Here is a 48,393-nt window from a genome sequence, read left to right on the forward strand (position 1 = left end):
GGCGGGGGGGGCCGCGCGCGGGCGGGGGCCCCCCCGGGCCGGCGCCCGCGGGGCCCCCCCCCCCCGCGCGCGCCCCCCCCCCCCCCACGGCCGGTCAGCCCATGGCGCCGGGCGTCAGCTCTTCGCGCAGGAACGTGCGCAGGCCGAGGGGCTCGCGGCCGAGCAGGGTGGCCAGCGTCGGGTCGACCGCGGTGAATTCGCCCGCGCGGCTCGCCTCGAAGATGCCCAGCAGCTGCTGCGCCGACTCCGCGGGAACGCCATGGCCCACCAGCTGCTCACGGTACTGGCCGTCGGGGACGGTGGTCCTGGTGACGGCGCGGCCCGTGACCTCGGTGGCGAGGCGTGCGATGTCGGTGAAGGTCAGCGCCTGCCCGCCGGTGAGCGGCGGCGTCGGCCCCTCGAAACGGCCCTCGTCGGCCAGGATGACGGCGGTGGCCTCGGCGAGGTCGGCATGCGCGGTCCAGGTGACGGGACCGTCGACGGGGAGCGCGACCTCGCCTGACTCCAGTCCGGGGCCCGCCAGTTGGAGTGCGCTGGCGGCGTAGAAGCCGTTGCGCAGCGAGGTGAAGGGCACACCGGACGCGCGCAGGGCGTCCTCGGTTGCGGCATGGTCGCGGCAGGCCTGGAAGTGCGATGAGGCGCCCGCGCCCATCTGGCTGGTGTAGAGGATGCGGCGGGCGCCCGCGGCGACGGCTCCCTCGATCGCGGCGCGGTGGTCCCGTACGGTCTCCTCGCCCATCTTGTCGACGGACACGATCAGCACCTGGGTGGCGCCCTCGAAGGCGTGGGCGAGTCCGGCCACGTCAGCGAAGTCGCCGCGCCGCACCCGTACGCCCCGGTCGGCCAGCGCCTGGGCCTTCCGCGGGTCGCGGACGCTCACGCCGACCTGGCCGGCCGGTACCCGCGTCAGCAGCCTCTCGACGATCCGGCGTCCGAGCTTTCCGGTGGCCCCGGTAACGATGATCATGGTTCTCCCCAACAGTGGTTCCAATGGAATCATTTTAAGCGTATCACTGGTAGCATCGGTGGAACGGCGTGAGCGGTATCGTTGATACATGTCACCACGCCCCTCCGTCAGGGACGGCGAGAACGCCGTCGAGTCCGACACCACGGCCGCAGACCGGGGAGAGCCCCGGCAGCGGGTCATCGAGGCAGCGGCCGATCTGCTGGCACGCGAGGGCCGCGACGCGGTCACCACCCGTGCGGTCGCCGTCGCCGCAGGGCTGCAACCCCCGGCCATCTACCGGCTGTTCGGCGACAAGGCAGGGCTGCTCGACGCGGTGTCGGAGTACGGCTTCGCCTCGTTCCTCGCGGCCAAGCAGGCCAGGCATACCGAGCCCGAAGCGCAGGACGCCGTCGAGAGCCTGCGGGCCGGGTGGGATCTCGCGGTCGAGTTCGGCCTGGCCAACCCGGCCCTCTTCACCCTGATGTACAGCGAGCCCACCAGGGCCACGTCGGCCGCCTTCCAGGCCGGGCTGAAGATCCTGATGGGCCGGGTCCGGCGGCTCGCCGCCGACGGCTGGCTCCGCGTCGACGAGGAGCTCGCGGCCGCGGTCATCCACGCCACGGCGCGCGGCGCGGTGCTCACCTGGCTGTCACTGCCCGAGGACCGGCGCGACCCGGCGCTGCTGACCACACTGCGGGAGTCCATGGTCACCGCCGTGACCAACGAGGAGCCGGCCGTACGGACCGCGGGCCCGGCGGGCGCCGCCCGCGCTCTGCGGGCCGCGCTCCCCGACCGGACCGCGCTCAGCGGCGCGGAGCAGCGTCTGCTGAAGGAATGGCTGGCCCGCCTCGCGGCCGACGGCTGAGCAGATCGGTGACGGGGGCGAGGGACTGCCGGAGCCCGGCCACCGGGACGAGGCGCCCCCGCACATTCCCGCCGTCCCGCCGGACGCTACGGTCCGTCCGGGCCCTGGGCTTCGCCCGCCATGATCAATACCCTGACGCCGGACGCGTGACCTCGCGTCCGGCGGAGAGAAGGGCGAGCGACCCCAGTGAAACAACCGATGTTGCAGCGTATGGCCTGGCTCGGCGCGGCGACCGCACTGCTGACGGCCCTCGGCGCCGGCCCGGCCGGAGCGGCCGACGGATGGCAGAAGGTGGGCGGCGACATCCTCAGCGGTGTCAGCGGTGTCGCATCCGAGGGCGGCGCCTCCCACGGAGCCGGGCTGCGTGCGCTGGTCGTGCACGACAACAAGGAGCCCGGTCAGCGGCGGCTGTCCCGTATCACCCGGCAGAACGGCCACGACCGCGTCTCCCCGATCGCCTGGGACGGAGCGGAACCCGTCGACCTGGAGGCCATCGAGGCCATACCCCACAAGCCCTCGGAGTACCTGGCGCTCGCCAGCCGGGGCATCGTCTACCACATCGAGGTCACCGGTTCCGCGGCGAAGGTCCTCGACTACGCGCCGCTCCCGGCCATCGGACCGGGCGACAACTTCGAGAGCATCGCCCTCGTATCCCGGAACAAGCATCTCGCCGCCCTGTGGGCAGACCGGGGAGAGGGCGGCGACCGGCCCGCCACGCTGTACGCGGCGCCGCTCACCTTCGACCAGTGGGGGCAGCCGCAGTTCGGCAGCGTGACCCACCGCGCCTACCGCGCCACATACCCGGCGGGCAAGGCGACGCGGCACATCTCCGACATCTCGGTGGCCGACTCCGGCCGCCTCATCGTCAGTTCGGCGGCGGACGCGGGCGACGACGGCCCCTTCGACTCCGCGGTGAGCGACGCGGGCCGGGTCACCCTGACGTCCGGCGGCCGGGTACGGGTCGCGCTCGCGGCATCCCCCACCGTCCTCGGTACGTTCCCCGGGCACAAGATCGAGGGAGTGGAGTGCCGGCACGGATCCACCAGTGCCCTGCTCGGCACCGACGACGAGAACCTCGGCGGATATCTGCGCACCGCGCCCCTCTGCAAGGACTGACACCGGCCGCCCCCGGCCAGGCCGGGCAGCCCGGCCGACACGGAGGGAGTGCCGCAGCCGGGCCGGCCGGTCGCCGCCCCGTACACCGGCGGATACACCGTGTCAGTGGTGGTGCCCCTGCCGTCCCAGGGTCTCCACCGGGGTCGCGCCGGGGCGGGTCCACTGCGGCACAGGCCGGCTGGTCGGGCCCCAGGTGGGGGCGGCCTCGGCGTCCGAGCGCCAGTACCAGCAGGCCGGACGGCCCCCGGCCGGATGCCCCTCGCCCCCGTCGCCGGTCACGAGCCGCCCCTCGGGGCTGTCCTCCCACTCCTCACAGCGGCCGTACGGCGTCATGTCGAGCAGGGCGAAGGACGGGGCAGCCGCCTCATTGCCGCGGCCCGTCGTGGAGTACGTGAGGAACGTCCGGTCGCCGTCGCGCAGGAAACAGGTGAGGTTCCCCATCTCCCCGCCGACCGGCGCCTCCACACCCCGTACCGAGTACCAGGGCTGGGTGTACCCCATGAACTCGGTGTAGGGGGCCACCTCCTCCCACGGGCCCGTGGTCAGGACGGCGAACGAGACGCCCCGGGCGTTGAGGTAGACGGCGTCCCTCAGGTGCCAGGCCACCATGGTGCAGCCCTCGCACTGCCCCTGGTGCGGCGCGCCGTCCCACCACATGTGCTGGTAGACCATGAGTTCGTCGCGCCCCTGGAACAGATCGAGGAACGGCACCGGCCCGTCGGCGCCGGTGACCTCGACCGTGCCGTCGAACTCGACCATCGGAAGCCGCCGCCGGGCAGCGGCGATCGCGTCCCCCTCATGGGTGTGGGCCTTCTCGCGGGCCAGCAGTTCGTCACGCGCGGCCTGCCAGGTGGCCAGGCCGACGACCGGCGGCTTGCCGGGAAGGCCGTCGCTGGTGTTGGTGTTGGTGTTGGTGTTGGTGTTGGTGTTGGTGTTGGTGTTGGTGTTGGTGTTGCCGGACGTGGTCATGGTGTCCTCCGTGGTCTCCTGTGCAGGCGATGCCGTACGGCCCGCTGGGGTGTTCCTCCTGCAGACTTCACATCCGGCCGTAACTCATCGCAGGGCGCGCCGCCGACCGGACCTGACCGCCTCCGACCGGTTCTCCCCGGCTCCGACCGGGCCGGGCGTTCTTCGGGCAGGACGGCCCGCCTTCGGGCAGGCCCGGTCCGCCGCAGCCGGACCCGGCGTACGGGACCGTCACGGATCCCGCCCGTCCCCGTGGGATCGGGCCGCCCCAGCAGCCGCGAATTGGCTCAGAGGCGCCGTGTCCGCCCGTGTCCGGTTGCGTTAGCGTCGCCTTCCCAACGCCGATGGGGAGGTCACATGCGTGCTCTCGTCTATGTGGGTCCAGGCTCGGCCGAACTGCAGGACCGGCCCGCAGCACGGGTCGTGAACAGTGATGACGTCGTGGTGGAGATCGTTGGTACGGGAATCTGCGGAACCGACCGCAAGATTCTGCTCGGCCGGTTTCCGGCACGGCCGGGCGTGGTACTCGGACACGAGTCGGTGGGTGTGGTGCGGGAGACCGGCCCGCAGGTGCGCGCGGTCGGGGCCGGGGACCGGGTGGTGGTCAACCCGACGCTGTACTGCGGCTGGTGCGTCCCGTGCCGGCGGGGCGCGACCAACTTCTGCCGCCACAAGGCCGGGACCGAGGTCGGCGTCGACCGGGACGGCACCTACGCGGAGACCGTGGTTCTGCCGGAACGTTTCGTCGAACGGCTTCCCGCCGGGCTGCCCTTCCACAGCGCGGTCCTGATCGAGCCGCTCGCCTGCACCCTCAACAACGTCGAGGCGGCGTCCGTCACCTTCGACGACACGGTCGTGGTGCTCGGCGCGGGCCCCATCGGCATGCTGACCGCGCTGGTCGCCTCCCGCCAGGCGCGCCGGGTCGTCGTCGCCGAACCGGACGGCTACCGCCTGGAGCAGGCCCGTGAACGGTTCCCGCACGTCGTGGACGTGGCCGGAACGGACCCGGCCGAAGCCGTCGTGAAAGCGGCGGCCGGTGAGCGTCCCTCCGTCGTCTTCGAGACCACGGGCACCGGCCTCGACGCGGCGTTGCGGCTGATCGACGACGGCGGCCGGGTGGTGGTGATGGGCTTCGACGACACCTACACCGTGCCGCTGCGCCCGCTCCAGCTCACCAACCGGGGCATCCGGCTGATCGGCGCCGGGGACTTCCGGGCCGACACCTTCCCGGTCGCCGTGGACCTGGCGGCCGAACTCGACACCCCGCGGCGTCCGGGGAGCGGCGCCGGACCGGTCCTGGGGCAGCTGGTGACGCACGAGTTCCCGCTCGAACGGTATGCGGAGGCGTTCACCACGCTCGGCGGCCTCACCCTGGACGACGGGGACGGCAGCACCGTACGGCCACCGCGCTACGACGCACTCAAGGTCGTCATCCGCTCGCACTCCGGCCCGGTCGGCGACGACGGCTGGCCGGTGGGCGCGTGAGGGCCCCGAGGTACGGCTCGGTCGAATCGGGCGGGACCAAGTTCGTCTGTCTGGTCGGCTCGGCCCCCGACCGGATCGAGGCCGAGATCAGGTTCCCGACCGGCCCGCCGGGCCCCACCCTGAACCGGGCCGTCGACTTCTTCCGCGAGAAGGCCGCGGAGACCGGACAGCTGGATGCGATCGGCATCGCCTCCTTCGGCCCTCTCGAACTGCGCCCAGGACATGACCGGTTCGGCCATCTCGCCGCCACCCCCAAACCCGGCTGGTCGGGTGTGGACGTCGCCGGCCCGTTCGCTGCCGCGCTCGGAGTACCGGTGGGCATCAACACCGACGTCAACGGTGCGGCACTCGGCGAGGGCCGCTGGGGCGCCGCGCGCGGGCTGGACACCTACGTCTATCTCACCGTGGGCACCGGGATCGGCGGCGGTGCGGTGATCAACGGCGACGTGGTCAGCGGCCTGGTCCATACCGAGATGGGCCATCTCGCGGTGCGCCGGATCGCGGGTGACGACTTTCCCGGCTCCTGCCCCTTCCACGGCGACTGCTGGGAGGGGCTGGCGGGCGGCGAGGCTATGGGTGCCCGCTGGGGCGCCCCCGCCGAGGAACTGACCGGGCAGGCGCTGGCCGAGGCGCTGCGGCTGGAGGCGGGGTATCTGGCCGCGGGGGTGCGCAACATCGTCTACACGGCCGCGCCCCAGCGCATCGTGATCGGTGGCGGTGTCGCGGAACTCCCGGGGCTCTTCCCGCTGCTCCGCGCCGAACTGACGGCGGCTCTGGCCGGGTACCCCGGGCTGCCGGAGCATGCGGCCGATGACTTCGTGGTCCCGGCACGGCTCGGCAGGCTCGCCGGGCCGGCGGGCGGGCTGGCCCTGGCGGCCGGGGCTGCCGCCGCCGTACAACCGCGGGCCGGCACTGACCCATTGGAGGGAACGCGTGCATGAGGCGGTCCTCGCGCCGGGCAGGCTGACCGGTGTGACCCGCCCGCAACCGAGGGAACGTCTGGACCCGGCGACCCGTGCCTGGCTGACCTGGCGCGCCCTCCCGGGGGCCCGGCTGCACAAGGTGGATCCGCTGCCCGGCGGCTTCACCAACGACATGGCCGTGCTCACCGTCCGGCGTCCGGCCGCGGCGGACGGTGAGCGCTATGTGCTGCGCCGCCACCGGCCCGGCGGCAGCCGCTTCCCGCGCAACACCTGTGCGGTGGAGATCGCCGTACTGGACCGGGCGGCGGCCGGGGCGGTGCCGGTGACCACGGTGATCGCGGCCGATCCGCAGGGTCGCATCACCGGGCGCCCCACTCTGATCTACCGGTTCGTGGAGGGGTCCCCTCTCAGCCAGGTGCTGGCGGACGGCCCGCCCGACGGTGAAGCGCGGGGCCTGGGCCGGGCCGTGGGCGGGGTGCTGGCGCGAATCGGCCGGGTCGGGCTGGACCGCCCCGGCGTCTTCGGCGACACGTCGCTGGTACCGGCTCCGGACGGCGCGGCCCCGCTGGGCGACCTGGCCTCATTCGTCGACCGCTGTCTGGACACGGCGACCGGGGACGGACCGCTGAGCCCGGCGGACTCGGCCGTACTGCGCGCTCTGGCCCGCCGCGGGCCCCGGGCGCTCAGCGCCGTGGCCGGGGAACGGAGCCTGGTACACGGCGACTTCAACCCGAAGAACCTGCTGGTGCGACGGCACGCCGGGCAGTGGGCGGTGGCCGCCGTACTCGACTGGGAGCTCGCCTTCAGCGGCTCACCGCTCTTCGACGTGGGGAACATGCTGCGATTCGCCCACGAGTACCCACCCGCCTTCACCACGGGCTTCGTCGAGGGCTTCCGGGACGGCAACGGCCGGCTGCCCGCCCACTGGCTGCGGCACTGCCGGACCCTGGACCTCTTCGCGCTCGCCGACATCCTCACCTCCCCGACCGACCCGCCCTACTTCGCCCGCGCACACGCCGCACTCCACCGCTCCGCCACCGACTGGCACTGAGGGGTACCGGCGTTGGCCCCGCCCGTCACAGGTGCCCCCGCTCCCCCAGCCGGCCCGCGCACCACTCCATTCCCGCATATGATCTACCGTCCCGCACCCCGCTGAATTCCTGTCTCCAAATGACAATGGAATGGCCGAGAGGTGACCGGACGACGTTCTTCTCAGTGCGAATAATTACGGTTACGCTGCCTGGACCGAAGCGAAAGATCCTTGACCGAAGGAGAATTCCGCCATGGAGAACGGAAGTCCGGAAGATGTCCTGAAGACGCTCACGCCAACCGTTCGCTGCAACGGAACACCGCCGACGCCCGCCCTGCGCGAAGGTCCGTACTACAAGCCCGACACCCCCCTCAAGAACAGCTTCCGGGGCGACGAGGACGGTGGCGCACCGATGGTGCTGCACGGCGCCGTGCGCACCCCCGACGGCAAGCCGATCGGCGGTACTCTGCTGGACTTCTGGCAGGTGGGGGACGCCGGAGTCTACGACGACGACGGATTTCGGCTGCGCGGCCATCAGTTCGCGGACGCCGATGGGCGGTGGCGGCTCGAAACGGTACTGCCCGCCATGTACCCGGGCCGTACGCGGCATGTGCATGTGAAGGTGCAGCCCCCCGGCGGATCCGTACTGACCACGATGCTTTATTTCCCCGGCGAACGCCGAAACCACCTCGACAAGTATTTCAGGCCAGAATGCCTGATGGACGTACGGCAGACGTCCGAGGGCTGGGACGCGGCGTTCACCTTTGTCCTTGACCTATGAACTCCCGTTCTCACAGAACTGCGGTGAATTTTTCTTCCGCAGCCCGGAAGCAGTGATATTCGCCGTCCGCCGTGTCTGCGGACGGAAGTCGACAGGAGTCATATGGCCGACCTCATGCGCGCCCAGCACGGTGCCCGGAGTGACGCACGGAGCGATGCGCGGGGGGATTCCCGCGGCGACGTCCGCGACGACGCCCTGAGCTACGCGCAGAACCATCTGTACTACCCGGTCAGCGCGTACGAGATGGACCACGGCGAGGGCGTCCACCTGTACGACACCGACGGCAACGAGTACCTCGACTGCGCCTCCGGCACCTTCAACCTGAGCCTCGGCTACGGGCACCCCGAAGTGGTCAAGGCCATGCGTGACCAGGCCGAGCGACTGGTGCACACCACCTCGACCTTCCAGACCGCCCCCGTCAACGAACTGGTCAGGCGGCTGGTCGACGTCACCCCGCCGAACCTGACCAAGGTGCACCTCAAGGTGTCGGGCGGCTCCACCGCGAACGAGGGCGCCGTCAAGATGGCCCAACTGGCCACCGGCCGACGCGATGTCATCACCCTGTTCCGCAGTCACCACGGCCAGACCATGATGACGACCACGATGTCGGGCGAGTCGTTCCGCAAGGCACCCTTCCCCCACCTCATGCCCGGTGTGCTCCACGTCCCGGACCCGTACTGCCTGCGCTGTTTCTACCGTCAGGCGGGCCCCGACAGCTGCGGGATGCTCTGTGTCGAACGCATCAACGACTTCATCGACCAGGCCAGTTCGGGCAGTGTGGCCTGTGTGGTCGTCGAACCGGTCTCCGGCAGCGGCGGCAACATCGTGCCTCCCGACGGCTATTTGGCGGCGCTGCGCGCCCTGTGCGACGAACGGGGCATCGTCCTCGTCTTCGACGAGATACAGACCGGCATCGGCCGTGTCGGCCGGATGTTCGCCGCCGAGCACTACGGGGTCAGGCCCGACATCCTGACCACCGCCAAGGGCCTCGGCGGCTCCGGGGCGCAGATCGCGGCCATCGTCGCCGACGAGCGGATGTCCGGGCTCAGCAGCGACCACCACTCCTTCACCTACGGCGGCAACGTCCTCGCCGCCGCCGCTGCGGCCACCACACTCGACGTGATCGGCCGCCCCGGCTTCCTGGAGAACGTACGGGAGGTCGGCGCCCACATCATGGAACGGCTGCGCGCGCTGGCCGCCCGCCGCCCCGGCATCGTGGATGTGCGCGGTCTCGGCCTGATGATCGGGATCGAGATCGGCGACGACCAGGGCCGGCCGCACAGCGAACGGGCCCAGGCTCTCGCGCGGCGCGGCATGGACCACGGCCTGATCCTGCGTACCTCCCGCTACGGCCGGGGCAATGTGATCAAGATCCGCCCGCCGCTGATCATCACCCGTGCCGAGGCCGATCTGCTCTGCGACCGGCTCGAAGACCTCTTCGCCGCCGAGGCCGCCGCATGACCCGCCCCGAGCACGGCGGGCACCCGGGCGCCGTCGCCGTACGACAGTCCCGCGCGGCGGCAGCCACCCCCGGAGCAACCACCCCCGGACTCGGCCGAGCCCCGCTGCCGGCCATTCGATGGGAGGAGTAGCACCCATGCGTCCCCCGAACACCCAGCAAGCACCCGCACCCGCACCCGCACCCGCACCCGCACCCGCGACAACGGACGAGACCGAGTTCCGGGCCCTCCTCGACCGGCTCTCCGACAAGGCGACTTCGGACTACTACAACCCGTTCACCACCTTCGACTGGCCGTCGGAGATACCCGCCGACGGGCTCTGGATGTCCCCCGAACTCCTCTCCTGCCACGGCACGGAGCAGATGGAGCGGCTGAGCCCGGCCCAGGTCCAGGCCCTGAGCCGGTGGGAGAGCGTCAACTTCTACAGCCTCAACGTGCACGGCATCCGCGAACTGCTCATCGAGGTCACCCGCCGCGTCCACATGCCGGGCTTCGAGCTCCCCTCCGAGTTCTTCCACCACTTCATCGGTGAGGAGAACGACCACATGTGGTTCTTCGCGACCTTCTGTCTCAAGTACGCCGGCAAGATCTACCCCGACAAGTCGGTCAAGCTGCCCGAGGCCCCGCGCGATCCGGACATCGAGAACTTCCTGGTCTTCGCCCGGATCCTGGTCTTCGAGCAGATCGTGGACCACTACAACGTCCAACTGGCCGCCGACCAGCGCCTGCACCCGACGATCCGGCACATCAACCGTCTGCACCACCAGGACGAATCCCGCCACATCGCGTTCGGCTGCCGCCTGGTGCAGCTGCTGTGGGAACGGCTCCTGCGGAACGGCCTGGACGAGGCGGCCCGGCAGGAACTGGGCGACTATCTCGGACGCTACCTCACCACCAGTGTCGAGTCCTTCTACAACCCTTCCGTCTACCGCGACGCGGGACTTCAGGACGGCTTCGCGCTGCGCCGGCGGCTGCTCGCCCATCCCGCCAGGCAGGCCGCCCACGCCAAGGTCCTGCACAAGACCAACGGCTTCCTCAACCGGATCGGGGTGCCCGATGCGCGTCACTGACCCCGCGGCCGGCCCCGCGGCCGCCGGAGAGACCGCGGCCGCCTGGTCGGTCCGGGACGGACTGGCCACCCTCGACGAACCCGCGGTGCTGCTGAAAGACGCACTCGACGCGGTGTTCACCCGCTGGGGCACCGAGGCAGGGGCCCGGCAGCAGAGCTACCCACCGCTGTTACGGGCCGGGGAGCTGGGGACCCTCGACTACTTCCGCAACTTCCCGCACCTGGGCAGCCCGGTCAGCCGCATCCGCCCCGACCGGCTGGCCGCCCACGCAGCGGCCCCCGACGGAGCCACCGCGCTGCCCGGCGCCACGCACATCCCGGGGGACGGCCTCGCCGACGCCCCCCACATCCCGGCGGCCGACCTGGCCGACGCCACCCATCTGCTGCCGTCGGCGGCCTGCTACGGCTGCTTCCTGCACCTCACCGGCACCAGCGCGGACGCCCCCGTCCTGATCACCACCGTCGCGCAGTGCTACCGCAACGAGGACCACCACGACGGACTGCGCCGGCTCTGGGGGTTCACCATGCGGGAGATCGTGTGCGCCGGCTCCGCCGAAGACGTACGGGCCCACCTCGCCCTGCACCATGAGCGGATCGCCGCCTTCGGCGCGGCCCTCGGTCTCACCCTGGACCGGCAGCCCGCCACCGACCCGTTCTTCGAGAAGGACGGCTCCCGTACCGTCATGCAGTTGCTCGCCCCCGTGAAACACGAGTATCTGCACACCGACGGCACCGCCATCGCCTCCACCAACAACCACCGCAACTTCTTCGGTGAGCGCCGTGACATCCGCCATGCGGGCCGCCCGGCCTTCACCGGCTGCGTCGCCTTCGGCCTGGAACGGTGGGTGCACGCCCTGGGCGGCCTCTTCGACGGGGACCTGGCCGCCGCGCACAGCGCGGTCCTGCGGGCAGGGGAACGCTCGTGACCAGGCTGGCGGCCCGGCTCGGCCTCGTACTGCCGCTGCTGCAGGCCGGGATGGGCGCCGTCGCCGGGCCCGCGCTGTGCGCGGCGGTGTCCCGGGCCGGAGCTGGCGGCACCCTCGCGCTGTACAGGGAACCGCCCGCGCGGGCCGCCCGGCTGGTCCGTGAGGTGACGGCTGCCACCGGCCGCCCGTTCGGGGTGAACGTGGTCCCCGAGGTCACCGGCCCGGCCGGCTGTCTTGAGCAGCTCCGGGCCGTGCTGCCCGAACTGCCCCGGGACGCGTTCGTCACCTCCTTCGGGCTGCCCGACGCCGACGCGGCCGGGGCGGTCCTGGCCGCCGGGCATCCGCTGGTGGTCCAGGTCGGCACCCTCGCGGACGCGGGCACCGCCCTCGGGCTGGGTGCGGACGTGCTGGTCCTCCAGGGCTCCGAAGCCGGCGGCCATCTGCTCGGCCGGCTCTCCGTGGATCTGCTGCTGGCCGCCGTCCGGGCCCGGTATCCGCAGGCGGTACTGGCCGTCGCGGGCGGCATCGCCACCGGACGCGACCTCGCGGAAGCCGTGGCCCGAGGCGCGGACGGGGCCATGGCCGGAACCCTCTTCGTACCGGCCGCCGAGTCCACCGCACACCCGGAGTTCAAACGGCGGGTGACCGAGGCCGGGGCCGACGACACCATCATCACGACCCTGTTCGACATCGGCTGGCCGCACCGCCCGCACCGCGTGCTGCGCAATCCGCTCACCGCCACCCCCGGACGCGCCCCGGCCTCCTTCATCGCCACCACCCGGGTGGAGGGACGGGACCACCCGGTACCGCGCTACAGCGCGGCGGCTCCGGGCGCCGGCACCACGGGTCTCATCGGGGAGATGGCCATGTACTGCGGCCGGTCCTGCACCCGCGTCACCGCCCGGCATCCGGCCGCGGTCACCGTCGCCCGGATCGGTCAGGAGTACGAGAGCGCCCGCGGCCCCCAGCCCGTCTCCCCGCGCCCCACGAGCGCCACCACCGTGCGTACGAGCGGCTCCCGCCGGCCGGACCTGACCCAGGAGAGGTGATCCGACTCATGGACGACGACATCAAGCCGGTCGTGGACTGGCTGCGTGAACGCAACCCCACCGTCGAGGAGATACCGGAGGACCTCGACCTGATCGACAACCGGCTGATCGACTCGCTCGGCTTCATGGAGTTCATCCTGCTGCTCGAAGACCTGATCGGGCGGGAACTGCAGCTCGACCAGATCAACGTGGACCAGTTCCGCACGCTCCGTTCCCTCAGAGAGCACTTCCCGAAGGGGTGAACCAGCCATGGCGCAGAACCCGCCGCCGTCCGGACCCGGACATGTCACCTCCCTGCACCTCGCGGTGCACCCCGGCGAGCCCACCTTCCGTGTCGCGCAGGTCCGCGCGGTGACGGGCCGTGGTCTGGCCGGGGACCGCAACTACTGGGCGGGCGAGGGCCCCCGGCCCCGGCGCCGGGGCGCCGGCCGGGCGTCCGGGATCTGCGATGTCACCCTCATCGAGGCCGAGGCCCTCGACGCCCTGGCCCGCGAATGCGGCATCACGCTCACCCCCGCCGAATGCCGCCGCAACCTCGTCTGCCGCGACATCCGGCTCAACCCGCTGGTGGACGAGGAGTTCCAGGTCGGGACGGTGGTCCTGCGCGGTCTCAGACTCAGCGAGCCCTGCGCCCGCCTCGAACAACTGGTACGCCCCGGGCTGATCCACGGACTGCTGCACCGGGGCGGGCTGCGGGCCGAGGTGATCCGCGGCGGGACGATCGGGGTGGGCGACGAAATCGTGCCTCCGACGCACGGCGCGAAGCCGCTCCCGCAAAGTGATCCCGCCCCCGCCGCCCTTCCCTGAGGCCACGCGGACGGCCGCCCGGACATCCCGGGGCACGGCCCGCGCACCATTCGCCCGTTCACCGATTCGAGCACCCCGAGTACGCCCGAGTACGCCCGATCACCTCCGAGTACGCCCGTAGCCCCGTAACCCATCCGTAAGTACCCCTGCCCAAGGATCCGGAGGGCTGCCCTGCGCGCCGCGCGGGCGAGCCGTCCGGCCCTGGCCCTGCAGACAGGAAGACAGCATGGCGATCGAAGGCGCCGCCCCCGGGCGGGAAAGCGGCACAGCGCCGATGTTCGGCGGCGCGGACGCCCCATCGGCCGAGGCCGAGGAGCGTGCGGAAGGAGCGGCCAAGGAACTCGCCGCGTCCGGGGCGGCGGTGTCCGTCCGTCTGCTGGAGTCGGGCTTCGCCCTGCGCCTCGGCCAACAGGCCGCCGAACGCCTCGCGGACCCCGAAGGCACCGGGCCGGGAGACGGCATCCACGGTCTGGTGGCGGAGGTGCTCGCCGGATCCCTGCCCGCGGAGGTCGCGGTAGCCGTCGCCTCGGCGCTGACCGGCCGCGCCGAACGGATCCGGTCGGCCGCCGGGGGCGCGGGCTGCGATCTCCTCTCGCCGTGGTCCATGCCGACTCTGCTCTCCCCCAGGCCGCTTGACGCGCCGCCACACGGGACCGGCCTGTGGTTCAGCGTGTTCACGCCGGGCGCGGGCTGGGGAACCGAAGCGCCGTTCACGGCCCGCTACGCCTCCGAAACCCCTGCCCTGGCCGTCTTCCGCGATGATCTGTACTGCGTCTACCAGGGCCAGGGTGACAATCCCAACCTGTGGTGGACCGCGCACCGCTCGGACGGCAGCTGGTCCGACGACCGGCCGTTTCCCGCCCACCACACCCTGGGCAGCCCGGCGCTGGCCGTGTTCCGGGACCGGTTGTACTGCGCGCACCGCGGTGGCTCGGGTGACTGGAGCATCGCACTGACCTCCTGGGACGGCAGCACCTGGACGCCGGACCAGCCGGTGGCGGATGCTGGGAGCGTCTACGGTCCGGGGCTGGCCGTCTTCCGCGACACCCTCCACCTCGCGTACGCCGACGCCGCCCAGCGGATCATGGTCACCACCAGCCGGGACGGCCGCAGTTGGACACCTCCCGAGCCCGTCCCCGGCTGCGCCACCACGAGGTCACCGGCACTGGCCGTGTACGGCGACGCCCTCCACCTGCTGTACAGCAACCCCAAGGACGGGGCCGTCCACTGGAGCCGGCTGCGCGGTACGGGCTGGGCCTTCGAGGGCGCGCTGCCGGGACAGCGTACGCGGAGCAACATCGGCCTCGCGGTCTTCGACGACAGGCTGATGTGCGTCCACCGCGACCCCGCGCGCCAGCAGTTGTGGTGGTCCGCCTTCGACGGTGCCGAGTGGAGCACGGACACCGGGATGCGGGGGCACAACAGCAAGTACGGTCCTGCGCTGGCGGTGCACCGGGACCCGGCCGGCACCCGCGATCAGCTCCTCTGCGTCCACCGGGGCCACGCCCAGCGCTTCGTCACCGCGGCAGGGGACGTACTGACCGACGAGAACCCGGCGGGGCTGCACGAACTCGACGACCCGGAGTCCGCAGCCGGCTGAGACCGGCCTCACGACAGCCGGAGGGGCACGGCGGCAGCGCCGCCCGTACGGGCCGGTTCAGGGCGTCGGGTCGCCGAACCACTGGGCGGCCGCCCGCTCGAACCCCTCACGGTCGGTCTCGGGTCCGGCCGCCCAGGCGACGACGCCGTCGGGGCGGACGAGGACGGCGTGGCACCCGAGGCCGTCCCTCGGCTGCCCGGCCCTGTAGCGGATCAGGCCCTCCCAGCCGTCCGTCGCCCCGTGCAGCCGCCTGCCGGTGCTGAAATCGAGCGCGATGCCCTGCCCGTCGTGCAGGAGATCGCTGAGACGTGTCCCGTCGAGGAGGCGGAAATCGGGGGCGTCCCGGCCGACCAGCGGGTGCGTGCTGCCGAGGTCGTAGCGGTTCGACGAGCCCGACGTCCTGTTGTGCACGTACGTCGTTCCGTCGCGGGTGCCGAGCAGATCGCGTACCAGGGCCTGAACGGCCTGCGCGTGTGCGTCCGGCTTCATGACCGCGGTCTGGGCGCGTGTCCAGTCGAGTGTCCGGGCGCCGACCGGATGCCGTTCCCGGGTGTAGGAGTCGAGCAGGCCGTCCTGGGCGTGTCCGTGCACCGTCGCGGCGAGTTTCCATCCGAGGTTGAGGGCGTCGCCGATACCGGTGTTGAGTCCCTGGGCGCCGAGCGGCGAGTGGATGTGTGCGGCGTCCCCGGCGAGCAGAACCCGGCCCTGGCGGTAGGTGGTTGTCTGCTTGGCCCGGTCGGTGAAGGTGGAAACCAGCTCGACGTCGCTGAGGGTGACATCGGTGCCGGACACATGACGCAGCACCTTCTGCAGATGCTGGAGGGTCGGCCGCTGCGACCGGTCGAACGCGCCGCCGTCGAAGTCCGTCATGCCTATGTGCCCGGGTGTGGGCATCTGCAGGTACATGCCGGTCGGGGTGAGGGTGAAGCCCGGCTCCAGCTTCTCGGGGTCGGCGAGGGTGACGAGCATGGTGTAGCCGGTGAACTGCGGTTCGGTTCCGGTGAATTCGAAGCCCGCGAGGCGGCGTACGGTGCTGCGCCCGCCGTCGCAGCCCACCAGCCAGCGTGCCTCGTACTCGTGCTCGCCGGCCTGCGCGACAACGGTCTGTGCGTCCTGCCTGAGGGCCGAGACCCTGATGCCGCGGCGGATCTCCACCCCGAGCTTGGCCGCCCGCTCGGCCAGCACCGACTCGACCGCTTCGAGGCTCGTCATCACGCCCTCCGGCACGGGGCTGGGAAGCCGGTACGGCAGGGCGTCGACATCGATATTGGCCGGATCGAGCATCATGCCCGCGAAGTGGCTCACGCTGCGCGGCGCCGGCGCGCTCTCCTGTTCGGGAGAGACATCGGGGTAGTCGCTGACACCGGACGCCGTCAGCAGCGGCTGCAGCATCCCGCGGCGGTGGAACACCTCGACCGATGTGGCGGACAGGCCCCGCATTCCGAGCGGCATCGCCTTCCACGGGGTCCCGGTTCCGGGCTCCTGCTCCAGCACCAGGACGTCACACCCCGCGAGGCCCAACTCACAGGCGAGGAGCAGTCCGACCGGGCCGGCGCCCACGATCACTACGTCATGCACAAGACTTTCCCTTCTCGAATGATCACCGATGCGCTCCGTGGTCACGGAAGCGTCAGCGGAACAGCGACAGGTCGATGGAGTCGCCCAGGGCCCGGCAGCCCGCGTCGTTGCCGTGCAGGTGGTCGCCCGCGTGGAATCCGTCCCGGATCCGGCTGGGGTGGGCGGGATCGCGCCAGACGGCGTCGAAATCCCACACCGCGTCGAAGGCGCCGCTGGAGCGGATCCAGTCATTGACCGTCCGGCGGACCCGGTCGCCCTCCGGTGTGAAGATCTCGTCGCCCTCGTACGGCGTGAGCGTGACGGCGTGGACCCGCACCCCGCGTGCGCGCGCCCGTGCGGTCAGCTGGCCGTAGCCGGCGATGAGGTCGTCCGCCGTCACCGGTGCGCCGGGGAACATCGCGAGGAAGTCCGCCGGCGGGCCGCTGCCGTCCCGCGGCGCGCAGGAGATGCCGATGTCACCGGTACCGATGGCGAGCACCACATGGCCGAGGCCCGGCGTCGCCAGCACATCGCGGTCGAAACGGGCCAGCGCCGAGTCACCCAGGCCGCCGTTCAGCATCCGGTTTCCGCTGATGCCCTGGTTGGAGACGCAGACGGCGGGGCCGTCCTGCTCGGCCAGGCGCTCGGCGAGGCGGTCCGTCCAGCGGCGGTTGGTGTCCGGGGTCGTGCCGGAGCAGTCGGTGTTGGAGTCGCCGATGATCGCGACGGTCGTGGCGGGGCCGGTGGGGAGCACATCGACGGCCGCGATGAGGGCCTGCAGCGGCAGGGAAGTCGCCTCGTCGGGGAGTTCGGGGGCGTCGACGGCGTTGCCCGGGACGGTCCGGCAGGTCTGTACCCCCATGGCGTGGCAGGTGGCGGTCTGCACCGGGTCCGGCAGATAGAGGCTGACGGACAGCTCCGAGAGGGCGGGCACGGGCAGATCGACGGGATCACTGAGCACCGGTGCGCCGGCCGGGACGGTGACGGCCGGCCTGCCGGCGAAGGTCAGCACACGCCCGCTGCCCGGCCGGATCCCACCGCCCGCCGAAGCGAGGGCCAGCTGCGCCGCGCCTACGGTGAGGGGCTCCGTCCCGTACTCATTGGTGATCCGGAGCCTGACCTGCCGCCCGCCACCGCTGATACGCACGACCTGTCGCAGGGTCGTGTCGGCGAACGAGGGCAGGGGCCCGAAGGCGTCGATCGGTGCGTGGGGCGCTGCGCCCCACGTCCGTACCCAGGCGTCATCCGTGGGGCCGGTGGTCGTGGTACTGAGGGTCCGGGTCATCGGGCGTCTCCGTTCTGAGGTTCACGAGGTACGAGGAGTCCTGGCCGTGGGGTGCCGCTGCGTGTTCACCGCGGCACACATCCGAAGACTGGCGCGGACCGCTCACACGGCGCGCACATCGCGCTGATACGGGTCTCCCACGGGCCGGGGAGCGGTCCTCGCCGGGGTCGGCGCGGGAGGCGGGGCGCGGGGCGCGGTGTGGCGCGGGCGGGAGCAGGGGCGGTTTGGCGCAGGACTTACGGGCGCGCGGTGTGGCGCAGGGCTTACGGGGGCGCGCGGCGTGGTGCGGGGCGCGCGATGCGGGGCGCGGTGCGGGGCCGGGGCGCACGGCGGCGTGGGGCGGGGGGGGGTGCGGTGTGGTGTGGTGCGCGCGGGGGGCGGGGCACACGGGACGCGGGACGCGGGACGCGGGACGCACGGGACGCACGGGACGCGGCGCGGCGCAGTAACCGGCGCGCCCCCGCAGCCGCGACCGATTTGGCCATCCGAGTGCGCCCGCGCGAAGATCGGCCCATGGATGGGGATGCGCGGCTCTGCATCACGTTGCTCGGTGAACTACAGGTGTCCCGTGGTGACAGTGACCTGCCCGTTCCCGGGCTCCGGCTGAGACAGCTGGTCGTACGGCTGGCGCTCGCCGGTGGGCGCCCGGTCGGGCAGGCCACCCTGATCGACACCCTCTGGCCCGAAGACCCTCCGGCCGGACCCGCGCACGCGTTGCAGGCACTCGTCTCGCGCCTGCGCAGGGCGCTCGGCTCCCCCGGCGCGGTCACCCAGGCCCCGGGCGGCTACCGCCTGGATGTGGCCCCCGCCGATGTGGACGCGCTGCGCTTCGAGCAGCTCGCCGGGGCCGGCCGGGACCGCCTGCGCGCCGGCGACCCGCAGGGCGCGGTGGCCCCGCTCGGCGAAGCGGTGACCCTCTGGGGAAGCCGTCCCGGAGCCGGGCCCGCCGTCATCGCGGCGGTGGAGCCCGCCGCAGCGACCCGGCTGGCTCACCTCTCGACCGAGGCCGTCACCGACCTCGCCGAAGCGGAACTCGCCCTGGGAAGGCCCGCGGAGGCCGCGACCCGCCTGACCGCCCTCCTCGCCGACCACCCCGTCCATGAACGCGCCTTCGCGCTGCTCATGGACTCGCTGGCCGCCCAGGGCCGCCAGGCCGAAGCTCTCGTACGGTACGAGCGGTTCCGCGAAACGCTGGCCGAGGAACTCGGCACCGGCCCGGGTGCCGCTCTGCGCGAACGCCATCTGCGTCTCCTGCGCGATGAGCGAACCGCACCGGCCGCTGCCGCCGTCCCCGCCGCAGCCGCCGCCGGCCGGGGAGCCGCGCCGGGCAATCTGCCCGCACCGATGACCAGCTTCATCGGCCGCGACGACGCCCTCGCCCGGATCGACGCCCTGCTCGCATCCGGGCGGCTGGTCACCGTGCTCGGTCCTGGCGGCGCGGGCAAGACCCGCCTCGCCGTCGAGGCGCCCCGCCGCCACCGCCACGCGTACCGCGACGGCGCATGGCTGATCGACCTCGCCTCGGTCACCGAACCGGGCAAGATCGGCGGGGCCCTGCTGGTCGCGATCGGCCTGCGCGGTTCGGCGCTCTTCGACGCATCGGCGAGACTGCGCAGCGATCCCGTCGACGAACTCGACGTGCTCGTCGAGCAGTTGGACGGCCGCGAGAGCCTGCTCGTCGTCGACAACTGCGAGCATCTGATCGACGCCGTGGCTCATCTGCTCTCCGCGCTGCTGACCCGCTGCGCCGGGCTGAGCGCGCTGGCGACCAGCAGGGAACCGCTGGCGACCGATGGTGAGGCCCTGGTTCCGCTCGGCCCGCTCCCCCTGCCCGCCCCGGACGCGGACGTCCGGCAGGCCCGCCGCTCACCCTCCGTGCGCCTCTTCGCCGAACGAGCTGCCGCCGTACGGCCGGGGTTCGAGGTCGACGGGCAGAATCTGGGCGAGGTGCTGCGTATCGTACGCAGCCTGGACGGCCTGCCACTCGCACTCGAACTCGCCGCGGCACGCCTGCGTACGCTCTCGCTGACCGACCTCGCGGGCGGACTGTCCGACCGGTTCCGGCTGCTCACCACAGGCAGCCGGACCGCCTTCCCCCGGCACCGCACACTGCGCGGGGTCATCGCGTGGAGCTGGGACCTGCTCGGCACGGACGCCCGTACGGTCGCCGAGCGGGTCTCGGTCCTTCCCGGCGGAGTCACCGCGGGGTCGGCCGCCGCGGTCTGCGCCGGAACCACGGTGCGCCGTCAGGAGATCGCGGAGCTGCTCGCCGGCCTGGCCGACCGCTCGCTCCTGCAACTCGCGCCGGAGACCGGCCGCTACCGGATGCTGGAAACGATCCGGGAGTACGGCCGTGAACAGCTGGCGGAGCAGGGAACCCTCACCGCGGTACGGGAATCGGCCGCCCGTTACTGCGCCGAACTGGTGGCCCACTACGACCCGTTGACCCGCGGCCCCGACCAGCTCCGCGCCCTCCACGCCCTGCGCGACGAGCACGACAACGTCATGGCCGCACTGCGCCACCTCTGCGACACCGGAGACGCCGACGGTGCGATCGGCCTCGCGGTGAACCTGACCTGGTACTGGCAGATGCTCGGCCTGCACGACGACGCCGCCCACTGGCTCGGCCGGGCGGTCGCGGTACCGGCCGGGCGACCGGGCGTGGGGCGCGACATCGCCGAAGCGATGCTGCTGCTCCACTCGCTCGCCCCCCGGAGCGCGCTCTTCAACGACTCGACCCGGGGCGGAAGCGAAGTGCTGCAGGCACTCACCGACCGGCTGCTGGACTCCCCGGCACCACCCGGCTTCGGCGCCGCGCTGACGACCCTCACTCTGGCCGGCCTCCAACGGACCGGGGCAGGTGAGGCCGTCGTCCAGCGCTTCATCGACGGACCCGATGTGTGGCTGGCCGGGCACGCACTCATCTCCCGGGCGCACGCCGCCGAGAACGAGGGCGACATCGACCGGGCCCGCAGCGACACGGCCGCGGCCCTGGAATGCTTCATCCGGGCCGGCGACCGGTGGGCGGTGGCCACAGCGCTGCCGCTGCGCGCGCTTCTCCGTCAGTACGACGGCGAACTCGACGGCGCCGTGGAGGATTTGCGGACGGCGAAGCGGACGGCGCACGAGTTCGGAACGCTCAGCCTCAGCGACGAGGTCTTCATCGACCTGCGCCGGATCGACCTCCACGCCCGGCTCGGCCGGACCACCGAGGCGAGCGAGATGATCACCGCGACCCGGGAACGCGTACTGCGTTCGGCGTCGCCGGACATGGTGGTCCTGCTCGACGCACGTGAGGCGCGGCTGTGCGTACAGACGGGCGAACTCGACCACGCGAGGCGGCTGATCGAATCGGCTGAGGCCGGACTGCTGGGCCGGAGCCCGGCCGGCGGCGACCACGGCCGGGCCCTGGTCGGCACGGTGCGGGCCGAACTCTGCCTCGGACTCGGGGACGGCCCGGCAGCGGCAAGGGCGTTGAGCCAGGCGTACGCGGCCGCGGTCACCAGTCAGGACCTGCCGATCGTGGCAACCGTGGCGGTGACAGTGGCCGGTCTGGCAGCGCTGTACGAGCGGCACCACGACGTGGCCGTCACACTCGGCGCGGCCGCCCGCCTGCGGGGCGCCGACGACAGCACGGAACCGCAGATCCGGGCCCTGAGCACCCGCGCGCGAGCCGGAATCGGCGACGCCGGCTTCGCCGAGGCATATGCGGCGGGCCGGCAGCTGGACGAACCGGCCGCCATCGAACGCGCCGACCCGGCCCTCCTGTCCGGCGCCCGGCCTGGCGACGCGGCGCCGTCGGAGCTTTAGACCGTGTCCTCCGAGGGTGCCCCGGACATCGGCTCCTGTGGCCCGAGTACCCTTCCGGTCCGGACGAGAAGCACACCGTCTTCGGCGCACAGCCGGACCGTGCCAGGGTTCCTGCCACCTGCTCGCGGATGGCTTGATTCCGCGTAGTCGGACGACGGCGAGGCAACTCGGTTGCCGCGCCGTCGCCGTCGTCGACGACGGAGGAGGGGCGCATTCCCGGCAGGCGGTCCGCGCCTTCCGGGCGGCGGCTCCTACGGGGTGCTCAAGGGCGTCCTCGTCCACGCGGCGCGGAGCGCCTTCTTGTCCACCTTGCCGACCTTGGTCACCGGCAGTTGGTCCAGCAGGACCGTCTTCCGCGGCGTGTACAACTCCCCCAACTCGGCGGTCACCGCCGCGCCGACCGTGTCCGGGTCGATGCCGGCGCCCGCGGCCACGGCCAGGAAGATCTGTACGGCCTCCCCGTAGTCTTCGTCGGGTACGCCCAGCGCCGCCGCGTTGCGCACACCGGGCAGCGTGAGCAGGAAGTCCTCCAGAACCCGGGAGTAGACGTTGTCGCTGGTGCTGCCGGTGACGATGATGTCCTTGGCCCGGTCGACGAGATAGAGGTACCCCTCGGCGTCGAGGTATCCGACGTCCCCCGTGCGCAGCCAGCCGTCGCGCAGCGCCTCAGCGGTGCGCTCCGGGTCCTCGTAGTAGCCGAGCATCACCGTCTCGCCCCGGACACACACCTCGCCCACCTGCCTGGCGGGGAGCGCCGCCGTGCTCCCTTCACCACGGATCTCGATCTCGGTGCCGGGCATCGTGCGACCGCAGCTGCGCCAGAGTTCGGGCCGCCGGGCTCCCTCCGACGCGAGCTCATCGGCGCGGAACGCGGCGATACCGAGCGCCTCCGACTGCCCGTATCCCTGGCTGAGCACGGGCCCGAAGACCTCGACCGCCTGCTGCAGCCGGCTGGGCGACGAGGCCGCGCCTCCGACCACGATCCGCCGCAGTGCGGGGAGAGCCCCGGGTTCGCACTGCGGGTGGTCGAGAAGCGCGTACAGCATCGGCGGTACGAACATGGTGGCGGTGATCTGCTCCTCGCGCAGCACCGCCAGCGCCGCGCCCGCTTCGAACTCGGGCAGCACGACGAGGGCGGACCCTGTCACCAGCGCCTGGATCGAGGTGAGATGGCCGCTGCCATGAGTGAGAAGTGTCGCGGCGAGCACGCGGTCCGTGCCCGGGTCCATGGCCGGGAAGGCCGCAGGCCGGGAGTCCTGCGAGACACCCTCCATCAGGTCCACCAGCGCGTTGTAGAGCCGATGGCTGTGCGCGGCGAGCTTGGGGCGGCCCAGAGTGCCGCCGGTGTAGAGGACGGTGACGGCCTCGTCCGCTCCCGGCGCGGGCACCCCGTCGGGACGGACGGCCGGGCACTCGGCCGCCAGCGCCAGAAGGTCCGTGCAGCGCTGCTCGCAGGGCCCGAGGCTGAGCAGTACGGGGGCGTGGACGCTGCGGTCGGCCGCGGCAGCCGCCCGCTGCGCGAAGAGCGGGTCGGTGACCACGGCGCGCGCCCGGGACTGCTCGACCAGCGCGGCGAGTTCACCGGGCCCAGGCTCGGGCGGCAGGAACACGACGCGGCAGCCGATGAGGTGGACCGCGAGCTGCACCAGGACGGAGTCCACGCGGTTGGCCAGGAACAGCCCCACTCCGTCGCCGGGTGCGAGCCCCTGACTGCGCAGCGCGTGACCCAGACGGAACAGCCGCTCCCGGGCATCCTTCCGGGTCAACCGCTGCGCACCCTGGACGAGCGCCTCGGCGTCCTCGTCCTTGTGCCACTGCTCCAGGATGTGGTCCAGGTAGGTCCGGGGCTCGGATATTGCGTGTGCGTTAACGATCATGCACATATGCAAACATGCCGCTCAGGAACCGCGACCCCAAAGGGGTGCGTTCTCGGCCATCTGGTGGTGGAGTATCATGTCCCTTTCCAGGGCGGACAATTGGCCATCCACAGCCAGTACTCCCCGACAGTGCGGGTTCTCAGGGGAGACAAGGAACACTGTCCCCCCTCTTTGCCCCTGGAAGCGCGAAAGCGCTCCCCCTCCCGACCGTCGCCCCGGCGGCGCGGCCGGCAGCCGCCTGGCCCTTGGGCACATGATGCCCTCCGATCACGCTCGGTTCATGAGGCCGGCCGGTCACGGCGTCGGTGTCCCGGAGCACGCAGGGCCTGCGCGAGCGCGCTCACACTGATGTCGATGATCGTGTGGAGTTGCGCCCGGTCCGCCCCTGCCCGGCTCACCACGGCCAGCGACTGGTTGACCGCCGCGAGGTGAACGGCGAAGTCGTCCGCGTCGCCGTCGGCCAGACCGGAACCCGTCAGTGCCGCCCGCAGCCGCGCACGCTGGACACCCAGGGCCTCGGTGGCGCGCGCGGCGATCCCGGGGCTCAGCACCGGTGTCGCCATCGCGCTCTGGGCGACCAGACAGCCGTCCGGCAGGGCGGGGTCGGCGATGCGCTCCAGCGTGACATCGAAGAACGCCCGCACCGCACGCAACGGCTCACCGGACGCGCCGGAGAGGGCATCGTCATACCTCCCTCCGTACCGCGTGGCATAGCGGTCCAGGCAGCGCAGATAGAGCGCGTCCTTGTCGCCGAGCGAGGAGTAGATGGAACTGCGGTTCAGTCCGGTCGCCCTGGAGAGGTCGTCGAGCGAGGTGTCGGCGTATCCGGCCCGCCAGAACTGGACCATCGCCGCGTCGAGCGCGATGTCCACATCGAACTGCTTCTTCCCGGCCATCACACGTACACCTCGTTCCTGGGCCCGCAGTCGCCGCCCCGCTCATCATATCTTGAACTGAATGGTTCAAGATGCGTTAGCCTTCAGCCATGACTGATACCGCGACCACAGAGAACGGCGCTTCCGGCCAGAACCCGGTCCCCGGACTGCCCCTGCACGACCTCCCGGGTTTCACCCACCGCTGGGTCGACGCCGAAGGCGTCCGGCTCCATGCCGTGGAGGGCGGCCACCCGAGCGGGCCCGCCGTCGTCCTGCTCGCCGGATTCCCGCAGACCTGGTGGGCCTGGCGCAGCGCGATGCCGGAGCTGGCCCGGCGGTACCGCGTGATCGCGATCGACCTGCCGGGGCAGGGCCACTCCGAGCGCCCTCACGGCAGCTACGACACCCATACGGTCGCTTCGCGCGTCCAGGCCGCGGTCACCGCCCTCGATGTGGAGAAGTACTGGCTCGTCGCCCACGACATCGGGGCCTGGGTCGCCTTCTCGCTGGCCCTGACGTACGAAGAGCACCTGCACGGTGTCGCCCTGCTCGACGCCGGCATTCCCGGCGTCAGCCTCCCCGAGGCCATTCCCACGGATCCCGGACTCGCCTGGAAGACCTGGCACTTCGCGTTCCACCTGGTGCCCGACCTTCCCGAGACACTGCTCGCCGGTCGCGAACGCGACTACGTCGGCTGGTTCCTGAAGACCAAGGCGCTCTCCCCGGACACGTACGACAGCGCCGAGATCGACCACTACGCCGCATCCGTCGCGGCGGAGGGCGGCCTTCGGGCCTCTCTCGCCTACTACCGCGACGCCGCGGAATCAGCCCGCAGGAACCATGACGCGCTCGGCCGGAGGCAGGTGACCGTCCCGGTCCTGGGGATCTCCAGCTCGCACGGCTCGATCCCGGACATGGCCGCCTCCCTCGCCCCCTGGGCGGAGAACACGACCGGCACCGTCATCCAGGGCGCCGGACACTTCATCCCGGACGAGCAGCCCGGCGCGGTGGTGGACGCGCTGACCGCGTTCATCGATCAGGAGCGTGCCGGGTAGCCGGCGTCCGACCCGGCTCCCCGGCCCCCGTAATGGGCCTTCGGGGTCCCCGCGCTGCGGCGGCCGGGGCTGAGCAGATAGGCGAGCGCCATCTCGGTGAGCTCGTCCGCGTACAGGCTCCGGGACTCCTCGTCCACCGGGCGGTCGGGGCGGATCGAGTTGTGGAAGCAGGCGCCGAGGAGGGCGCGGGCCACCGTGTCCAGCGCCGCTCCCGGGTCGGGGCGCCGGATCTGGCCGGTGTACGGGGCGGCCGCCGTGAGCAGGAGGCGGTGGACCTCGGTCATGGTGCGCGAGCCGCGGTCCATCACCTGGGCCTCCCGCACGCGCAGCAGGTCGGGGAAGAGGCCACTGGTGTCGGCGAACGACCGCACCAGCGTGTGCGTATAGGCGTCGAGGACGCCGGAGAGTGACGGCTCGGCCAGGCGCAGCTGCTCGGCCAGGTGCTCCTCGCGGCGCTCCAGCATCCGCTCCGTCAGGGCGGCGATCAACTGCTCCTTGCCGTCGAAACGGCGGTAGATGGAGCCGACCGAGACGCCGGCGCGTTCGGCGACACCGGTGATCGTCACGTCCTCCAGGCCGACCGATGAGACGAGCTCCTCCGCCGCCCGCAGCACGCGGGCCAAGGTCGCGGCGCTGCGCGCCTGACGCGGTTCCCGGTAGTGCGCTCGGCGGTCAGGCTCGTCAGTCATGTTCCGATCGTATCGGCGGTGACCGCGGCAGATGTTCTTGACAGCGGGCTCGCGCCCGCGCCTAGAATGCGAATGCGAGTTCTCATTCGCATTCTAGGCAACGCATTCCAGGACGACGCATTCCAGGACGAGGAGCCACCCATGCCCACACGGCTGGAGGACGCGGCGGAGACCCGCGCCCTGATCACCGTAATCCGTGAGCATCGCGGGGAGTTGACCGAAGGAGGTTTCGCCGCCGACCGTGACCACGCGGATCCCACCGCCAACCTGACACTGCTGGCCGGGGCCGGCGTCTCACGGCTGGCCGTACCCACCCGGTACGGGGGGTTGTGGGACGGCACCGAACGCGGCGGGTGGGGCGCGGTCATCCGGGCCGTACGGGAGATCAGCGCGGGCGACGGCCCCACCGGGCAGAACTGGCTCACCACGCTCCTGGTGGCCCGCGAGCTGCTCGGCCGGGACAGCGGCCTCTCGGAGCCGGCCCGCGCCGAGCTGGCCCGCCGGATACTCGACGACGGCCTGAGGCTCGTCTCCTCCGCGGCGGAGACCGGGACGACGGGCAGGACGACCGCTCGGCGCACCGACGGCGGGGTGGTGCTGAGCGGTACGAAGTCCTTCAACTCCAACAGCGGCGGACTGGGAACAGCCCTGGTCACCTGTCTGCTGGAGGGCGAGCATCCCACGCGCCACCAGGTGCTGGTGGACCTGAAGGGCCCCGGGGTCCGGTTGCACGGCGACTGGGACAACATGGGCCAGCGCGGCACCCGCAGCCAGACGATCACCTACCAGGACGTCTTCGTACCCGACGGCCGCCACCAGCCCGCGGGCGGACAGCCGGGCACGGTCTTCCTGGGGGCGGCCATGCTGCTGCACGCCGCTCTGATGCAGGGAATCGGCGAAGGCGCCCTGGACGCACTCGTCCAGCACACCCGCACCATGAAGCGCGGCTCGCTGCCCCAGTTCGCCACCCCGGCCGAAGACCCCCTGATCCTGCGCCGTATCGGCGCCCTCTCCAGCCGACTGGCCGCCTCCCGCGCCCTGTTGCACAGCGCTGCCGGCCAACTGGAGTCGGACCGACAGGACGAGGACGAGGACCTGGACGCCACCGTCGTCGACTGTTTCCGGGCCAAGGTCGCCGCCGTCGAAGCCTCCCTCGAAGCGGCCGCCGGGATCCACGAGATCACCGGCGCACGCAGCACGTCCCACGCCTACGGATACGACCGCTACTGGCGCAATGCCCGTACCTTCGCCTCCCACGACCCCATCGACGCCAAGAACGTCTACATCGGCGGATACGAGCTGGGCAACCGTCTGCCGCCGCTGTCCACCATCATCCGCCTCTGAGCGCCGGGCGCGGAACCGGTCACGGCGCCCGCTCCGCTGCCGGCCTCGCGCCCTCCCCCGCCAGACACCCCGAAAGCGACCGACTCATGCCGCACCACGCCACGACACCCCCGGGCGCCGCCGGTCCGCGCTCCGCCACGACACCCTCCGGCGCCTCCGGTCCGCACCCCGTCTCCGGGGCTCTCTTCCGGCACGCCATGGCCTCGGTGGCCACACCCGTATCCGTCGTCACCACCGCCGAGGAAGGCACGCCGTACGGCACCACGGTGAGCGCCTTCGCCTCCCTGTCCATGGACCCGCCGCAGGTCCTGGTCGCGCTCGACGAGAACTCCGGTCTGCTGGACGTCCTGCGCCGCACCCGGCGCTTCGCGCTCAACGTACTCAGCGCCGGACAGGAAAGCCTCGCCACCACCTTCGCCCGCAAGGACCCCGACAGATTCGCGGGCATCCGCTGGCACCAGGAGGCCGGACTGCCGCGGCTCGCCGGTGCCGGCGTCTGGCTCGCCTGCGCCGTGGACCACTTCCTGCCCGGCGGTGATCACGTCATCGCCGCGGGCCGCGTCACCGGGACGCACGTCAGCGAGGAAGCCGCGCCGCTCACCTACCACCGCCACCGGTTCGGCACCCACGTAACGGCGGGCACATCCCACGGGAGTTCCTGAGAGGCCCGGGGACCTGGGGACCTGGGCAAGCATTGATTCCTTCCAGGCATGGATCGAGAACGGATAGATCTTGGACACGCGGGAGTCGTGACAGTTCACTGGAGGCATGATTCACCACACCACGATCGTTGCCTTCGACAATCCGATTCCCACGAGCGATCTGGACGAGTATCTGACCGAGTTCGAGGAACTGGTGAGGGGCTCAGGAGTGGTCGAGTCCGTCACGACCCGGCACCACATTCGTGTCCCGGGGGACGACCACGCCCCGGTGGCCGTCGCGAGCGCTGTGGTGCAGATGCGCCTGACCGGTCTCGATGCCCTGAACGCGGTCTATGCCCTGCCCGGGGCCGTCGACCTCATCAAGCGCTGGCAGGCCCGCCACCCGTACAAGGCGATCTGGGCCAACCACGAGCCGCTGGCATGAACGGCCGCCCGGGGCCGCGTTGAGCCGGTGTCCCCGGAACGACCAGTGGCCGGTCTCGGATCTCTCCGAAACCGGCCACTGATCTCCGTCCTGTCCCCTACGAGGGGCTGCTACGAGCTGGGCGGAGTCAGCACCCCGTCGATCACGTAGACCTTGCCGTTGGCCGTGGTGATGTCACCACAGGTGATGGCAGCCGTCTTGTTGACCTTGAACGAGGTGCCGGAGCCCGCCGTGGTGAGTGTGCCGCCCTCCAGCGTGGTGAACGTCCCCTGGGAGAGCTGGGACGGGGTGATCTCCTTGGGGACCACGTGGTACTGCAGAAGCTTCTTCAGCTCGGTCCTGTTCTTGAGCAGAGCGTCGGTCTTCGCCTTGCCCATCTTGTTGAACGCCGCGTTGGTGGGTGCGAACAGGGTGGTGTTCTTCGCGTCGTTCAAGGTGTTGGTGAGGCCCGCCTTCTTCACCGCGCTCACCAGCATGGAGAGGTTCGGATCGTGGGACGCTGCCGTCGCCAGTGTCTCCTTGGCCATGCTGTCGACGCTGCCGGCACCGCTCTTCGGGAGCGACGAGCACTGCGGTCCGAAGGGCTTGGACGTACTCGGCGACGCCGACGGCGAGGAGCTGTGGCTCGCGGACGGACTCGGAGTCGACGTGTCGGCGAACGCCTGGGGCGTCAGCGCCGCCAGCGACAGTGGCAGCGCGAGTGCGGCGGAAGCGGCTACGGCGGTGGTCCGAAGGTGGGTGAGCTTCATGCCTTTCCTCTTCCTGAGAGGGGAAGTGTCATGGTCCGGGCCGGGGGGCCTCGGCGGGAGCAGCAGGTCGAACCGCTCCACGGTGAGCCGGCCACCGGATCGGCACACCCACCGTCCGGTCAGCCGTTCGATCCCGTGATCGGTACGGCCACCAAGGACCAGTGAAACGGCATGTACTCCATTCGGCATCCCGAGAGCCTCCCGAGCCGCGTCCAGGTGCGCGGACGCCCGGTGAGAGACGCCCCGCCGCCGGTCCGACGGGGAGGGTCAGCCACCGCCCGGTGCCGGACGGGCGCCACCGCGCCAGCTCCAATAGAGTCCGGGCCGGGTCTGCCCGTCACAGCCGACCAGACGAAGTACGGGGTGGAGATCGGTCCTTGAGTCCCATCGCGGGGGGAGGTTCCGGTCGTCCTGGTAGAGGCACTTGTTCCCCCGGCCCACGAGACGCCATGCCGTGCGTTTCCAGCTCATGCTCCGCCACGGCTTGTGAGTCCACCTTTGTTCCGGGCGGGAGGGGGCACATCGGTCAAGGCCCGTGCCTTCTGCCAGTTGGGTGAGGCAGTAGCCCCGGCGGAACCGCGACCTGATCGTGCCGTCACCCCTGACATCCCACTTCTGCGCGGGGGTTCCCGCACAGCTGTCGAGCCTGACCGCACCACTCTTCGGTTCCGCGCTTACCGCTTCCAGGCACTGCTCGGGCCTTCTGCTGGTGAAGGCGGTGGTCCTGCCGACGTCCGCGAGGATCTCACCCGGACGAGGAGCACGGTGGATCTGCCGGTACTGGCGATGCACCCAGTGGGACGCGTCGGGCGCGAGCGGCCCCTTGTGGACACCGGATGCGGCGCAGTCCCGGAAGCGGCAGCCGGCCCGGGCCAAATAGCGCCTGACCGCCGACTCCTTCGGCGCTACCTGGCTCTGCGAGAGGTTGGGGCTGAGCGATGACATCGTGTACCCGAGGTAGGGGAACACGGGGATCCCGGCGGCGTATCCCGCATCCCTGAAGTAGCGGGCGCCGATGCCGTGGTCGCTGTGGTCGACCCTGCCGCTCAGGCCGAAGGCGAACGAGGCGTTGTCGTAGTCGAGCGTGAGGATCCGCCGCGCGCCCAGCTTCCGGGCCAGGGCGGACAGGGTCCGCACGAGCTGACCGCCGGTGAAGGTGCCCTCGCCCTGGAAGAGCGGGATGCTGTGCCGGGTGCCCAGGAACAGTTTGAGCAGACTGTCCCTGTCCGACCCCTCGGGAAGCCCGTCGTGGAGTTCGAAGAACACCAGGCGCACGGAGGCGGCCGGGGCGCCGTCGAGCGTCAGGGACCGGATACCGCGCCCGTCGGCCCGTACCGTCCTCTCCGTCCACCGGTCGGGCACCCCGGCCAGATCCGCGTAGGCCGCACGCACCCCCCTCTCCCTGTCCGCCACATAGTCCAGGGCCGCCCGCCGTGGGGTCATGCCGTCATCGCCCGCGGTGAGGTAGACGGTGGTGACCGGGCACCCGGCCCGGATGGTCCGGCGTATATCGCGTATGATGAAGACGGGGTGGTGGTCGGGGTGCCCCACCCCGGCCCGGGGGCCCCCACACCCGGGGGGGGGGGTGGGCGCCCCCCCCGCCCCGGGGCCCGTATCCACTCCGGTGCCAGAAGCGCCGCCGGGGGAACACGACGCCCCGGCGAGGGCACACAGCACCGCCACCGCGACGGGAGCCGTCCGGCACACTCCGCGTAACTTCCCGCCGACAGCACTCCTGCGGCCCACAGGACGACTCCCCTCTTCCAGCTCCCACTGCGCCCTCGTGTGCCGGGGCGGCATCGATCCCGCTTCAGGCCCTGCGGCTCCGGGCGCGCCGGTCTCCCGCCCGAGCCCTACGATTCCCGCAAGCCCACGAGCCCCACTAGTCCGAGAGAAATCCTCCTGCGGCTGCTCCCCGTCGGCCACTCGGCCGGAACGCCCTCCCGGCGGTATCCGTGACCGCCGGCCTCCCCGCAGGCCCCCAGACCGGCCAAGAGTCGGCACCACCGCGCTGTCCTCCCCGGCGGGACGTCAGCTCCTCCCCCTGGCCCCCTGCTCGGCGGGTACTGGCCCGGAGAGTTTGCTGAAAGGTCGTTGAAAGGGCCCCGTGTTCGTATAGGGACGTGCCCGGCGGCAAGCAGGCGGACGGGGGACAGCGATCGTGAGCCACGGTCGCGGAGCGTTCCGAGCCGCCGGGCATGCTCATCCTCGTCCCGCTCCGCGGGGCCGATCAGCGGCTTCAGGACGCGTTCCGTGGCCGCTGATGACGTGGTCACCTGATGACGTGGTCACACGTCTCGCGAGCAGCATCCGTGGTTGGTGAGTACGTACCGGACCGAGACGGCACCCGGACGAGCGTGCGTCGTCCTTTCCGAAGGCAGCGCCCGACCACTGGCCCGGGTCCCGGCTGCCGAGCCCCCGGGACGCCGCGGCCCCGGCCCCGCCGCCTCTCCTCTCCTCTCCTCCATTACGGCTGAGGAGGAAGAGGGCCCCACGTGAGCCTGCCTGCTCCCCTTCGGGCCCGGTGCCCACGCCTGTCCGCGTAAGGTGGTCGTCCCCTGCGGACGCCGCCGGCTCGGCGCATCAGCAGGTCAGGGCAGCGCACTGCGGACCGGGGCACAGCAGGAGAGACATGGCCACGCTGGACATTGCCGTACTCGGCCCTTTTCTCCTGCGGCTGGACGGCCGACCGGTGGAACTGCCCAGCATGCGCCAGCGCGCGCTCCTCGCCACGCTGGCCCTGCACGCCGGACAGACCGTGGCGAAGGGCGCGCTGACCGAGCTGGTCTGGGGGGAGAGTCCTCCGCAACACATCGCGTCCAGCCTCTACACCCTGGTGAGCCGGCTGCGTTCGCTGCTCGGGGACGAGTTGGTGCGTACGGCGCCCGGCGGCTACCGGCTCGACGTCCCGCCCGAACGGGTCGACGCGCTCAGGTTCCAGCAGTTGCTCGAAGCGTCCCTGGACGGCTCCCTCGACATGTCCGTAGAAGCGGACGCCGGGACAGCGCACCGGCTGGTGGCCGACGCGCTCGCACTGTGGCGCGGCACCCCGCTGGCGGACGCCGGCTCCCCCGTCGAGAACGCGTACGCCGTCGCCCTGACCGAGCAGTACCTCGGCGCGGTGGAGCGCAACGCCGACCTCCAACTGCGGGCAGGAGCCCTCCCGTCAGCTGAACTCGTGGCTGAACTGCTGCGGTTGACGAACAGGCACCCACTGCGCGAGTCCTTGTGGCAGCGGCTGCTGGCAGCTCTCGGCGCGTCCGGCCGACTGGCGGAGGCGCTGGAGGCGTACGAGACGGTCCGGCGGACCCTCGACGACCAGCTCGGCACCCCGCCGTCCGCGGAACTGCGCTCCCTGTACGCCGAGTTGCTGCGCACCGCTCCCGTCCCGCCCACGGCCGCGCCAGAAACTCCGCCGCCCGCAGCCGCAGCCCCGCCTGCCCCGGACCCCGGGCAGGCAGCATCGCCCGAGCCGCCCACCTCCTCCTTGGCTTCCTCCCTGCTCCCGGCCCGCCCCGACGGCTTTGTGGGCCGCACCGTCGAACTGGCCCTGTTCGACGAACTGCCCGGCTCGGCCTATGAGGACAGCGGACCGGCCGCCGTCGCCGTCGTGCACGGCATCGGCGGCGTCGGCAAGACCGCACTGGCCCTGCACTGGGCGCACGCCGCAGGCCGGCACTTCCCCGGCGGCCGTTTCTACATCGATCTGCACGGCTACGGTCTCGGCACCCCGGTCACCCCGCACCACGCGCTCGGCCTGCTGCTGGCTCAGCTCGGTATCGACCCGGAGCGCGTCCCCGCCCACACCGACGAACGACGGGCGCTGTGGCGGACCTCGCTGGCCGCCCGACGCGCCCTTGTCGTCCTGGACAACGCTCACAGCGCCCAGCAGGTCCGGCCGCTGCTCCCCGGCGCGGACGGCTGCGCCCTCGTGACCAGCCGGAGCCGGCTCAGCGGGCTCACGATCCGCGACGGCGCCCGGTCCGTGCCGCTGGGCGAACTGACCGACGCGGAGGCCGCGCGCGTGCTCGCGGAGGTCATCGGCGGCGCCCGTACGACCGCGGAACCGGATGCCGTCGCCCGGCTCGCCCGCGCGTGCGGGCGGCTTCCGCTGGCCCTGCGGATCATCGCGGAACAGCTCTCCCGCCACCCCGTCGCAAAGCTGGCCGATTTCGCCGCTGACTTCGAGCAGGCCGCATCCCCGGGAGACGGATCCGGGCGGCTCGGCAGCCTCGACGTACTGGCCGTCGCCGACGACCCGGTCTGCGACGTACGGACCGTCTTCTCCTGGTCCTACGAGCAACTGGACCCCGGCGCGGCCCGGTTGTTCCGCCTGCTCAGTCTGGTACCGGGGGACGCCGTCGACACCGGGGCCGCCGCGGCGCTCGCCGACCGGCCGGCCGCCGAGGTCCGCGCGGTTCTGGCCGGACTCGCCGGGCTGCACCTGCTGGAGGAGGACGGCCCCGGCCGCTACCGCGCACACGACCTGCTCCGCGAGTACGCGGCCGAGCGCACCACCGCCGAGGACTCGGCCGACGAGCGCGAAGCCGCTCTGGAACGGCTGCTCACCTGGTACGTGCACTCCGTGGACGCGGCCGTCGGCATCCTCGCCCCACGCTGGAACGGCCTCCCCCTGCCGGCCGGCATCCCCGCGGCGCCGCTCCCGGAGTTCGACGGCAGCCCCTCCGACGCCCCCGACTGGCTGGACTGCCACTGCAGCGCCCTGGTCGCCGCTGTCGAATACACCGCGCGGCAGGGCCCGTACCTCTACGCGTGGCTGCTCGCGGACCGGCTGCGCGGGTACTTCTGGCGCAGCCTCCGCGTGGCCGAGTGGCAGGCCACGGCCGACGCGGCCCTCGCAGCGGCCGACGCACACGGCGACGTGAGCGCGCGCGCCGCCGCCGCGCTCACCGCCGCCGACCTGCACGGTCACACGAGCAGGCCCGACGACGCTGTCCTGCTGTACCGGCGGGCCGGGCGGCTCGCGCGGGAGGCCGGCCGACCCGACCTCGCGGCGACCGTGCTCAACAACCTCGCCGGGACTCTGTGGCGATTCGGCCGGCTGGTCGAGAGCGCGGCGTGCCTGACCGAGGTCCTGGAGATCAACCGCCGTCTCGGTCGGGCGCACGGTGAGTTCAGCGCCCATCTCAATCTCGCCTCGGTCTGCATGCCGATCGGCCGCACACAGGAGGCGCACGACCACCTGATGAGGAGCCTCGCGCTGGCGGACGGCCAGCAGGAGCGTGCCCGCGTCATGATCAACCTCGCGCGTACGACGCATGCCGTGGGCCGTCTCGACGAAGCCCTGCGGTATGCGCACCAAGCACTGCCGGCCTTGCGCGGGACCAACGACACCACCTGGCAGGCCGACTGCCACTGCTACCTCGCGGCGATCCACCGCGACCGCGGCGAACAGGACCTGGCGGAGGCCGAGGCGCAGGCCGCGCTGCGGTTCGCGGAGACCACGCAGGACCCGCTGGTCCAAGCCGAGTCGCTGGTCACCGTCGGCGCGGTACGGCTGCACTTCGCACGTCACGCCGACGCTGAACCGTTCTTTCTGCGCGCTCTCTCCATCGCCCGGGAGAACGGCCTGCTCCATGTGGAGGCCGGCGCCAGGACGGGCCTCGGCTCCGCAGCGGCCGCCGCGGGCCGGACGGCGGAAGCGGCCGGACACGCCACCGCAGCGGTGGCTCTCGCCCAGGAGCACGGCTTCGCGGACCGCACGGCCGAGGCGCAGCTGGCGCTGGGCCGGGTCCGTCTCCTGCAACGGGACCTCGCGGCCGCCGAAGAACTCGCGGGCTGCGCTGCGAACGCCCACGAGGCCGCGGGCCTGCGGGTCGGCCACGCCCGGTCGATGCTCCTCCTCGCCCAGGTCCGGGCGGCTGCCGACGCCCCGGGCGCGGCGACAGCCCTCGCCGAGGCCACGGCGCTGCTCTCCGGACTGGGCTGCGCCGTACGGGAGTGAGCCCTGCGGTGTACCGGGCCGGGAGGGGGGCACCCGTCCACCGGGCCCGGCCTTCGCGCCCTCGGACAGGAACCCAGTCGGCGGACCGGTTCTACTCCTTGACTTCGCCGCCCTGGCCAAGCCCCGTCATGCCGTCGTCCGGTGCAGGCCGTCGAGAACGGTGGCGAAGAGGGGGCGCAGATAGTCGGGGGTTTCATTGATCTTGGCGATGGCGACGATCAGATCGAAGATCTGCTCCAGGGTGAGGTCGTCACGAATCTGGCCCGATTCCTGGGCTGCGGCCAGCAGGGGACGGCCCGCGTCCACGGCGCGGGCGCGATGGCTGGTGATGTCGTCCCGGTCGGTGTGCTCCAGCAGCTCGGAGATGATGAGCCGCTTGTGCGGAATGAAGGCGATCTGGAGACGCAGCCAGGCGGTGAGGGCTGCTGCGGGGCTCTGGCCGGGTTCGGTGGTGGCGGCGGCGCAGATCTGGTCGACTTCGTCGGCGTAGAGAGCTTCGAGGAGTTCTTGGCGGCCGGGGAAGTTGCGGTACAGGGTGGCCATGCCCACTCCGGCGCGGCGGGCGATCTCCGCCATGGAGATGTCCGGGGTGGGGTCGGCGAATGCCGCGCGGGCCGCGTCGAGGATCTTGTCGCGATTGCGTTCGGCGGCTGCACGCCTCTTCGGGAACGCCGTCCTGTCTGCCTCCATCAACGCCTCCACGCGTGCCGTTCGTGCTCTGGTGCGCCCGCCGACCGGGCCCGGTCCCGCAAAGTGGACAGCCTATCCGCCATCGCTCTACGCTTGGCGGACAGGCTATCCGGAAACTGTGAGGAGCACAGCCATGCCCACTCGACCACACTGCACTCCGAGCGTCGGCGCGCCCGCACCGCCCGATGCCGACCCTTCGCACGGGGTGGCCAAGCGCGGTGTCGTACTCGCAGCTGTGGCAGCTGTGGCGTGCGTGGCACAGTTCATGGTGGTACTGGACTCTTCCATCGTGAACGTGGCGCTGCCGTCCATGAAGGCGGGCCTCGGCCTGTCGGCCTCCGCGCAGCAGTGGGTGGTCAACGGCTACCTGGTCGCCTTCGGTGGTCTGCTGCTGTTCGCCGCGCGCGCCAGTGACCTGTTCGGACGCCGCCGCGTCTTCCAGATCGGACTGGTCGTCTTCTCGCTCGCCTCGCTGGCCGGCGGGCTGGCGCAGGACGGCTGGATGCTGCTGGCGGCCCGGGCGGTGCAGGGCGCGGGAGCAGCGGCGCTGGCGCCGTCCAGCCTCAGCCTGATCACCGCAAGTCACACCGACCCCTCCCGGCGCACCCGGGCCATGACGTGGTGGGGTGTTGCCGCCTCCAGCGCCGGGGCCGCGGGCATCGTGGTCGGCGGAGTGCTGGCGCAGCTGAGCTGGCGATGGGTGATGCTGGTCAACGTCCCCATCGGTGTCGGCCTACTGGTCGCCGGCATGGTGTTCCTGGCACCCACCGCAACCGGGCAGCGCCGTTCTCGTATCGATCTTCCCGGCGCGATCACCGTGACACTGGCGGCCGCGGCACTCGTCTACGGCGTCTCGGCCGCACCCGACGCGGGGTGGGGAACGGCCCGCGTCATCGTCTCCCTGGTGGCCGGTGTGCTGCTGCTCGCGGCGTTCGTGGCCATCGAGCGCCGCAGCAGCGACCCGCTCGTCCCGCTGGGGATCTTCTCCATCGCCAACGTGCGCATGGGCAACATGCTCACGCTGTGCATGGGCGCCGTCATCACCGCACCGCTGTTCTTCCTGTCGCTGTATCTGCAGCAGGTCCTGGGCCAGAGCGCCGTGCGCACCGGGCTGTCCCTGCTGCCCATGGTCGCGGTCATCAGCATCGGAGTGCTCCTTTCGCAGAAGCTGATCCCCGTCATCGGCGCACGCCGCCTGGTGATGATCGGTGGCGTCATCGCCGCGGCGGGCCTGGTCTGGGTGGGGCAGCTTCCCGTCCACTCCGACTACGTCGCCCACCTGCTGCTGCCCACCGTGGTCGTGGGTGCGGGCACCAGCCTGACGATGATGCCCGCGATCGTCGCATCGACCAGCGGCATCGACCCGCGCGACGCCGGCGTCGCCTCCGGCCTGATCAACATGTGCCGCCAGCTGGGTGCCGCCCTCGGCCTGGCCGTCCTGGTCACCATCGCCGCCACCGTCACCGGTCACAGCAGTGCCGACGGCAGCACGGCGGTCGTCGACGGCTACCGCATCGCCTTCTGCGCCATCGCCGCCCTCAGCCTCGCCACGGCCGCCCTGGCCCTGCGCCTCAAGCCCCCCCGGTGAGCCATCCCCCACCTGCCCCTCCTGAGGGGTTCATGATCCTCGACGACCAGGCCGCAACCGCCCTGCTCGACATCACCGCCCCGCTGGAGTGGGTCGCGGTCGGCGCAGTGGGCGCTGCCCCTCTTCTGCTGCCGGCTCAGCGGACCGTCGGAGCCGGCGGCGCGACCACTTCACGCAGCTCGGCGGCGGCCTGGGCCATGAGCTGAGCGAGGGTGGTGTCCGGCTCGGCGAGCCAGCGGGGCATGGCGCGGCGGTGGATCGCCAGCACCACGTCGATGATGAAGCGCGCTTTGCCGGGCTCGACGCCGCGGCGCTCAAGCGCCGATGCCAGCGCGTCGGCGATGTCGGCGAGCTTGATCAGATCGCGCTCGGCCAGTGCCGGGTTGGCGGCGATCACTCTTCCCCGGCGCAGCAGGAACTCGCGTGGGCGGAAGATCTCCTCGGCTGTTCCCAGCGCGGTCAGCAGCGCCTCGATCGGGGTGAGGCCCGGACCGGCCGCCTCGACCTGGGCGACGAGGTGGGCCTCAAGTTCGTTGCCGGCGAAGAGGACTTCTCGCTTGTCGGGGAAGTACCGGTAAAAGGAGCGCTCCTTCAGACCGGCGGCACCAGCGATCTGCGCGACCGAGGTGCGCTCGAACCCCTGCGTCTCGAACAGCTGAAGCGCCGCGCGTTCGAGCCGCCCCTGTGCGTCTGATTCCCATCGAGGCATACCTACCAGGGTACGACAACAGGAGCTGTTATCTGCTGGTACGGTCGATGACAACAGATGCTGTTATCACCAGGAGATCGTCATGAAGGCTCTGCAATTCGACCGGTTCGGTTCTCCGGATGTGATCGTGCTCCGCGACGTCCCACTGCCCGAGCCGGGACCCGGCCAGATCCGAATTGCCGTGCAGGCGTGCGGCCTGACACCGGCCGACTGGCACGTCGTCGACGGTCTCCTCGCCGACCGCCTGCCGCCGCTGCCGCGCGGGCTCGGCCTTGAGGTCGCGGGCACCGTCGACGCGCTCGGCGAGGGCGTCATCGGCGTCCAGGTCGGCGACCGCGTGTTCGGCCCGGCCGCCTTCGACGGCCCGACGGCCGGCGCCGCCGAGTACGCGCTGATGCCGGCCTGGGCGCACATTCCCGAGGGCGTAACCGCCGAGCAGGCCGCCGCGTTGCCGATGGCGGCCGAGACGGCGTGGCGCGCGCTCGACGGCCTCGGCGTCCAGCCGGGAGAGCTGTTGGTCGTCCACGGCGCGGGCTCCACCGTGGGTGAGGCAGCGGTGCGCTTCGCGCTGCACCGGGGTGTTCGGGTGATCGCCACCGCCGGGCCGACACGGGCCGCCGCCCTGGAGGAGATCGGCGCCGAGGTGACCACGTACGGCAAGGGCATGGCCGAACGCGTCAGCGCACTGGCCCAAGGCCCCGTGGACCGCGCCCTGGACACCGCGCCGACCGGCCCAGTCCGGCCGGCGGCTCGCTACCGACCTTGATCGAGCTGACCGGGGATCCCGACCGTGTCCTCACCGTCTCGGACTTCGCTGCCGCAGCCGAACTGGGCGTCCGGGTCTCCACCGAGATCCGCTACGACCAGATGAACGAGTTCGCCAGGCTCGCCGGCGAAGGCATCCTGGTCGTACCGGTCGCCCGCACCTACACCCTCGACCGGATTCAGGAAGCGGCCAGGCTCAGCCAGTCCCGGCGCCCAGGCGGCAAGCTCATGCTCGTCCTGTGAGCGCGTTGCCGGTCGGGCGGCAGGAGTCCACGCAACCCCGGTGATCACGCGGTGACCGTACTCGTTCCCGACCGGAGTCCCCCACAGGATCGCGAAGTCACACGGGAGTACCAGGCCCTGTCCGGGCGGACGGTAGTGGCGTTCGGGCTGCCGAGTCGGCGGGGGCGCCGCCCGAGGTCCTGGTAGTCGGTGCCGGGCTGGGCCTCGCCCACCCAGTAGGCCCGTCAAGGAGGCTGGTCCCCCCACTGTCCCCAGGAATGACCAAGGGGGGCGGTGGGTTTTTTTAGGCACCAACCCCCAACAAAACACTAACTGAACTCAGAGTCGCCGCCATTTTTAATGATAGACCCACAATACCCCCCCGGGGCGGTTTCTCTAAACCCCCCCCCCCCCCCCAACAACCCACGACTCTCACGAGTCGGGACGACAGGATTTGAACCTGCGACCCCTTGACCCCCAGTCAAGTGCGCTACCAAGCTGCGCCACGTCCCGATGCCCGGTCAGAGCCGGGATTCCCCGGCCGAACGCGCACCGAAACAATACCGCACTCCAGCCGGTGCTCACGAACCCGTTTCCCCCGCTCCGCCCAGTTGACCTCAAGTGCGCTTGATGTTGGATCGTCGGCCGCATGAACACAGACCTGAACCGGCTGATGGCCCTCATGACGGGCGACGAGAAGCACGGGCCTGCGGCGACCTCCACCCTGGACGCCCTCTGGGTCCTGTACGACCGGGTACTGCGGGTCACACCGCAGACCGTCTCGGCGCCCGGCCGGGACCGCTTCCTGCTGTCGAAGGGGCACGGCCCCATGGCGTACTACGCGGTCCTCGCGGCGAAGGGGTTCTTTCCCGAGGAACTGCTCGCGGGCTTCGGGGCGTACGACTCGCCGCTCGGCCACCACCCCGACCGGCTGCTGGTGCCCGGTGCGGAGATCGGCAGCGGGTCGCTCGGGCACGGGCTGCCGCTGGGGGTGGGCACCGTGCTCGGGCTACGGGCGCAGCGGCTCACCGACCCACGCGTGTGGGTGCTGATCGGTGACGCCGAGCTGGACGAGGGCTCGGTGCACGAGGCCGTCGCGTATGCCGGGCCCGCCGGGCTCGACCAGCTGCACACCGTGGTGATCGACAACGCCTCCGCCAGCTACGGCGCCCCCGGTGGGATCGCCGCCCGGTTCGAAGCCGCCGGGTGGTCGGTCCTGACCGTCGACGGGCGGGACCACGAGCAGCTGTACGCCGCCTTCACCGCACCGCATCCGGGCCGGCCGCACGCCGTCGTCGCCCGGGTCGAGCCCAAGAACGTCTGAGCGGGACCGGCGGAACCAGCAGAGCCGACAGGACCATCTGAGAGGGAATTGTCATGGACAACATGCGCGAACGCTTCGCCGCCACCACGTCACGGCTGCTGGACGAGGACCCCAGGATCGCCGTCGTACTGGCCGAGATCACCCGCGACGGTTTCGCCGAAGCGGCCGGGGCCCACCCCGGGCGGGTGGTCAATGTGGGCATCCGTGAACAGCTGCTGATCGGCGCGGGCGCCGGGATGGCGCTGACCGGGATGCGCCCGGTCGTGCACACCTTCGCCAGTTTCCTGGTCGAGCGCCCCTTCGAACAGCTCAAGCTGGACCTGGGCCACCAGGGCGTCGGCGCCGTGCTGGTGAGCGCCGGGGGTTCGTACGACTGGCCCGCCGGTGGTTTCACCCATATGTCGCCGGGCGATGTGGCGCTCCTCGACACGCTGGACGGCTGGACCGTGCACGTACCGGGCCATCCCGACGAGGCGGAGGCCCTGCTGCGGGACGCCGTACGGGGGGACGACCGGGTGTACGTACGGCTGTCGCTCCAGGCCAACCGGCGTCCGCAGCCGGTCACCGCGGGCGGGTTCCGCACCGTGCGGGAGGGCCACGGCGGGGTGGTGGTCGCGGTCGGGCCGATGCTGGACGCGGTCCTGGCGGCGACGGAGGGGATGGACGTGACCGTGCTGTACGCGACGACTGTGCGCCCCTTCGACGGCGCGGCCCTGCGCTGGGCCGCCGAGGCCCCCGACCGGGCCGATGTGGTGCTGGTCGAGCCGTATCTGGCCGGTACCTCGACGGCGGCGGCGAACGACGCGCTGTCCGACCGGCCGCACCGGGTGCTCGGCCTCGGGGTCGGCAGGAAGGAGCTGCGGCGGTACGGGCAGATCGAGGAGCATGTCGCCGCGCACGGGCTGGACGCCGCCTCGCTGCACCGGACCATCAGCGAGTTCCTGGCCTGAGGGGCCGGACGGAACGGCGGCTCCCTTCTCCGGCGGGCCGGGACGGCGGCTCCGTTCCCCGGCGGTGCGGCGGCCGGGGCCAGTAGCTCGGTCCCCCGGCGGCACCGTTCCCCGGCCGCCCCCCCCTCCTGGCCCTCTCCCCCGCGCACTCACCCCGTGCGCCGCTGCCCCCGCTCGAAGTAGCCGATGAGCTCCGGGTCGAGCGGCGGAACCTGGCGCGGGGTGCCGCCGTCCCGCAGCGAGTCCGTCGCCCGTACCCCGGCGGCGACCGCCATCCGGGCGGCGACCGGGGAGGTGTCGGTGCGCCCGCCCTCGCGTACGAACCGCAGGAACTCGTCCATCAGCAGCGGGTCGGCGCCGCCGTGGCCCGCCTCGTCCTGCGCCTCCGGGACGGAGTGGATCTCGTCGGCGTCATCGCGGTAGACGGAACGGCGGGTGTTCCAGACCTTCACCGTGCTGCCAGGCCCGTCGCCGAAGTTCTCCAAACGGCCCGCGTCACCGATGACGGTGTAGTTGCGCCAGTAGTCGGGGGTGAAGTGGCACTGCTGATAGGAGGCCAGCACCCCGTTGTCCAGGCGCATGTTCAGCAGCGAGACGTCCTCGATGTCGATCACGGGGTTGAGGGCGCGCTGGGTGTGCGGCGGCCAGTGCCCGTCCTTGGTGTACCAGTCGGCGGCCTTGGGCTCACCGGGCGCACGGCGGTGCGGGTTGTCGCCGTAGACCATCAGGTCGCCCATGGCCTGGACGTCGTGCGCGTAACCGCCCGCGAGCCAGTGCAGTACGTCGATGTCGTGGGCGGCCTTCTGGAGAAGGAGCCCGGTGGTGTACTTCCGCTCGGCGTGCCAGTCCTTGAAGTACCAGTCGCCGCCGTATCCGACGAAGTGCCGGACCCAGACGGTCTTGACCTCGCCGATCGTGCCGGCCGCGATCAGTTCGCGCATCAGCCGGACGACCGGCATATGGCGCATGTTGTGGCCGATGTAGAGACGGGTGCCGGTCTCGTACGCGGTACGCAGGATCTCGTCGCACCGCTCGACCGTGATGTCGAGGGGCTTCTCCACGAACACCGGCTTGCCCGCGCGCAGCGCTTCGCAGGCCAGATCGGCGTGGGTGTGGTCGGGGGTGAGGACGAGGACGGCGTCGATGTCGGGGTCCTCGACGACCTGGCGGTGGTCGGAGGTGAGCCGTGCGCCGGGGAAGGCCGCGGCCGCCTCCGTACGGGCTGCCGGGTCGGGGTCGGCGAGTGCGGTGACGCGCGAGCCGGCTCCGGGGCGGTGGGCGGTGCGGGCAATGCTGCCGCGCAGGCCGTAGCCGAGGATGCCGATACGGAGGTCGGACATGGGGTTCCTTCGCTGGGGCTGGTGGTGCGGGCGGTGCGGGTAGGGCCGGCGGTACGGGTGGTGCGGGCACGTGACCCGCAGGCTACGGCCCGCGGGTCACGTCGGGTTCTACGGGTCCTGCCGGCCTTACGGGACCGGCCCCCTACGGCAGTCCGGGGCCTATGGGCGCGAGGCCCTACGGGTGTACGGCGACCTGGGCGAGGCCGACCCGTCCGGTGCCGGTGAGCTGGATCCTCACGTACCGGGTGTCGGTGTTCAGGTCCAGCACCGTGGGCCGCAGCGCCTTGCCGTCGACATGGACGGTCCTGTGGTCCGTACGGACGTCGAAGCCGGCCGTGGTGGTCGAGGCGTCGTTCCAGATCTCGACCTGCCCGACATGGCGTACGGATCCCAGGTCCACCTGCCACCAGGACCCCTGCTCGGAGAGGGTGCGGGTGTCGGTGGAGGTGTCCCCGTCGATGGCGAGCGCGGCGGCGGCCCCGTCGGTGGACGACTGGGAAGCGGTGCCGGTACGGGCCAGGTCCGGGCTGAGCTGCTCGACGGGGCCGCGGTGCGCACCGGCCGCGGAGGCGATCCGAAGCGCGGCGGCCGGGAGCCGGTCCAGGCGGGTGTGGTTGTCGCTCATGGTCGAGCCGGTCCCCGCGATGGCGGGCGCGTCGGTGTCCACCCAGTTTCCGCGGGCGGTGTTCTGGATGCCGTAGTCGGCCCAGTTGGAGACCCACTTGTAGCCGAGCCGGGTCAGGACGTTGTTCTCGACGGTGATGTACGAGGACTGCTCGTCGAGGTAGATGCCGTTGCCGTCGCGCTCGGTGTTGCCGTACGCGGAGCGGTTGATGTAGTTCCCGGAGATCACCGTGCCGGGCTGGGCGCCCTGGGTGTAGATCGCGCCGCCGTCGTGCTGGGCGTCCTTGACCTGCATGACGTGCGTGATGCGGTTGTCGGTGATCCGGTTGTCGCGCAGCACCGACTTCTGCGCACCGGGCTGGTTCCAGCCCCAGCCGACCGAGATGCCGGAGTAGGGAAGCTGGTCGAGGGTGTTGTGATCGACCGTCAGCCCGGCTTCGTACCCCGCCCAGACGGCGGCCGCGTCGGTGTACTCGACACCTGCGCGGGTGACCGTGTTGTAGGCGAACGTGTTGCGCTCACCGGTCAGTTCGGGTGCGGGCGTCGGATCCGTGTCGCCGATGTACGCGGCGCCCGACGACAGGTCGGTGAAGTCGGAGCGGGTGATGCCGGAGTCCTTGGTGCCCGCTTCGAGGACGGCGCCCGCGCCGCCGAGGTGGGTGAAGCGCGCCCCTTCGACGGTGACATGGCGTCCGCCGTGCACAGTAAGCGCGGCCGACGGCTTGGTGTAGTAGCGGCCGGAGTGGTCGACCGGGCCGGTGGCGCCGGTGAGGGTGAGTCCGGCCTGCATTCCGGCGTACCCCTCGTCGGTGTCCGGCTGGTGGTAGGCGGCATAGGCGAAGCCGACCCCCTTGATACGGACGTTGTGGGCGCCGTTGACCGTCATCAGCTGCTCTGTCGCCGGTGTGACGGCGGTGGCGCGCCGCATGTCCTCGCCCCTGCGCGGCAGGTAGGTGACGGTGTGCGCCGCCGAGTCATGGACGAACTCGCCTGGCTGGTCCAGGAGTTCGGGGGCGTTCTCGAAGAAGGCGACGCCTGTGTAGCGCGCGGAGTCGACGGTCGTGGAGTCCCAGGAGGGTCCGGTGCGGTCGGTGCCGCTCGCCGAGTTGGTCCAGCAGGGCCGGGCGAAGGTCAGGGTGTCGCCGCTGACCCCGGCGATCCGGCAGTGGTAGTTGCGCCAGCGGACCTTGATGACGGCTTCGGCGTCGGTGGGCCGCTTCCACTTGGCTATCCCGGTGGCCTTCGCGCCGGTCATGCCGGTCTTGGTGGCGTCGCAGACACTGGCGGCGCAGGCAGCGCCGCGTGCGGGGGTGGCCCGGACTCCGTCGACGAAGAGCTGGCGCGGTGTGATGCCGTCGGGCACCCGCGTGGTCCAGGCCCCGCCCGAGGTCTTCGTCCAGCCGGTGAGGGTGCGTCCGCCGGAGAGGACGGGGCGGGCGCCGGGCGCCGCGGTCCAGGTGGTGCCGGAGTCAGCCACGGTGAGCGCCAGGGGCGCGGTGCGGGTGTACGTACCCCCGGCGAGCTGCACGGTCACCGCATGGCCGTGCAGGGTGCGGGCCTTGTCCCGGGCGCCGTCGAGCGAGCAGGGGCGGCTGTGGGTGCAGGACGATCCGGCGCCGTGCGGGGCCGCGTACAGGGTGTCGGTGTGCGTGGGGCGGGCGGCCTGGGCGACCGGTGCGGTGGCGAGCAGCGCGGCGACGGCGGCGAGCGCCGTGCCGATCCGCCGGGCAGCCGGGCGGTGGGTGGTGCGGCGGGTCATGCGGCAGCCTTCCAGTCGGGGTGGCCGGGCATCGGCGGGTTGGTGGCGCCGAACAGCCAGTCGCGCAGGAATCGGTCCAGGGTGCGGTCGCCCGTGACGTCGACCGTGTGGCGGATGAACTTCTCGCTGGTGTACGTCGAGTCCTTGAAGCGCCGGACCCACTCACGCATGATCCGGTCGAACGTGCGCTGCCCGACCTGCTGGTTGAGCGCGTACAGGACGAGCGCCCCGCCGTCGTAGATGTTGGCGCCGCCGAGCGCCTTGGGCAGTCCGGGCGGGCCGTCCTTGGCGCGGACCGCGTCGAGCGTCCCGTAGGTGGCCTTCATCTTGTCCGCGACGACCGACCAGCCGCGCTCCTCGCTGTACACGGCGGCGTAGTAGGTGGCGGGGCCCTCGTTGAGCCAGGCCTGCTGCCAGTCGTGCGGGGTGACGGAGTCGCCGAACCACTGGTGGGTCAGCTCGTGGACCATGGTGTTCTCGTACGTCGGGTTGCCGTCGGCGTCGGGCTTGAACCAGTTGGTGCCCATCAGCGTGAGAGTCTGGTTCTCCAGTGCGTCGGTGTAGCCGTCGTAGATGTGGAGCCCGTACGTGGAGAACGGGAACCGCCCGAACTTCGCCTCCAGCCAGGCCAGATGGTCGGCGGTGCGCGCCACGACCGGCGCGTAGGTGTCCTCGTGGCCCTGCGGCACGATGTGGCGCAGCGGCAGGCCTGTGTGGCTGTGGCCGTACAGATAGGTGCCCTTGACGACGGCGATGCCGAGCAGTTCGGTGGGCATCCGCTCGCGGAGCGCGAAGTGCCAGACCGCGGAGCCGTCCGCGCGCGGGGTGCGGTGCAGCAGTTCGCCGTTGGCGGCGGCCACATAGCCCTTCGGGGCGCTGATGTGGAAGGCCCACGTCGCCTTGGAGGACGGGGTGTCGTTGCAGGGCAGGAAGGTGTCGGCGCGGGAGGACTGCACCGCGGAGGCGAAGCCGCCCTCGCTGCCGAAGACCCAGCCGTTCAGGCCGAGCCGCTTGTCCTTGCCGTTGCCGTGGTAGCGGATCTCGACGGTGAAGGGCCGGCCGTCGTGCAGGGGCCGGGCCGGGGTGAGCGTCAGCTCCTGGCCACTGCTGCCGGCCGACAACTCCCAGCGGGCGGCGCGGCCGTCGACGGTGACGGCGTCGATGGTGTGCCCGTCGGTGTCCAGGTTGAAGGCGGACAGGTCCTGGGTGGCCCGCGCCGATATCCGTACGGCCGCGGTGAAGTCGTAGGTGACCGGGGTGAAGTCGAAGGTCAGGTCGTAGTGGGTGACCTGGTAGCCGCCGTTGCCGAGCGTCGGGAAGAGCGGGTCGCCGACCCCGCTGGAGCCGGGCTGCGGGTCGAAGGAGCGGGCCAGGGCGGGGGTGCCGGTGACGGATACGGCAGCGGCGGCGGCCACCGCCGCGCCGCCGAGCTGGAGGACGGTGCGCCGAGTGGTCACTTCTTCCCCTTCTGGACGGCCTCTTCGAACTCGTGGCGTGCCTGCTCGGCGCCCTTCGCCAGATACTGCTTCGTCAGCTCGGAGTAGTACGACATGGGCCTGCGGCCGGAGACGATGTCCTTGAGGCCGTCGAGCTTGAGGGTGTAGAGGCTGCCGAAGCCCTTGGAGTCCCAGGTGGGCGATGACACCTTGAGGGTCGGGTCCTGCTCCATGATCGGGATCATCTTGGCGTACGCCTCGTGGACGTACCGCACACCCTTCTCGGTGTCCGTGCTGAACACGGCGGGCACGGCCGAGGCGAGCATCTTCCAGGGGACGGTGACGTCCTGGCTGCCCTTCTTGGTGAGGATCGGGTTGCCCTTGGCGTCACGGGTGAAGTCGGTGCCCTCGACGCCGTAGTTGATGAGGGTGTACTCCTCACTGCCGAAGGGCGAAGCGGCGAAGTCGGCGAGTGCCAGGAGCTGCTTGACGCGCTCGGGGGACGCCTTCTTCACGTGCGTGTTCTGGAGCGAGACGTTGTCCATCCAGGCGATGGCCTTGTCGCTGAACGGGGTGATGGGCCGGGGGTCGAACTCCTTGTTGACGGCCGCCATCGCCGCCACGTACCCGGTGCTGGGCGTGTAGTACGACGGGATCCCGTCGTACACATAGGCGCCCTTGCCGTTCTTGAACATGTCGGTGTACTGGGACTTCTGCGCGCCGGACATACCGATGGTGCCCGGGTAGTAGCAGCCCGCCTTGTAGAGCTTGCGCGCCGTCTCGATCGCCAGGCGGAACTCGTCCGTCTCCAGGTCCGTCACGAACTTGCCGGTCTTCGCGTCCATCCGCCAGTACATCGGCGCCCCCGCCGACATGGCGAGCAGGTTGTTGGCACCCGCGATGATGGCGTACTGGTCCTTCTTCGGCCGGGTCAGCTCTTTGCAGACCTCCACGAACTTGTCGAGGCTGGTGATCTCGTCGAGGCTGTCGATCCCGACCTCCGCGAAGAGGTCGTGGCGGTAGAAGCCGGCGCCGCCCGTGCCCATCCGGGAGATCGGAATGCCGTAGAGCTTCCCGCCGAAGATGGCGCCCTGCCAGGCCGCCTGCGGGATGGCCGCCAGGTTGGGGTACTCCTTGACCTTCTCCCCGGCGAGGAAGGGCGTCAGATCGGCGCACTTGGCGGCGCAGAACGCCGCCTTGTTGTCGACGCCGCCGGTCTCCGGATACATGAAGATGTCCGGCAGGGTGTCGCTGGCGACCATCGTGGTGAACTTGGTCGAGTAGTCGTCGGTCGGGACGGCGGTGACGTCGACCTTCCCGCCGAGCAGCTTCTCGATCGCCTGCCAGGCGGCGTTCTTGCCGCGTGCCGGAGGAGGCGGCGAGAAGGTCTCCATCGCCGCCGACACCGGCTTCGCGCCCTTGAGGATCTGCCCCTTGGTGGCGCGCGGCGTGGTCTTCGGATACGTGTAGAAGGCCTGCGGGACGCCCGCCGCCGTGCCCGGCAGATCGGGCTTGAGGCCGACATTGCGCACCGTGGTGGCCGGCAGCAGGCTCGCGCTCTTGGTCTCGGCCTTGGCCGCGGTACCGCCGTCGCCCCAGGCGGCGAGCAGCGGGGTGGCGGCGAGGGCGAGGCCCAGACCGGCGCCCCTCAGGACATAGGCTATGCCGGTG

The 48,393-nt window shown here is 71.6% G+C and carries 37 protein-coding genes, 1 tRNA gene and 1 pseudogene; 23 read left to right on the forward strand and 16 right to left on the reverse strand.

Annotated features, from left to right (window positions below; translation table 11 throughout):
• Window positions 1-94 precede the first annotated feature (94 nt).
• Window positions 95-967, reverse strand: coding sequence for an SDR family oxidoreductase (locus ACFXBC_RS03425; RefSeq protein WP_385018167.1), 873 nt, complete (start codon window positions 965-967; stop codon window positions 95-97).
• Between the two features lie 88 nt (window positions 968-1,055).
• Between ACFXBC_RS03425 and ACFXBC_RS03430 the strand changes: the two genes are divergently transcribed.
• Window positions 1,056-1,811: a TetR/AcrR family transcriptional regulator gene (locus tag ACFXBC_RS03430; RefSeq protein ID WP_385018168.1), complete on the forward strand. Its 756-nt coding sequence runs from the start codon at window positions 1,056-1,058 to the stop codon at window positions 1,809-1,811.
• A gap of 210 nt (window positions 1,812-2,021) precedes the next feature.
• Window positions 2,022-2,927, forward strand: a complete 906-nt coding sequence (locus tag ACFXBC_RS03435; RefSeq protein WP_385018170.1) for a hypothetical protein — start codon at window positions 2,022-2,024, stop codon at window positions 2,925-2,927.
• A 102-nt stretch (window positions 2,928-3,029) separates the two neighbouring features.
• Here the strand turns inward: ACFXBC_RS03435 and ACFXBC_RS03440 are convergent, their stop codons facing one another.
• Window positions 3,030-3,896: a DUF899 family protein gene (locus ACFXBC_RS03440; protein WP_385018172.1), complete on the reverse strand. Its 867-nt coding sequence runs from the start codon at window positions 3,894-3,896 to the stop codon at window positions 3,030-3,032.
• Between the two features lie 354 nt (window positions 3,897-4,250).
• Between ACFXBC_RS03440 and ACFXBC_RS03445 the strand changes: the two genes are divergently transcribed.
• The 11 genes from ACFXBC_RS03445 to ACFXBC_RS03495 all read left to right on the forward strand — a co-directional run bounded on the left by ACFXBC_RS03445 (window position 4,251) and on the right by ACFXBC_RS03495 (window position 15,023).
• Window positions 4,251-5,378: a zinc-binding dehydrogenase gene (locus tag ACFXBC_RS03445; RefSeq protein WP_385018174.1), complete on the forward strand. Its 1,128-nt coding sequence runs from the start codon at window positions 4,251-4,253 to the stop codon at window positions 5,376-5,378.
• Window positions 5,375-6,319 carry an ROK family protein gene (locus ACFXBC_RS03450; RefSeq protein ID WP_385018176.1) on the forward strand — a complete coding sequence of 315 codons (945 nt, stop codon included), beginning with the start codon at window positions 5,375-5,377 and terminating at the stop codon, window positions 6,317-6,319. The genes ACFXBC_RS03445 and ACFXBC_RS03450 overlap by 4 nt, the downstream gene beginning before the upstream one ends.
• Window positions 6,312-7,352, forward strand: coding sequence for a phosphotransferase family protein (locus ACFXBC_RS03455; RefSeq protein ID WP_385018178.1), 1,041 nt, complete (start codon window positions 6,312-6,314; stop codon window positions 7,350-7,352). The genes ACFXBC_RS03450 and ACFXBC_RS03455 overlap by 8 nt, the downstream gene beginning before the upstream one ends.
• Before the next feature lie 232 nt (window positions 7,353-7,584).
• Window positions 7,585-8,112, forward strand: a complete 528-nt coding sequence (locus ACFXBC_RS03460) for a hypothetical protein (RefSeq protein ID WP_385018180.1) — start codon at window positions 7,585-7,587, stop codon at window positions 8,110-8,112.
• Between the two features lie 102 nt (window positions 8,113-8,214).
• A complete protein-coding gene (locus ACFXBC_RS03465; protein WP_385018182.1) occupies window positions 8,215-9,573 on the forward strand; it encodes an aspartate aminotransferase family protein in 1,359 nt (452 codons plus the stop codon).
• A 136-nt stretch (window positions 9,574-9,709) separates the two neighbouring features.
• Window positions 9,710-10,642 carry a diiron oxygenase gene (locus ACFXBC_RS03470; protein ID WP_385018184.1) on the forward strand — a complete coding sequence of 311 codons (933 nt, stop codon included), beginning with the start codon at window positions 9,710-9,712 and terminating at the stop codon, window positions 10,640-10,642.
• Window positions 10,629-11,567 carry a hypothetical protein gene (locus tag ACFXBC_RS03475; RefSeq protein ID WP_385018186.1) on the forward strand — a complete coding sequence of 313 codons (939 nt, stop codon included), beginning with the start codon at window positions 10,629-10,631 and terminating at the stop codon, window positions 11,565-11,567. The genes ACFXBC_RS03470 and ACFXBC_RS03475 overlap by 14 nt, the downstream gene beginning before the upstream one ends.
• Entirely contained in the window at window positions 11,564-12,616 is a 1,053-nt protein-coding gene (locus ACFXBC_RS03480) for an NAD(P)H-dependent flavin oxidoreductase (RefSeq protein ID WP_385018188.1), read from the forward strand. Before ACFXBC_RS03475 ends, ACFXBC_RS03480 begins: the two co-directional genes overlap by 4 nt.
• Window positions 12,617-12,624: 8 nt before the next feature.
• Window positions 12,625-12,858: an acyl carrier protein gene (locus ACFXBC_RS03485; RefSeq protein WP_385018190.1), complete on the forward strand. Its 234-nt coding sequence runs from the start codon at window positions 12,625-12,627 to the stop codon at window positions 12,856-12,858.
• A 7-nt stretch (window positions 12,859-12,865) separates the two neighbouring features.
• Window positions 12,866-13,423, forward strand: coding sequence for an MOSC domain-containing protein (locus tag ACFXBC_RS03490; protein WP_385018192.1), 558 nt, complete (start codon window positions 12,866-12,868; stop codon window positions 13,421-13,423).
• Window positions 13,424-13,649: 226 nt separating this feature from the next.
• The gene (locus tag ACFXBC_RS03495) at window positions 13,650-15,023 is read left to right on the forward strand and encodes a hypothetical protein (RefSeq protein ID WP_385018194.1); all 1,374 of its coding nucleotides are present in this window, start codon (window positions 13,650-13,652) and stop codon (window positions 15,021-15,023) included.
• 57 nt (window positions 15,024-15,080) lie between these two features.
• Here ACFXBC_RS03495 and ACFXBC_RS03500 read toward each other — a convergent pair whose 3' ends face one another.
• Both ACFXBC_RS03500 and ACFXBC_RS03505 read right to left on the reverse strand, forming a co-directional pair.
• Entirely contained in the window at window positions 15,081-16,601 is a 1,521-nt protein-coding gene (locus ACFXBC_RS03500; RefSeq protein ID WP_385018196.1) for an FAD-dependent oxidoreductase, read from the reverse strand.
• A 52-nt stretch (window positions 16,602-16,653) separates the two neighbouring features.
• Window positions 16,654-17,865, reverse strand: coding sequence for an SGNH/GDSL hydrolase family protein (locus ACFXBC_RS03505; protein ID WP_385018198.1), 1,212 nt, complete (start codon window positions 17,863-17,865; stop codon window positions 16,654-16,656).
• 513 nt (window positions 17,866-18,378) lie between these two features.
• On the opposite strand from ACFXBC_RS03505, the gene ACFXBC_RS03510 reads away from it, so the two are divergent.
• Window positions 18,379-21,675: a BTAD domain-containing putative transcriptional regulator gene (locus ACFXBC_RS03510; protein ID WP_385018200.1), complete on the forward strand. Its 3,297-nt coding sequence runs from the start codon at window positions 18,379-18,381 to the stop codon at window positions 21,673-21,675.
• Between the two features lie 251 nt (window positions 21,676-21,926).
• Here the strand turns inward: ACFXBC_RS03510 and ACFXBC_RS03515 are convergent, their stop codons facing one another.
• Window positions 21,927-23,552, reverse strand: a complete 1,626-nt coding sequence (locus ACFXBC_RS03515) for a class I adenylate-forming enzyme family protein (RefSeq protein ID WP_385018202.1) — start codon at window positions 23,550-23,552, stop codon at window positions 21,927-21,929.
• A gap of 278 nt (window positions 23,553-23,830) precedes the next feature.
• Complete coding sequence (locus tag ACFXBC_RS03520; RefSeq protein ID WP_385018204.1) at window positions 23,831-24,448, reverse strand: TetR/AcrR family transcriptional regulator; 618 nt, start codon at window positions 24,446-24,448, stop codon at window positions 23,831-23,833.
• A gap of 89 nt (window positions 24,449-24,537) precedes the next feature.
• Here ACFXBC_RS03520 and ACFXBC_RS03525 point away from each other — a divergent pair, with 89 nt between their 5' ends.
• The gene (locus ACFXBC_RS03525; protein ID WP_385018206.1) at window positions 24,538-25,482 is read left to right on the forward strand and encodes an alpha/beta fold hydrolase; all 945 of its coding nucleotides are present in this window, start codon (window positions 24,538-24,540) and stop codon (window positions 25,480-25,482) included.
• Here ACFXBC_RS03525 and ACFXBC_RS03530 read toward each other — a convergent pair.
• The gene (locus ACFXBC_RS03530; RefSeq protein WP_385018208.1) at window positions 25,464-26,171 is read right to left on the reverse strand and encodes a TetR/AcrR family transcriptional regulator; all 708 of its coding nucleotides are present in this window, start codon (window positions 26,169-26,171) and stop codon (window positions 25,464-25,466) included. The genes ACFXBC_RS03525 and ACFXBC_RS03530 overlap by 19 nt on opposite strands.
• 141 nt (window positions 26,172-26,312) lie before the next feature.
• On the opposite strand from ACFXBC_RS03530, the gene ACFXBC_RS03535 reads away from it, so the two are divergent.
• The 3 genes from ACFXBC_RS03535 to ACFXBC_RS03545 all read left to right on the forward strand — a co-directional run bounded on the left by ACFXBC_RS03535 (window position 26,313) and on the right by ACFXBC_RS03545 (window position 28,601).
• Window positions 26,313-27,515 carry an acyl-CoA dehydrogenase family protein gene (locus tag ACFXBC_RS03535; protein ID WP_385018210.1) on the forward strand — a complete coding sequence of 401 codons (1,203 nt, stop codon included), beginning with the start codon at window positions 26,313-26,315 and terminating at the stop codon, window positions 27,513-27,515.
• A gap of 86 nt (window positions 27,516-27,601) precedes the next feature.
• Window positions 27,602-28,177, forward strand: a complete 576-nt coding sequence (locus tag ACFXBC_RS03540; protein WP_385018212.1) for a flavin reductase family protein — start codon at window positions 27,602-27,604, stop codon at window positions 28,175-28,177.
• A 106-nt stretch (window positions 28,178-28,283) separates the two neighbouring features.
• Entirely contained in the window at window positions 28,284-28,601 is a 318-nt protein-coding gene (locus ACFXBC_RS03545) for a hypothetical protein (RefSeq protein WP_385018214.1), read from the forward strand.
• Window positions 28,602-28,711: 110 nt separating this feature from the next.
• On the opposite strand, the gene ACFXBC_RS03550 is transcribed toward ACFXBC_RS03545, so the two are convergent.
• Window positions 28,712-29,350 (reverse strand): fasciclin domain-containing protein, encoded by a 639-nt coding sequence (locus tag ACFXBC_RS03550; protein ID WP_385018216.1) that lies wholly within the window; start codon window positions 29,348-29,350, stop codon window positions 28,712-28,714.
• 267 nt (window positions 29,351-29,617) lie between these two features.
• Complete coding sequence (locus ACFXBC_RS03555) at window positions 29,618-30,793, reverse strand: ricin-type beta-trefoil lectin domain protein (RefSeq protein WP_385018218.1); 1,176 nt, start codon at window positions 30,791-30,793, stop codon at window positions 29,618-29,620.
• A gap of 1,189 nt (window positions 30,794-31,982) precedes the next feature.
• On the opposite strand from ACFXBC_RS03555, the gene ACFXBC_RS03560 reads away from it, so the two are divergent.
• Complete coding sequence (locus ACFXBC_RS03560; protein ID WP_385018220.1) at window positions 31,983-35,315, forward strand: BTAD domain-containing putative transcriptional regulator; 3,333 nt, start codon at window positions 31,983-31,985, stop codon at window positions 35,313-35,315.
• Between the two features lie 126 nt (window positions 35,316-35,441).
• Here ACFXBC_RS03560 and ACFXBC_RS03565 read toward each other — a convergent pair whose 3' ends face one another.
• Entirely contained in the window at window positions 35,442-36,005 is a 564-nt protein-coding gene (locus tag ACFXBC_RS03565) for a TetR/AcrR family transcriptional regulator (protein ID WP_385018222.1), read from the reverse strand.
• A 133-nt stretch (window positions 36,006-36,138) separates the two neighbouring features.
• Between ACFXBC_RS03565 and ACFXBC_RS03570 the strand changes: the two genes are divergently transcribed.
• The gene (locus ACFXBC_RS03570) at window positions 36,139-37,593 is read left to right on the forward strand and encodes an MFS transporter (protein ID WP_385018225.1); all 1,455 of its coding nucleotides are present in this window, start codon (window positions 36,139-36,141) and stop codon (window positions 37,591-37,593) included.
• Between the two features lie 136 nt (window positions 37,594-37,729).
• Here the strand turns inward: ACFXBC_RS03570 and ACFXBC_RS03575 are convergent, their stop codons facing one another.
• Window positions 37,730-38,302, reverse strand: coding sequence for a TetR/AcrR family transcriptional regulator (locus ACFXBC_RS03575; RefSeq protein WP_385018227.1), 573 nt, complete (start codon window positions 38,300-38,302; stop codon window positions 37,730-37,732).
• A gap of 82 nt (window positions 38,303-38,384) precedes the next feature.
• On the opposite strand from ACFXBC_RS03575, the pseudogene ACFXBC_RS03580 reads away from it, so the two are divergent.
• Window positions 38,385-39,310: pseudogene (locus ACFXBC_RS03580) on the forward strand (NADP-dependent oxidoreductase).
• 418 nt (window positions 39,311-39,728) lie between these two features.
• Here ACFXBC_RS03580 and ACFXBC_RS03585 read toward each other — a convergent pair.
• Window positions 39,729-39,802: transfer RNA gene (locus ACFXBC_RS03585), tRNA-Pro, on the reverse strand.
• 136 nt (window positions 39,803-39,938) lie between these two features.
• Here ACFXBC_RS03585 and ACFXBC_RS03590 point away from each other — a divergent pair.
• Together ACFXBC_RS03590 and ACFXBC_RS03595 are read left to right on the forward strand one after the other, a co-directional pair.
• Entirely contained in the window at window positions 39,939-40,613 is a 675-nt protein-coding gene (locus ACFXBC_RS03590) for a transketolase (protein ID WP_385018229.1), read from the forward strand.
• 53 nt (window positions 40,614-40,666) lie between these two features.
• Entirely contained in the window at window positions 40,667-41,563 is an 897-nt protein-coding gene (locus ACFXBC_RS03595; protein WP_385018231.1) for a transketolase family protein, read from the forward strand.
• A gap of 149 nt (window positions 41,564-41,712) precedes the next feature.
• On the opposite strand, the gene ACFXBC_RS03600 is transcribed toward ACFXBC_RS03595, so the two are convergent.
• The 4 genes from ACFXBC_RS03600 to ACFXBC_RS03615 all read right to left on the reverse strand — a co-directional run bounded on the left by ACFXBC_RS03600 (window position 41,713) and on the right by ACFXBC_RS03615 (window position 48,386).
• Window positions 41,713-42,903, reverse strand: coding sequence for a Gfo/Idh/MocA family protein (locus ACFXBC_RS03600; protein WP_385018233.1), 1,191 nt, complete (start codon window positions 42,901-42,903; stop codon window positions 41,713-41,715).
• 175 nt (window positions 42,904-43,078) lie between these two features.
• The gene (locus ACFXBC_RS03605; protein ID WP_385018235.1) at window positions 43,079-45,286 is read right to left on the reverse strand and encodes a right-handed parallel beta-helix repeat-containing protein; all 2,208 of its coding nucleotides are present in this window, start codon (window positions 45,284-45,286) and stop codon (window positions 43,079-43,081) included.
• A complete protein-coding gene (locus ACFXBC_RS03610) occupies window positions 45,283-46,743 on the reverse strand; it encodes a M1 family metallopeptidase (RefSeq protein WP_385018237.1) in 1,461 nt (486 codons plus the stop codon). The genes ACFXBC_RS03605 and ACFXBC_RS03610 overlap by 4 nt, the downstream gene beginning before the upstream one ends.
• Entirely contained in the window at window positions 46,740-48,386 is a 1,647-nt protein-coding gene (locus ACFXBC_RS03615) for an extracellular solute-binding protein (protein ID WP_385018339.1), read from the reverse strand. Before ACFXBC_RS03615 ends, ACFXBC_RS03610 begins: the two co-directional genes overlap by 4 nt.
• Window positions 48,387-48,393 lie beyond the last annotated feature (7 nt).

This window comes from Streptomyces sp. NPDC059398 (assembly GCF_042751845.1).
Classification (GTDB): domain Bacteria; phylum Actinomycetota; class Actinomycetes; order Streptomycetales; family Streptomycetaceae; genus Streptomyces.

Excerpts from the sequence above, each read along its gene's own strand:
- ACFXBC_RS03425 (WP_385018167.1), bottom strand. The coding sequence starts at position 967 with ATGATCATCGTTACCGGGGCCACCGGAAAGCTCGGACGCCGGATCGTC.
- ACFXBC_RS03430 (WP_385018168.1), top strand. The coding sequence starts at position 1,056 with ATGTCACCACGCCCCTCCGTCAGGGACGGCGAGAACGCCGTCGAGTCC.
- ACFXBC_RS03435 (WP_385018170.1), top strand. The coding sequence starts at position 2,022 with ATGGCCTGGCTCGGCGCGGCGACCGCACTGCTGACGGCCCTCGGCGCC.
- ACFXBC_RS03440 (WP_385018172.1), bottom strand. The coding sequence starts at position 3,896 with ATGACCACGTCCGGCAACACCAACACCAACACCAACACCAACACCAAC.
- ACFXBC_RS03445 (WP_385018174.1), top strand. The coding sequence starts at position 4,251 with ATGCGTGCTCTCGTCTATGTGGGTCCAGGCTCGGCCGAACTGCAGGAC.
- ACFXBC_RS03460 (WP_385018180.1), top strand. The coding sequence starts at position 7,585 with ATGGAGAACGGAAGTCCGGAAGATGTCCTGAAGACGCTCACGCCAACC.
- ACFXBC_RS03465 (WP_385018182.1), top strand. The coding sequence starts at position 8,215 with ATGGCCGACCTCATGCGCGCCCAGCACGGTGCCCGGAGTGACGCACGG.
- ACFXBC_RS03470 (WP_385018184.1), top strand. The coding sequence starts at position 9,710 with ATGCGTCCCCCGAACACCCAGCAAGCACCCGCACCCGCACCCGCACCC.
- ACFXBC_RS03475 (WP_385018186.1), top strand. The coding sequence starts at position 10,629 with ATGCGCGTCACTGACCCCGCGGCCGGCCCCGCGGCCGCCGGAGAGACC.
- ACFXBC_RS03485 (WP_385018190.1), top strand. The coding sequence starts at position 12,625 with ATGGACGACGACATCAAGCCGGTCGTGGACTGGCTGCGTGAACGCAAC.
- ACFXBC_RS03490 (WP_385018192.1), top strand. The coding sequence starts at position 12,866 with ATGGCGCAGAACCCGCCGCCGTCCGGACCCGGACATGTCACCTCCCTG.
- ACFXBC_RS03495 (WP_385018194.1), top strand. The coding sequence starts at position 13,650 with ATGGCGATCGAAGGCGCCGCCCCCGGGCGGGAAAGCGGCACAGCGCCG.
- ACFXBC_RS03505 (WP_385018198.1), bottom strand. The coding sequence starts at position 17,865 with ATGACCCGGACCCTCAGTACCACGACCACCGGCCCCACGGATGACGCC.
- ACFXBC_RS03510 (WP_385018200.1), top strand. The coding sequence starts at position 18,379 with ATGGATGGGGATGCGCGGCTCTGCATCACGTTGCTCGGTGAACTACAG.
- ACFXBC_RS03515 (WP_385018202.1), bottom strand. The coding sequence starts at position 23,552 with ATGATCGTTAACGCACACGCAATATCCGAGCCCCGGACCTACCTGGAC.
- ACFXBC_RS03520 (WP_385018204.1), bottom strand. The coding sequence starts at position 24,448 with ATGGCCGGGAAGAAGCAGTTCGATGTGGACATCGCGCTCGACGCGGCG.
- ACFXBC_RS03525 (WP_385018206.1), top strand. The coding sequence starts at position 24,538 with ATGACTGATACCGCGACCACAGAGAACGGCGCTTCCGGCCAGAACCCG.
- ACFXBC_RS03530 (WP_385018208.1), bottom strand. The coding sequence starts at position 26,171 with ATGACTGACGAGCCTGACCGCCGAGCGCACTACCGGGAACCGCGTCAG.
- ACFXBC_RS03535 (WP_385018210.1), top strand. The coding sequence starts at position 26,313 with ATGCCCACACGGCTGGAGGACGCGGCGGAGACCCGCGCCCTGATCACC.
- ACFXBC_RS03540 (WP_385018212.1), top strand. The coding sequence starts at position 27,602 with ATGCCGCACCACGCCACGACACCCCCGGGCGCCGCCGGTCCGCGCTCC.
- ACFXBC_RS03545 (WP_385018214.1), top strand. The coding sequence starts at position 28,284 with ATGATTCACCACACCACGATCGTTGCCTTCGACAATCCGATTCCCACG.
- ACFXBC_RS03550 (WP_385018216.1), bottom strand. The coding sequence starts at position 29,350 with ATGAAGCTCACCCACCTTCGGACCACCGCCGTAGCCGCTTCCGCCGCA.
- ACFXBC_RS03555 (WP_385018218.1), bottom strand. The coding sequence starts at position 30,793 with ATGACCCCACGGCGGGCGGCCCTGGACTATGTGGCGGACAGGGAGAGG.
- ACFXBC_RS03560 (WP_385018220.1), top strand. The coding sequence starts at position 31,983 with ATGGCCACGCTGGACATTGCCGTACTCGGCCCTTTTCTCCTGCGGCTG.
- ACFXBC_RS03565 (WP_385018222.1), bottom strand. The coding sequence starts at position 36,005 with ATGGAGGCAGACAGGACGGCGTTCCCGAAGAGGCGTGCAGCCGCCGAA.
- ACFXBC_RS03570 (WP_385018225.1), top strand. The coding sequence starts at position 36,139 with ATGCCCACTCGACCACACTGCACTCCGAGCGTCGGCGCGCCCGCACCG.
- ACFXBC_RS03575 (WP_385018227.1), bottom strand. The coding sequence starts at position 38,302 with ATGCCTCGATGGGAATCAGACGCACAGGGGCGGCTCGAACGCGCGGCG.
- ACFXBC_RS03590 (WP_385018229.1), top strand. The coding sequence starts at position 39,939 with ATGAACACAGACCTGAACCGGCTGATGGCCCTCATGACGGGCGACGAG.
- ACFXBC_RS03595 (WP_385018231.1), top strand. The coding sequence starts at position 40,667 with ATGGACAACATGCGCGAACGCTTCGCCGCCACCACGTCACGGCTGCTG.
- ACFXBC_RS03600 (WP_385018233.1), bottom strand. The coding sequence starts at position 42,903 with ATGTCCGACCTCCGTATCGGCATCCTCGGCTACGGCCTGCGCGGCAGC.
- ACFXBC_RS03605 (WP_385018235.1), bottom strand. The coding sequence starts at position 45,286 with ATGACCCGCCGCACCACCCACCGCCCGGCTGCCCGGCGGATCGGCACG.